Here is a 57671-nt window from a genome sequence, read left to right as displayed (position 1 = left end):
TAGGCACTATTTTAGAAGTGATGAGCGCCGAACAAAATAGCAAGGATGTGGCGCAGGCGCATAAAGAGCGTGAGGATATGGCGGATAAAATCGCTGTTATGAAAACGCAATTAGACGTGATAGAAAGTTTGTTAAAAAATAAGCGCTAACTGTCGAAAAAATTATCAGGTTTAATTTAGCGGCGTAACTACTTTTTTATGCATATGAAAGATAAAATTTGTGATGGCTGTCACAGGAAATAAGTGTGAACATAAATAATAATAACAGCAGTGCTTTATATCACAAAAAGATATTAAATATTGGTGAAAGGGGTTTTATAACTGTCGAGTATCTTTACGCTAATGTAACTCGTTTAATGCTAAGTATTTGTTTTTTATTGTGAATGATTAGAGTGGTCTATTTTTTGCTCTGTTTACACTCCGAGCCAGCAATGAGGGTGTATTGTTCTGGCAAAATAGAGTTTAAAGGAGATCAATAAAATGAAACTTTCTAAGTTGGCTGTGGCGGTATTCGCGTCTACAGCATTACCGGTAATGGCTACAGCTATTACCACAGATATCATCGCTGTCGTTGATGAGTCAGGGTCCATGTCGGGTGAGCATGCCTGGCTAAGCGGCATGATAAGTTCACTAGATACGGCACTGGCGGCAGCTGCGGGCGTCGACCCATTTAGTGCTCAATATGGATTAACAGGTTTTGGTGGTACCTCGGGTAGCGGTGGTGTTCATTATGCTGGCCATGAGCATACAGTCGGTGGTGGTAGCTTGGGGACTGCTGCAGAGTTTGGTACTGCTACGGGCACTTTGGTATTAACCGGCGGTACTGAGGATGGTTACTCGGGTATAGATACTGCACTGGGCTATACCACGCAGGCCAACTCAATTAGAAACCTTATCTTGGTCACCGATGAAGATAGAGACACTGTCGATGGTGGACTATCTTATGCTTCTATAGCTGCCGGCCTTGCTAGTGACAAGGCTTTATTGAATGCGGTGATTAACTCCAGTATTTATTGTGGTGATAATACTACCGCTTTGGGTATGGATAGTACTGGCACCGGCTATAAGGCCGATGGTGCTGGTGGCTTTACAACTTGTGCTAGCGCCTATGGTAGTAATATTGGTAGTAATTTGAGCTGGGATCATTATGGCGCATTAGCTTTGGGCACTGGTGGTGCAGCTTGGGATTTAACTCAATTACGCGCAGGTGGTTTAACCGCTGATTCATTTACGGCGGCCTTCGTCAATATCAAGGTGAAAGAAACTATTACTAGGAATGTGCCTGAGCCCGGTAGTTTAGGTCTATTGAGTTTGGGTTTAGCGAGTTTAGCTTGGAGCCGTAAAAAAGCGAAAGCCTAATATTGACTATTATGAGTAGCGAATCTATCAAACCCGGGCCTAGCTCGGGTTTTTTGTTTTGAACCTAACGAGTAGTAAGCGTTATTATCATCTATAGTGAATAACAACTTACTAGGTGATAACCGTAAATTATGGAAAGCAGTGAAAAATTAGCGTTAATTGCGCAATTCTCCCCCTTTAATCGTTTAGATCATGAGCTGTTTGAGCATGTGGCGATTTATATTGATATAGAAAAAGCGGCCAAGGGCACTGTTTTATTTGATGTTGGTGATATCGATATTGATGAATATTATTTGGTGCAGGGAGAGATAGCCCTAGCGGCAAAAGATGGCCGTGAAAACGTTTTAAAGGCTGGCGAAGGTAGGGCGCAGTTACCCATAGCACGGCTGCGCCCCAGAATGTATAAGGCTATCGCGGCCAGTGATATTTTGTATTTTTCCCTGAGCAAGTCAGTATTAGATGAATTGCAGCGCGGCATGAACAGTGAAACCGGCGGTTTTGTGGTGGGAGATATGAAGTCGCAGGCTGGGGAAGATGGCCGCATCTTATTGCACGAGTTTCAGCAGGAATTGGCCTCGGGGCGTTTTGTGTTGCCCAGCTTGCCAGAGACCGCCTTAAAAATTCGTGAAAAAGCCGATGATAAAGACAGTAACTTGGCCGATATAGCGGCGCTGGTTAATACCGACCCAGCCATTGCTGCCAAACTATTAAAAACAGCTAACAGCCCGCTGTACCGAGGTGTATCCCCCTGCAGTAATACCCAAGCAGCGATATCGCGTTTAGGGATTATTACCACCAAGCAATTGGTAACCAGCTTTGCAGTCTTGTCACTGTTTAAGTCCGACTCCCATGCCGCCATAGAACGCATGGAGCGGTTGTGGCGACAAAGCATAGAGGTCGCGGCATTCAGCTATGTATTGGCTAAGCATTTACCTATTTTTAACGAAGATGAGGCCATGCTGGCCGGTGTATTACATCGCATCGGTGAGCTAGTGATTATCAGCTTTGCGGATAACTTTTATGACTTGAGCACCGATCAGCAGCATTTAGATACGGTGATTATGCTGCTCAGTGGTCATATCGGCGGCATGGTATTAGAGAAGTGGGATTTTGCGCCAGAGCTGGTGGCGGTGGCTAGAGAGTATGGTGATTGGTTGCGCCACAGCGAAGGCGAGGATGATTTGGATTACTGCGGCTTGGTGCAAGTGGCCTCCCTCTACGCTACCCAGAGCGGTGGCAGCATGCCTGCCGCCGATGAAGACTCGTCGATACCGGCGTTTCAGAAAATAGCGCTAAGCCCCGAGCAAACCCATCAAATCTTTCAGGAAGGCGAGGAGCAGCTAGCTGAGATTAGAGCGCTATTAAACGGAGGCTAATGGAATACGAGTTATGTGCTGGTTGCTATGGCCTGCACATAACTCATTAAGCCACTTAAAAGCGCAGCGATAAACAACTTAAGCCGCCATCCACTTTGCGAAACTCTGAGACATCTACCGCCAAGGTTTTATAGCCTTGATCCTCAATCAGCTGTTGGGTTTTGGGGTAGCCCGCAGGCACCAATACCGTATCATTCACCCATACCGAATTAGCCGCATAGCTCTCGCTGGGGTCTACCTCTAGTAAGGTGTATTGTTGAAATTCTGGTTTGGTTAAAAATTCCCCGCAGGCTAACAGATTATTATTTTCCAAATACCCTAAGCCGGTTTTTAAGTGCAACACTTCTGATAGCGTCACCACCGAGCCACTATGGCCGTGCTTTACTAAGTGGGCAATCATTTGCTGCGCGCCTTGCTCGTTAGTTCTGGCTGATAGGCCTATGTAGTAGTGGTTACCCACCATCATAATATCGCCCGCTTCTACTGTGCCCGGTGCCTCTATGGTTTCTATAGCTTGATAAAAACTGGGTATATGCCTAGCCATATCAACCACTTCACCTTGGCGGCTGGCTGCGCCGGGGTTGGTGATAATGGCGCAGTTAGGGGTGCACAGAGCGGCGTCTTCTACAAAGCAGGAGTCGGGGAAGTCATTGTCAGCGGGTAATACCGTTACCGCTAAGCCGCATTGCTCTAGCGCCTCTATATAGCGCTGATGCTGTTGCAGGGCGAGCTGATAATCGGGCTGGCCTAGGCTGGCGGTGCTAATGCCGGCAATTAAATTAGGGCAAGGGGTTCTGACTATGGCGTGACTAAACATATAAAAAATACCTAAAAGCTAAGGGTTAGAAGTTGGGTGAGAAGAAGAGTGAGAAAGAGAGTGTAAGTGTTGCTGAATTTGCCGTATATGCTCTGGCCCCATACGACAGCAGCCGCCTATGATAGCGGCACCACTATGCTGCCAGCTGGCAGCCGCCAGCCCGCACTCCATAGGGGTGGAGGTGCCGTGCCAGCTATTATCACTGGCCTGATAGTGTTCGCCAGAGTTGGGGTAGACCACTATCGCTAGCTGCGAGCCAGTCTGTTCAATAACCTGCTTAATGCAGCTAATCAGTTCATTAATATACAAGGGCGATGTGCAGTTAACCCCTATGGCTCTTACCGTGGGGTGTTGGGCAAATAAGCGCGCGCAGTCTGCTATGGGGCTGCCGTCGTTTAAGTGCTGGCCATCTTTACAGGAGAATGAGATCCAGGCCGGCGTTTGGCATTGTGCTAGCAGCTCATGCAAAACCTTAGCCTCTTGTAAGCTGGGTATGGTCTCGCAGGCTAAAACATCGGCGCCGCTGTGGTCTAACCACTGTAAGCGCTGCTGGTGAAAAGCCACTAAGGCCGCGTCATTAACCCCGTAATCACCGGTATATTCCGAGCCGTCGCCCAGCGGTGCGCCATAAGGCCCAACACTGGCGGCGACTAATAGCGGGTGAGTACTATCGGGGTGTTGAGCGAAATAGGCATCGCGGGCATCAATGGCCAAACGTACTGATGACAGTATTAAATCCTGTGCCTGCTCGGCGTCTAACCCCAGCCCCATAAAACCTTTGAGTGTGGCTTGATAGCTGGCGCTAATGGCGCAGTTGGCGCCGGCTTCATAATAGGCGCGGTGAGCATCAGTAATGGCCTGAGGATGATTGCGTAATAATTCTGCCGACCACAGCGCAGAGTTAAGGTTATAGCCCTGCGCTTCTAGTTCAGTGGCTAAGCCGCCATCCAGAATTATAGGCTGGCCGCTAGTCAGTAATTGATCAAAAGTGGTATCAGGCATGGTCATCACCGCTAGGCTATAGGCGTTAATAATATAGCTCGAAAAAGATAGCCGCCAAGTTTATGCAAGTTTGCTAACGCTGTCCTGATAAAGCTTGTAAAAAAATCGTTACAATTCCCTCGGCGGCAAGGTCGATGATTTTTTATATAGGGTAGCGCTCTAACATGGGCCCTAAGGCTTGCTTGAGTGGTTGCAGATGGGCCTCATAATTGCGCCATTGCTCTAGGCCTTCTTTGAATATGGGCTGTCGCACTTGCTCAGAGCTGGGGGTACGTATGGCTCTATCAGTTTCATAAAAGCGCAGGCATTGTTCTTCGAAAGGCAGTCCGCAATAAGCTAATAAGCGGCGAATTTGTGTTTCAGAATCCGCTACCATATCTTCGTATTGCACACGTAATACCCGGCCGGGTAATACTTTTTCCCAGTGGTCCATCACATTAACGTAGTTGCGATAGTAGTGGCCTAGGTCTTCCAGTTTATACGTGAAGGTTTGGCCCTGAGCAAATAATTGCTTGTAACTGGCAAAGCAGCCGGCCATGGGGTGACGTCGGGCATCAATAATTTTTGCATTGGGTAAAATTAAATGAATTAAACCTATGTGCATAAAATTATTGGGCATTTTGTCGATAAAGTAAAGCGTATCGTTGCGCTGTATTTGGGTGCTTTTTAAATAGCTTTCACCTAAGGCTTTAAACTGCTCGGGTGCTAGCTCCGCCAATACCTCTGGATATAATCCCGCCGGTTTGTTTTTAAGCTTGCCTGCTAGCCTGCGCGCCATTGCAATAATATCGGGCAGCTCAGCGGTGCCTTCTACTTGCGAGTGGCTGGCCAGTATTTGCTCTAGCAAGGTTGAGCCCGCGCGCGGGAGGCCGACAATAAAAATAGGGTCTTTGGCGGAGCAGCCCAGCCCTTTACGCTGTTCAAAAAAGGGCTGCGTGCAGCTGTGAATTTGCCTAACGGCATTGTGCATATTTTTTTCGGGGCTGTAGGGGTGGCCTATGCTGCGTATATTATTGCCGCGTTGGTAAAATTTAAAGGATTCATTAAAGTCTTTTTTATCTTCTAAGGCTTTGCCTAAGGCGAAAGCTAGGTGGCTTTGATCTTCGGCATTACCGCCTTCTTCGGTGACCTGTTCGCGCATAGTTGCTATATCGTCATCGGTAAACCTAAAGGTTTTTAAATTGGCTAGGCTCCAATACACCTCGCCTAGCGCTGGCCTAAGGGTGATGACTTTTCGGTAAGCGGCAACGGCTTCATCCACTCGCCCTAGGGTTTTTAATATATGGCCATAGCTGAGCTGCGCTTTGGCCTGATGGGGGTATTGCTTAAACACCTGCTCGTATATGGGCAGCGCCGCCAAGTGCTCGCCCATGCGCACCAAAATGGTAGCTTTTAATAGTAGGTAGTTGGCGTTGTTAGGTTCTATGGCTAATAAGGTTTCGGCCTCGGTTAAGGCCTGCTCTAACTTTTGGCTGCGCATTAATACCGAGGCGTAGTTTTGTCTGGCTAAATGAAAATCGGGGGCTAACTGCAAGCAGCGCTCTAGTAGTAACTTGGCGTCGTCAAAGCGGTTTAGCCTAGTGCCCAAATCCGCCAGCATACGTATGGCAGATACATCGCCAGGGTCTTTTTTTAACACCTCGCGTATTAGGGTTTCGGCTTTGAATAACTCGCTCTGCAGTAAGTGTTCGGCAGCGGTAATCAACTCAGGGTGTTTTTGGGCGCTGGCGGGCAGGGCGGGTTCGCTCTCGATAAGCTTATCGAGAGTGGGTGCGTCGGTATTATTGGTTGCGGTGCTCATGGTGCTTCCTGTTTTATTATTGTGATGCGCTCAGGCAATTATAAGTATCCCTTACTAAAGGTGGCGGGTGCAAAGTTATCTTTGTGGCGTAGTCTGTTTAGATATTAAGCTGTTTGTTGAGAAATGGGTGGTTAAAAAGTGAACGGAGGTGGGAAGGGGGAGGGGAAAGGGGGGGATGAATAAGCAAGGCGCACTATTTGGGCGCCTTGCTTAGGTGATTGTGGGGGCTTAAAACTCTTGCGAGAATCTAATCCCTATAGTGCGCGGTTGATTGGTTGTAATCAGCGCCTGAGCGCCGCAGGTTGTCGTGGCACATTGTGAATACTTTGATAGCTCAGCTCTTTCATCAAAAGCATTCTTGATGTACAGCTCAACGGCAAAATTTTCATTTTTAATACCCGCTGATAGATCGGTAATGGTATATGAGTCCATAGGGCCCAATATTTCTGATTCTACTTTAAGTAGGTCAGACTCGCGTTCCCCTTCATAAACAACAGCTGCCTGTAAGTGGCTATCGAAACCACCAGCAACAAAGGTATAGCGCGCGGTGAGATTACCTTTAACTTCGGCAGTAATAGGCAGCTGATCACCATCTTCTGCTTGTGGGACTGCGCAGTTCGTTATGGGATTACCTTGGGCGTCAGTAGTGCCGCAGTATACATCAGTCAGCTGTGCGTCATAAAATGCGATGCCAGCTGTTAATGTAAAGTTGTTAGTGGCAGCAAATTCAGCGTCCATTTCTAAGCCGATTATCTCTGCTTGGTTAGCATTTTTTATTTCTGTTAAACCGTTGGCTCCAAGAAAAGAAAACTGAAAGTCATCCCATTCTTCTTTGAATATGGCACCATTAAATTTAAGCCTGCTATCCATCCATGTGGTTTTCCAGCCGAACTCGTAATTGGTAAGAAAGTCGGATACGTATGGAGGCAAGGTTCCTCGTCGGTTGATGCCACCAGGGCGGTAGCCCTCAGAGAAGGTGCCGTATATCATTTTGTCATCGTCGATTTGGTAAGTTAAATTGAATCGTTTGATGTTGTCACTTTCATCGGTTTTTTTATCTAAATTTAAACAAGGCGCACCGCCTACGGATTCATCTGAAAAACATGCCGCCACACCTGTTCGGGAGCTAAAGTTCTCAGCATAGCCAAAGAAGCCACGTAGGCTATTATCAGACTCAAAGAATCGTGCACCAGCAGTGGCGGTTAGCTTATCATTAATGGCATAGCTCACTTCGCCGAATATGGCCTTATCTTTATCGGTACGGCTTTGGCTAGTTAGCCAAATAGTATCTTCCCAGCCAGGTACTTCGTTAATATCTGCAAGGTCATCCACTATATAGCGTTGGGTAATGTCATGTTTTTGCTCTTGCCAAAATAAGCCCACTACATAGCTGAGTTTATCCTCTTGAGGCGACGATAATCGTAGCTCATGGCTTTCTTTTTGATAGCCATCATTGCCTTGAATATATTGGGAGGGGTCTATGTAGTCGCTGGCGTTATCATAAAAGTATACGCCGTAGCCATAGAGTGAGTCATACCAAAAAGCATAATCTTGATAATCTAATTCGCTATCAACTTCTCTATCTAAATATGATCCTGCATAGACTAAATCAAAATTGCCAATGACACCTTCCACCGTTAACGCTGCTTGCGTCCACTCATCCTCTGTAGACTCTTTAGCGCTGTGCGCTATTTTATCAACGCCTATAGTGTCGTCATAGGCAAATGTTCCTTCTGTATCTTGTTTTTGAGTCATCACGGCGGGGGTGACGGTCCAGTTGTCATTTAGGTCAATTTTTAAAGCAAGCCTAGCACCTGTGGTGTCAGCGGTATTGTAGTTGTCCTCAATAGCTGAGCTGTTGTCTATAGCAATTCCTGATGTAGGATAAACACGTGTTGACCTTACGTTATCGATAAAACCTGCATCATGTTTATCCCAGGCAACAATACGCACAGCTGCCTTATCAGAGAGAGGAATGTTAACAAATCCTTCAAGGACATGGCCGGTGTCATCATTGTCGACGCGGTTGCCCTCAATGGCATACCCTGCACTAAATTCAGTGACATCAGGTTTGTTAGTTATGATACGGATAGTGCCTGCTTGCGAGCTGGCACCATATAACGTGCCTTGCGGGCCAGCTAAGGCTTCTACTCTAGCAACATCATAAATATGTATATCTAAGGCGCCTTGTATAGTGGTAATAGGCTGCTCATCTAAATACATACCTACACTGGGTTGGGATCCAGAATGGTTGCCGTCACCACCACTTGCAACGCCGCGCATATAAACTTGGGCAAATCCGGGCGATATGGAAGTGTATGAGACGCTGGGAAGCATTTTGGCGAAGTCATCAAAATCGGTAATGTTTAAACGTTTTAATGTTTCAGTGCCTAATGCATTAATGCTGATAGGAACGTCTTGCAAATTTTGCGATCGTTTCTGCGCGGTTACCATGACTTCTTCTAAGGCCGGTCGTTTGGCCTCATCAATAGCCATTGCTAATGGGCTTAGCGTGAATATTGTCATCGCTAATGGCATGGTTATATATTGCCTTGTCCTTTTGTTATAGGTATTAGTCGTATTTGAAAAGTTCATGTGTGTCCCCTTTGATTATATTTTGTCTGTCGTGATGTTTAACGCCTTATTATTTTTTAATATACATTTTCTTCTATTCAAGCAGTTGTACTTGGTTTGTTAAGTATTAATGATTGTGTTCTTAGGGTTGGTTAGTTAAAGGTTGGGGTTTCTGGATATGTGTCTGCTACATTTCCAAGAGTCTGTTTTAAGTCATCTAGCCAAGGTTCATAATTACGCCATTGGTTTACTCCTTCTTTGTAAATGGGTGATCTAACTTGTTCTGAGCTAGGTGTTCTTACCGGTCTTTCATTTTCAAAAAAACGCAGGCATTGTTCTTCAAATGGTAGCCCGCAATATGCTAATAAACGCCTGATTTCCAGTTCTGTATTTTCCACCATGTTTTCATAAAATACGCGATGAATACGGTCGGGTAATACTTGATCAAAATGAGCCATAAGATTGACGTAGTCTGAATAGTATTGCCCTATATCTTTTAAGTTATAACTAAAGCTTTGGCCGCGGGCAAAATGTTGTTTGTACCCTGAAAAGCAGCAGGACATAGGGTGTCTTCTTGCGTCAATAATTTTGGCATTAGGTAGCATCATATGTATGAGGCCTATATGGGTGAAATTATTAGGCATTTTGTCTATGAAATAGGGCTTGTCACTTTTGCGCTGTATTTTTGTCCGTTCTAAATATTTTTCGCCAAGGTTGTGTAGTTCACTAGCATTAAGTGATAGTAGTGTTTCATGGTAGTTGGATTCAGGCATGGATGAGTTTTTTCTAATCTCTGTTGCAATATTTATAACCTCTGGCAGTTCCATGGTTCCTTCTACCAGAGAGTGAGATGATAAAATCTGCTCTAATAGTGTAGATCCAGCTCTTGGCATGCCTATGATAAAAATAGGATCGTTAGCGGGGAATCCTAGTCCTTTTTTATCTCTAAAAATTTGCTTTGTATAAATATCTTTTGATCTTAGAGTTTTTACTGATGTTGCTTTCCTGTTATGCGCGATACTTTTTTTTCTGATTGAGTTTGCATTGTGGTAATGATCAAACGATTCTTTAAAGTTTTTTGAATCTTCGTAAGCCTTTCCTAGCGCGAACTCAAAATGATAACGGTCGTGGTCGCTGAGATCGACGTTCTCTAAGTGTGCCAGCATGGTGTTGGTCTCATGCTCGGTGAAGCGAAAGGTTTTTAAATTAGCTAGGCTCCAATAAGCTTCGCCATATTTAGGTGTTAGCTCTATGCATTTTTTATACGAGTCTATGCTTTTTTTCTGGTTACCGGCTGCTTTTAGGGCATGGCCGTAGCTATGCCATATCTTTGCTTGTTTAGGGTAATCACTGAGAAGTTTCTCGTAAATTTTTACGGCTTCATCGTAGTCGCCAATGCGACTTAATACTACAGCGCGCAAATTCCTATTGCCCGGGTATAGTTTATCCTCAGCCATTAAGGTATCAAGCTGTTCTATAGATTCATTAAGCTTATTATTTCTATACAGAACTAGTGCGTAGTTCTGTCGTGCGGCGGTAAAACCGGGTGATAACTCTAGGCATCTGAAAAGGAGTTGCTCCGCATCACCTGAGCGACCTACTCTTGACGCGATTTCTGCTAGCATCCTAATTGCCACAACGTCCGTTGGCGATTGTGCCAAATGCTTGCGCAGTAGAGCTTCTGCTTCGGGTATGTGTTGGCCGTATAATGCGGCCGCCGCTTGCATGAGAGCAGGGTTATTAGTCGATGTTTTGACGTGGTTTTTATAGGCTGAATCGGCAGCCTCGGACTCGCCTATAGTATGCAGATGATCACCAAGCATGCGCCACGCTTCAGTATGCTTAGGGTTAAGGGATAGCGTGTGTTTTAGTGCTGCTATTGCGTCTAAGCCAAGACCCGATTCTGCTAGGGATAGGGCGTAGTGGTAGTGAACCTCTGCACTATAGGGCTGAGATTTAGCTAGGCTGGTTAAGATTATATGTGCTTGCTCGTGCTCGCCACATTTACGCAGGCCTATGGCTAAAAGTAATAGCGCGTGCGGGTGGTTTGGGCTTGCTGCAAGTATTTCATTTGCTTGCTCTATGGCTTTTTTGGGAGCTAAGTCCAAGAGTTTTTTGGTATGAGATAAAGCTAAGTCAACAGAGCTAATAGCTTGAGAGCTAGAGTTCATCGGGTCTCCATATTATTTTCATGTATACACAATGGATGATAGACCATTACGGATATAGTTCTAGTTCAATGTTATCGCTGTGTTAAGTGAGGGCTTGTATACAGGGGGAGGCATGGTGTGCTATTTACAATTCCTTACCTGCCATTAACATTTTTTGGCTTGTCTATTTAGCTATAGAGGTTACAGTGCTGCTTCAATCATGTTGTATTTTTATTATCCAGTGGTTTTAGCCTACTTATTTTAAGCTAAGCTTCGATAGGTACTGCTCATGTAATGTTCAGGTACTCCCCGAAGCCAGCCCTGTGATGATCTGTTGATGGAGTTAAAAATGTCTAACCGTTACCGCGATACCGCCCAGTTGATCCAGCAAACTGCGCCCTTGGATTCAATGTATTGTTTATCAACTGAGGCACTAGCTAGGCAGGCTAAGCGTTTTTTAGAGGGCTTCCCCGGTGTCATCGCCTATGCGGTTAAGGCCAATCCTACCCCAGAGCTAGTGAAAGAACTGGCCGCCAATGGCGTGGGTACCTACGATGTAGCCTCTATAGCCGAGATAGCCTTGGTGCGCGGTATTATGCCTGAAGCCAACTTACTGTATGACAACCCCATCAAGGCGCGCTCTGAAATTGAGCTGGCCTATAATGAATACGCTGTACGCAGTTTTTGTTTTGACGACGAGTTAGAGTTTGAAAAGCTGCGCTCAGTGATTGGTGACGATAGCAATGTAGAGCTAACGCTGCGCTTTAAAATCCCAAGCAACAACGCCAAGTACGACTTGAGCGCCAAGTTTGGCGCCGGCGAAGAAGAGGCCATACGCCTGCTACAAAAAGTACAGGCGGCGGGTTATCGCTGCGGCTTAACCTTCCACCCGGGTTCACAGTGTGCCAAGACTGGCTCTTATAGCGACTATATAGTCACTGCAGCGAGTATTGTTAAGCGTTCAGGCGTAGCAATAGAAACTTTAAACGTAGGAGGTGGTTTCCCCAGCCGTTATATCGGTGAGCAGCTGCCTAATTTAGAAGAGTTTTTCGCGACCATAGGGCAGTCCTTTAACGAGCATTTTGATAGCAGCAGCTGCACCTTGGTGTGCGAGCCTGGCCGTGCGCTGGTAGACTCTAGTGTTTCGCTAGTTACCCGCGTTAAGCACAGACGTGCGGATAACACCGTTTTTCTAAACGACGGCATATACGGCGGCTTTATGGAGCAGCTGTTCTCTCCCATTGTTCACCCTGTACGGGTATTTAGAAATGGTGAAGAGCATAGTGGTAGTGAGCAGCCCTTCACGGTTTGGGGCCCTACCTGTGACTCGCTAGATAAGTTTGCTCACCAGCCACTATTGCCCGCTGATGTAGCTGAAGGCGACTGGATAGAGTTTGGCTTAATGGGCGGCTATGGCTCTTCTACGGCTACTGAGTTTAATGGCTTTACCTCTAACCGCTACGTTTATGTAGAGAAGGGCTTCCCCTATAAAGCGGAAACCTTACTATAGGCTTTATTGCTAAGCCTAAAAACCCAGCCCCGTTAGTCGGTGCTGGGTTTTTTTATGCCAGTCACTTTTATATAAAGATGGCCAGCACCGGCTAGCTAATTTATAGTTTCGTTTACTAATAACCCTGTAAACGGAAAAGCTGTGCAAAAAATAACTAAGCTTATCGCCGGCGTATTCTGTTGCGCCATGGTTTTTTCTAGCTCGGCCTATGCTGTTTGGCTAAGCGATAGCCAGGCTATTATGGGCACCAGCGTGACAGTGGAGTTATGGGCTGATGACGAGCCGCAAGGCCAGCGCGCTATGCAGGCGGTGTTTACAGAAATGCGCCGCATAGACAAAGCCATGAACCCTTGGGATGAGCACAGTGAGCTGGCGGCGATTAATCGTCAGGCGGCGATAGCGCCGGTGCTTATTTCCGACGAGTTGGTGCAAATAATTAACAAAGCCTTATTTTATTCTCAGTTGAGTGAGGGCGCTTTTGATATTAGCTTTGCTTCGGTGTCGCGGTTTTATAATTTTCGTGCCGGTAAAAAACCCAGCGAGCAGCAGCGCAAAGCCATGCAGGGGGCCATTAACTACCGCAATATACAGCTAGATGAAAACGCCGAAACCCTTTTTTTTAGCGACAAAAGAATTAGCATAGATTTAGGCGGCATAGCCAAGGGCTATGCGGTAGATCAGGGTATAGCGTTATTGGCCAAACACGGCATAACCTCAGCCATAGTCAGCGCGGGCGGTGATAGTCGTATACTAGGTGATAAACACGGCAAGCCTTGGGTGATGGGCATACGGCATCCGCGAGATAAAAATAAGCATGCCCTGCGTATACCGCTAGCCGATACGGCCATTTCTACGTCGGGGGATTACGAGCGCTTTTTTATGGAGGGTGATGTTAGGCATCACCATATTATTAATCCAAAAACCAGTTACTCGGCACCTGCAGTGCAAAGTGTGAGTGTGTTGGCGAATAAAGCTATTGATAGTGATGCGCTGTCCACCACGGTGTTTGTACTGGGGGTTAGCAAGGGCTTGGCCTTAATTAACCAACTGCCAGGCATAGATGCCATTATTATTGATGGCCAGGGTTTGTTGCATTGCTCCGACGATTTACTGATGTCGCAATAAGCTGTACTGGTTAGTCTCACTAATACCAAATGCTGAAATAAAATTTAATCACATTGGCATCAAAGTTATATAACTCTTCTTCACCTATGGCGGCGCCTTCGTCATCTAGGTTGGTGAAGTTGTTGTAGTTAAAGTCTATGTAGTCCCACTGCAAGCTCACTTTGCTTTTTTCTATATATTTAGTAAAGGTAGGGAAAAAATAACTCACCCCTATGCCTATAGTGTTGTTGTCAAAGTCGCTAAGCTCTTTATCTCTGGCGCGGTAATCTTTCTCGTCCTGTGAGGAAAATAAAAATAAGTCGCCGTAAAAATCGGCCTGAGTTTGCTCATAGGTTCGGTACTTAAGATCAATCACCCAGTGCTCGCCTATAGGATGGGTGTAATTAAGCTGGTAGGTCTTCGCCTCTATGCCCCAGTCGTCAGTGAAATAACGGTACTCCGCTTTAATCGCCGCGCGGTAGGGCAGGTAATAGGCTAGTCGCAGCGAGGCGGCATCACTGGTGCGGGTGCTGGGGTATACCTCTTGCGATAATTGATAGCCTTGGCTGGCATCTAAGGGGTTGGTTAAAAAACGGTAGTTGCGATAGGGGTTGTTTAAAAAACCTTCATCATTAATGTTTTCATAATTAAAACCCATGATGAGGTTTTTAGTGAGTATTTGGCTAAGGCCAAAGCGATAGTTTTGCCTGTCTATGGTTTCTTCAAAGCTATCGTTGCCATTTTGGCCTACGGTGTCATTGCCTCTGGCATAGCCAAAGCTAATGGTGGTTAGGTCGCCAAACATATCTTGGCTAATGCTCAAGTAGCTGCTGTCCGCCTGGTAATCGTTTTCGTCACTGCGGGTAATACCGGCAGATAACAAGCTTTTGTCGGCTAAATACGTGAGACCTACGCTGTACTCAGTGCGCTCTTCGGTGTATTCGCTGGCGCCGCTGGTGGTGACGTCGATAGAGGCGCTGCTGACATTATCCACATAATAATTGGCGTTAATCGATACGGTTTCGGCAAAGTTTTTGCGTACTAAAATAGAGGGGCCGTCTATGGTAACACCGCCGCCATCATAGCTGTGGTATAGCGCGTCGGCGCGCTCCTCTGGTAACACCACCGCATAGCTGGCTTGGCTAATAACGACTGTCGCCAGTAAGGCTAGCTTGAATAGTTTAGTTACAACCACAACCACCTCCGCCACCGCCTTCAGCGCCACGGGCACCCTCCCGGGATTGATAAACATGGTGAGTATAGGCATCCGCCACGGGGTTAGCATCAAAGCTCATAATGGGATCGGCCATATTTTGGCGCTCATAGGGTTTTACCCAGGGCTGGATAGAGCAGCCTGTTATGCCGGCGAGTAACAATAGTAAAAGCAGTTGTTTCATATTATTCGCGTATTAATTGTTTGATTTGTTTTTCGTACATTTTTTCATAGCCTGCTTGATAGGCTAAATGCATAAAACGCATATTGCCGTCGCGGTCTATGATAACGGTGGTGGGCATGGCGCTCACTTCATACAATTTGCTGGCGTTGTTTTCGCTGTCGTAGAGTATGGGGAAGTCGACAGGGTTGGCGGCTAATAATTTATTGGCGGCGCTGTTATCTTCTTCTACATTCACACCCAATACGGTAAAGCCCAAACGCTGGTATTTTTTGTGTAGCTTATCTAGTTCAGGCATTTCTTTGCGGCAGGGGCCGCACCATGAGGCCCAAAAGTTTAATAGCACCACATTGCCTTTTAATTCGTTTAAGCGAATATTGTTGCCCTGGTTACTCTTTAAGGTAAAGTCGGGCGCGGGCTTGTTAAGGCCTTCGGCTAGGCTTAGGCTGCTGAAAAAAACTGCTAGCAGTGGAATCAATAAACGCTTTGTCATGTTAATGCCTCGTATGCGATGGGTGCTTAAATTAACTGCTTAAAAGAAGTAACTCAAACCCATAGATAATTCTATATTGTTGGTGGTTTCTTCGCGGCCAAAGGTTTCGCGGTCAAAAATATGGTCACGCACGTCTATGTGCACCGCTAAATAATCGGTAAGCAATAATTGATAGCCTCCGCCGTAGGTGACGGTAGACCAGTCATCGCCTAAAAACTTCGTGTTACCAGCGCCTAAGGTGAGGTAAAAGTTAGAGTTAAAATTAAATCGGTCACTAAAATGGATGTGGCCTGGCAATATATTAAAGCCTATAGCAATATTGGTTTGGGTGAATTCGCGCTGGTCCTCAACAAATAGCGGCGTGCCGCCGACTAGCTCTTCATAGCTGGTTAAATCACCCTGGGCTTTGCTGTAGCTGGCTTCAAAAAATAAATATTCGGTAACATGCCAAGCAAAGCGATATAACTCTAAATCGGTGGTTTCAAAGTCTTCTATGCTAATCACCCCTGCGTGTACGCTAATAGCGAAGTTTTCGCTGTCTATAGCATCTATACCGATTTCACGTCGGTCTATGTCGGGGATGATAATTTGTTCGTTGTTTTCTTCAGCTAGGGCTGCCGTGGCAAAACCCAAGCTAAGCAACGTTAATAAAATGCGCTTATGCCTAATGTCCATGCTTCTATTTCTTCGTCGTCGTCTCGGTTAGAAATTACCAGATAATTAGTATATTGCAGCCTTAGTAATAGGCGTTGGGCTAAATACATACGTAACCCCGCTGCCGCAAAACTGACATTATCCTTGCGTTTTTTGGTGGCCGCCAAGTTTGACTTGGGCCGTGTCTCATAAAAACCGCCGCCTACTGTTACAAACGGCGAGATACGCCACTGAGGGAAGGGCTGGTGGCTTAACCCTAGAAAAGCGCCAGTACCATTACTGGTGAGGCCAAAGGTTTCCAAATAACTGACTTCCACGGAGAGGTTGTCGGTTAAAAAATAACTGCCGTATACGCTAATGGCATCACTGCCTTCAAAATCACCTACTGCAAAACCTGTTTCCCATGTTCGGTGTTGGCTGCTGGCAAAATCGGGCAGCGATATATCCAAGGGTTGGTTGCGGCTATCTAGGGTGAGGGCTATTGCTGTCGCGTGGGCCCAGCCCTGTATGCCTTTTGCGGTTTCTACTTTGTACCAGTCGGTTTTGCTTTTAATAATGCTAATGGTTTCGCCGCGCTCGGCCACGTAAAAAACCGTGTGACCTTTACCTGGGCCCTGATGGATATTGAGATAAGGCTCGGCTATCTGCGCTTGAAAATAATCGCTATCGGCTAAAGTTTTAACACTAAAGCTCAGTGTTAGTAGCAAAAACAAGAATGTGGTGTAGCTAGTTATTTTTATCACAGCGCTTTTATTGTTGGGTGGTTAGGGCACGATTCTGGGGTCGAAGGGATTGTTATAGTACTGCGCCCCTATGTCCAGCCATTCTGATAGTAACCGCAATTCGGCATTGCTTAATAGCCCTGTGTGGTCATAAGTACCCGAGGTGGGTGTTGATAAGCTGGGGTCTTGGTCTTCGGTACAGTTGGCGGGCAGTGCCGGCTCGGCAATATTGTTGCGGCCACATACGCTGGCATTAAAGCATCCCCAAAAGCGGCTGCTATTGCGGGCACCGGCCGAGGAGAGGTTGCCACCTATGGTGATGTTAACGGTTTGGTTGGCGGTGCCTATAACATTGCCGTCGGCATCTAGCACATCCACTACGCAGGTGCGGGTTCTGTTCACCACATTGCCGCCGGGGCCATCTAGCGCGTTTTTGATATCACCTCTAAGCAACTCATGGTAAGAACGCATATGTTCAGTGGGATTGAGGTCTGAAGGCACGCCGGTTAAATCAAGTTGCCCGGGGGGGATAACACTGCTGGCTTCTTTGTGGCAGCCGGTGCAGGTAACCGTGTCGCTAAGGGCATCGGTACGCTCTCGTTCCCATATCGGTTGGATGTGATCTTCGTAGTTAATCACGATACGGCTGGGTTTATCTTCATCTAGGTTTTTTCGCACCATGGATTTACCGGCGGCGATATTGTCGGTGCCTGCAGGTAGGCTGTCTTCATCGGTCCAGTCGGCGGGGTAGCTGTAATCTATAGACGCTTCGGCGGTGACTAGGGCGGTGTCGCTCCATATGTCGATGTAGTTAGGGTTTAAGGTGAGTTGGCGTGGCGGATTATGCTGTAGGTAGATTTGCGCCATAGTTTGGCCCTCAGCGCTGGCATACAGGCTGGGGGAGGTCACGGGATAGCCTAAGCGCGAACCTAGGTTGCTGGCACCAGAGTTAGAAGAGTCTACTCGCGAGTCAGTGCGGCCGTGGGGCACAGTGCTGCCGGCGTCGTGGCAGCCGCTACAGTGGATGACTTCACCAGGGGCAGCGTAGAGCCAGTAGTTGTGGCGTGAGGAGCTGGTTTTGTGACCGTTCTGGTCGAGAAAATTAAAGGTGAAATTAGTCTGAGCGGGTATAGCCACTGCTACGGAGCCATCGGGCTCTACCGTGGCGTAACCTAAAATTTCACGCATGGGTTGGTTAGTGTTAACCCCAAAGGCGTAATTGGGCGGGTCTAAGATATCCTCATAAGTGTCTTGTATGGGTTTGGTAACGCGCATATAGCGCACGGGCCTGGCTAGAAAGTCGGCGCTGCCGGGGGTGGCGTGCTGGGCTATGCCTGCGGGTGAGATATCTAGCCCGTCTAGGTCGTAGATGCTGTCGATAACCAGTAGCGCCTGGTTATCGGTAGCCAAGTCGCTGTAGACCTCGCCCAACTCGGCGGCAATACCGGGGAATGCGCGCTCAACACCAGCCACGATTTCGGCGATGTAATAGCCTTCTTCCCCTAACACTACCGGTTGTTGAGTATCGCTATTGGGGTTGTATAGCCATACCCCGTATAGCGGTGGCGCCAACACTTCGTCGCTGGCCTCGGGCACTACATTGCAGGGAGTGGCAATGCCGTTAACCATTATGCGGCAGGGGCTCCAGCTAACCAGTAGGCGTTGTTCGTCATCATCCAGTGGGTAAAAGGCAGTGAACTGGCCGCCGCTGGAACGCTGGCTGTCGGTGCGTACGGTTAAGCCGGTCAGTGTGCTCTGGCCTTTGCCTACGCGGCTAAGCTGCGGCCAAACGCCTATGTTGTTGTCGACAAAGTTTTCTTCATCAATAACAACCAGGTTGCCGCCTAACGTGGGGCTGTCAGCGGTTTTGATGATGGCGGCCAAACGGCCATCGGCCAGCTCGCGAGCTTGGGTGTATTCAACTTGAGTGCCGGCGGAGCCGCCGTCACCGCTGTGGTAACCATAGAGTAAAGAGCTATGCCTGCCGCTGGGGTTGACTCTGAATAAGCTAATTTGGTCGTTGCCGGGGGTGCTTATCCATTTGCTATAAACAATCTCGCCGCTGCTGCGTACCACTGGGTCTAGGTCGTGGCTGCGGTTAAAGGAGATCTGAGTAATGGGGTCGGCGAGGTCGTCAGGGTCAAAAATATGCAGCACCGAAGAGGGTTCTTCTTCTCCCGCTATCAGCCCCTGTCTAAAAGTGGAGTAGATTTGGCCGCGGCCTTCATCCAGCTGGTTACTCTGTTCTATATGTTGGCGGGTAGAGCTAAACACGATGCGGTCATCGGTTAAAAAATGAGGAGCCGTATCTTGGGCGCTGCCATACTCCACGCCCTCGTTGCGTAGTAGTGGCGAGGCCATTACATAGCTAACTTGCTGGCTAACAAAGTCGTATTGCCACAGGTTCCACGTAGTAAATTCCAGATTGGTGGCGACGGGGCTGGGTACCACTCTAGCGGCAAATAGCAGGGTTTTACCGTTGTAAGAGGTTTCTAAATCTTTGATATCTAAACGTAAGCTGGCGCTGCTGACGCTCAGCTCGGCGGCCACGATAGCGCGTATTTTGCTATTGAGGTTGATCTCCTCACCGTTAAAGCCCGAAGGGTTGCGCACAATCAGTTCGGCGCCGGGGCTAAAGGCGGTGGGTGCTTTGAAATTGGGCGGGGTGCTGGGCAGCGGGCGCTTAACATAGGCTATGGGCAAAGTAACTGTAACCGGGTCGGCATCGTCGGCCGAAATGGTGTCGCTGCTGTCACCGCCACCGCCGGTACAGGCGTATAACAGAACCAGTGAGCTGAGACAGCTTAGCCGTAAAAAGTTATTCATAATGCCTTGTGTGGCGCTAGCTTATAGCGCCTTGATAAGTGGCGAGTGGCGTCCATGTGATGTAGCGATCCTTTTAATGGTTATCACTTGTTATCAATCAATAGTGCTTATTCTTAGCTTATAGGCGGTATTTTATAGTGCCTAATGGGTTAGGGGTTAATAATTTGTAACAAACTTGCTTAGTTTGTGTTCAAAGTCACGATTATTTCCCTCATACCATTTATTATTGCAGCCATAACGCTATGATACCTGCCTAGGCTGACACCGCATGACGCTGGTGGCGATAGCAACATAAAAGTAACAATAGGTAGCCACTATTAAGTTAGGTCGCCACTATAGTTGCCCGCATTCTTCGGGAGGGAAGATGAAAGCTTGGATACCCCTGTTAATCGTAACCGTATTGCTGCCCAGCTTAAGCATGGCAGGCCCGCGCGAACAGGCCCGCAGAATACACGATAGGCTGACGGGCACGCCCCCCACTGAAAACATGCTGGCGGCGATGGAGGCAGCGATAATTGCTAGCAATGCTGTCGATGCTGCCGAATATGCTATGGATGGTGCGCCCGCGCAGGGAGGTAACCCTGCTGAACCCGCCAATGGCAATTTTTATAATGTGCTGGTAAAAAATTGGGCGACCCCCGCCACCAATCAATCCTTTAATGTTTTTGCGTCGCTGAACGATTATAGCGCTACCGTGATAGGCATGGTGCGCGATAGTGATTCTTCGGTAGATTTTCGTGACTTGCTCGCTGCAGACATTATTTATACCAGCAATGTCAGCGGTTTAGCTCCTTATTCCAATAGTAACAATACCCACTACGAAGATTTAGAGAGCAGCGCCGAGAACATGGGCGATCCCGCGGTGCTGCAACAACAGGTGCAGTCAGCCATTACGGGTATATCTGCTGCCGGTGTTGCCGGCGTGCAAACCACTCGCGCCGCCGCCAGAGCTTTTTTTATTGATGGCACCAATCGCGCGATGTTTAGGTATAACTTAGTTAACCACTTATGTATGGATTTAGAGCAGCTAAAGGATACCTCCCGCCCCTCCGACCGTGTCCGCCAAGATGTTTCTCGCAGCCCCGGACTCGATAGCACGCTGTTTTTAAACCAGTGCGTGGGCTGCCATAGCGGCATGGATCCTATGGCACAAGCCTATGCCTATCATCAATACGAGTATCCTTCTGAAACTGACCCTATACATGGTGCAAAAAGCCAAGAAGAGCGCGAAGAGCTAGGGCAAATGGTTTATACCTCTGGGGCTGTACAGGCCAAATACCACATTAATTCCGGTAATTTCTCGCCAGGTTATGTCACCCCGAACAATCACTGGACTAACTACTGGCGTTTGGGTGATAACAGCGAGCGCATAGGTTGGCTCAACACGGCAGCAGATAACGACGGCGCTAACTTAGCGCTAAACCCGCAGTACTCCGAAGGTGTGGGTGCGAGCTCTTTAGGTGCGGAACTGGCCCACAGCAAAGCCTTTAATAGCTGCCAGGTGAAAAAGACCTATCGCAGTGTTTGTGGCCGTGAGCCAGGCCCCGGCGATACTGCCGACGTCAATAGCATTACCACCAATTTCAGCGTCAGCGGCAATATGAAGCGTGTATTCGCCGAAGTGGCCGTGGCCTGCTCTAACCATCTATAACAGGGAGTAGGTGCATGGATAATAAGATGAATATCAACAAAACCTTCAGCCTTAGCTTGGCGCTCTTAGCCCTTACTGCAATGCTGTCGGCCTGTAGTGGCGGCAGTGGCGGTGGTGGCAGTGATAGAGAAAACGACCTTAGTGGTGACTTAAGCGAGCCCGAGTTTGTTTACTCAGGTCCGTCGCCTTCCAGCAGCAAAATTCAAAATTTCAAAATTAATTTTTACGACAAATTGGTAAAAGATAATCGCTGTGGCTCCTGCCACACCCCTGGCGGCGGCGCGCCCATCCATTTTGTTAATCAAGACGATGTTAACCTAGCTTGGCAGTCTGCTAATACCGTGGTGAATTTGTCTGACCCGGCCAAATCGAAAGTGGTAGAGCGAGTGGCTAACGGCCATAACTGCTGGATACCCGGTGGCGATGCGACCTGTGCCGTTACCATACAGGCTTATATAGAGCGCTGGGCCGCGGGCTTGGCGGAGGGCGTCACCAGCGTCACCCTATTGCCGCGCACCTATTACTCGCCAGCCGCGAGCAAGCGCTTGCCCGTGAGTTATAACGATGCCGAGGCATTACTGCCCTTGAGCGATAGCACTGAATTATTAGGGTTATTGCGCAGCTATTGCTCGGGCTGTCACTCCGATACCAGCGCTCAGGCGCAAACGCCTTTTTTTGCCAGCTCGGATAATGACATCGCCTACGATGCCTTACGTGGCAAAGTGAATTTATTAAGCCCTAGTGAATCGCGTATCGTGGTACGCGTAGCACAGGAGCGTCATAACTGCGGTAGCGACTGTAATACCATAGCCACCGAATTCGAGGACGCAATTACTCGTTTTGCCGATTTAGTACCGCTGGTGGAGCTGGATGTAGTCGCCAATAAAATCAGTTCAGCACAGGGTTTGGTGCGCGATGGCATCGTGGCCAGCACTGGCGGCCGCGTCGAAGGCTCATTGTTAGCTAAGTGGGAATTTAGAGAAGGTGAAGGCATAACTGTAGCCGATACCAGTGGTGTAGATCCCGCTATCGTATTAACCGCTAGTGGCGATCATGAATGGATAAGTGGCTGGGGTATGCGCTTTGACGGTGGCCGTGTGCAAGGCGCGGTAGAAACCAGCACCAAACTCAGTGGCCAGTTATCGCTAACCGGTGAATACAGTATAGAAGCTTGGGTAGTGCCTTTTAACGTTAGCCAAGAAGATGCTTGGGTGGTGGCCTACTCCGGCTCTAACACCAGCCGTAACGTTATGTTGTCGCAATCCCTGTATAACTACAATGTAGCGGTGCGTAGCAGTGTGAGTAGCGGTAACGGTGGCGAGCCTGTGCTATCCACGTTGGATGCTCAAGAGGCTGCACAGTCTGCTCTGCAGCATATAGTTACCACTTACTCACCAATAGACGGCCGCAAAATCTACGTGAATGGTGTGGATATGGGTTTAACCGACCCTGTAGGCGGTGGTTCATTAAACAATTGGAACGCTGGCTTTGCCCTAACTATAGCTAATAGTGTGGGCGGCAACAGACCCTGGCAAGGTGCGGTGCGCATGGTGGCGGTACACGATAGAGAGCTAACACCTGCCCAAATTACCGCCAACTACGCTGTGGGGGTGGGGCAAAAATACTACATGCTGTTTAGTGTCGCCGAGCATATTAACGACCCCGGCAACTGCCATGTGGGGGTAGCTGATGAGCGCATTGATTATTGCTATGTCGTCTTTGAAGTTAGCGAATATGACGATACCAGCTACCTATTCGACAGGCCGGTATTTATTAATTTGAATCCCAGCCCTTCGGCGCTCAGCTTCCCTATAAAGGGATTGCGCTTAGGGATAAATGGCCAGCTGGCCTTAGTTGGCCAAAGCTTTAGCAACCTCAATGTGGTAGTAGATAGCAGCACCTTTAGCGATGTCGGTTTTAGTCAGCCAGCACAAGTGCTGTCCGAGCAGGGCACTATTATTGCCAAAGAGTACGGCCCTAATGGACCTGAGCCCGATGTGTTCTTTTTAGCTTTTGAAGACATCAATGGCAACGCCAGTGTGTTTAATGATGGTTCGGATGATGCCGCCAGCTATGCCTTTACCGCAGTGGGTGATGACAACGTGTCCGATATTATTGTGCGCACCTTCGATCAAATTAACCAAAGCTTTGCCAGCATTACCGGTGTCTCTAGCGCCAGCACTACCGCGAGTGCAGTCACCGGTAAATCTGTGTCAGAAACCTTTGTTGCGCTTAAAGAGCAGCTGCCTTCGGTGGCTAACTTTCAGGCCTATATGTCATCTCATCAAATGGCGATTACTCAGCTAGCCGCCGCGTATTGTGATGCATTGGTGCAAGATGCGGGTTTAAGAACGGCTTTGTTCCCCGGTTTTGATTTTAGTGGCAATGTGTCCACCCATCCGCAAATGAGCGATGAAACTGTGGCAGGTGAAAACTATTGGGGTAGCAACATCGTCGATCCTTTGATCGATAAGAGCATGAATACCGGCCTGTTGAGCCTTGCCGCTAGAACAGGCATATACGATAGAGTGGTGACGCTGATTACCGATATTAACGATAATCACCCCTATGTGTTCGATGGTACGGGCTATATACCTGACCCTGATGCGTCCAGCCACAATAAAAAAGATGGCCTGCGCTATTGTTTGAATAATGCCGCTTGCCCAAATGCTAAAACGGCAGAAGTGGTAAAAGGTGCTTGCACCGCAATACTGGCTAGCGGCGCTTTAACCATACATTAACGAGTAAACATAATGGCTAACAACAAAAAAACTTTTGGCCTAGATGAGGCGTTAAAGCATCCTGACCACAGCCGGCCTAAAACCCGCCGTGAATTCATCTCTCAGGGCTTTAAGGCCGGCGGCGGTATGATGCTGGGCACCTCTATCTTTAGCTTAATGGGCTCGCGTGCCCATGGCATATCCGGTGGTTTACTTGATAAATATTACAACCCCACCAGTTGTGAGCTTTCCAATTTAACGGGTCGTAAAATTCCATTTATCTGCTTTGATTTGGCCGGCGGCGCTAATATTTCTGGCTCTAATGTGTTGGTGGGTGGCCCTGGTGGCCAGTTAGACCCCTTAAGTACTGCGGGTTATCAAAAGCTGGGCTTAACCCCCGATATTACCCCCAACGATGCCGGTGACTTTAGCGATGATTCCTTGGGCTTACTGTTCCATACCGAGAGTGCCATGTTGCGAGGTATACAAGAGCGCGCCTCGGCAGGCGCTCAGGCGGCCACCAATGGTGCGGTAATCCCTTGCCGTTCCGATAACGACACCGGTAACAACCCGCACAATCCCATGTACGGTATTTATCAGGCGGGCCTGCGTGGCCAGTTGTTGCAGTTGGTAGGCTCAGAAAACACCGAGTCGGGGGGCAATTCTATGGCGCCCTCTATGTATATCAACCCCGAAATACGCCCGACCAAAATCGACAGAGCCAGCGATGCCCGCGGTTTGGTAGATGTGGGTGATCTCAACCAGCTATTAGATAATTCAGAAGATGTGGTTGCCGTGATGGAAGCTATGAAGCATATCACCGACTTTAAGCTGGATATGAGCGATACCTTGGTAACCCCCACCGCGCAAGATACTAAATTAAAAGAGCGCATTAGCTGCGAATATCTACGCAGTGCCGATACCTTGGAAAAATACAACGACCCCAATGTGATAGACCCTTCGGTAGACCCGATTATTGTCGACGATGCCACCGGTATTTTTACCACTGCCGAGTTTAATGGCGATAGGGAATTTCAAAAAACCGCCTCGGTTATGAAGTTAGTCATAGACGGTCACGCCGGTGCGGGCACTATAGAAATGGGTGGCTTTGATTATCATACCGGCGATAGGCGCACCGGTGAGGCACGTGACTTACGCGCCGGTCGCTGCATAGGGGCTTGCATAGAATACGCCATGCAAAAAAATACCCCGTTAATGATTTATGTGTTCAGCGATGGCTCAGTGGCCAGTAATGGCATGATAGAAATGGTTAACGGTATAGAGAAGGGCGTGTGGACAGGGGATAACTCCTCTACCGGAGCCTCCTTCTTTTTAGTAATAGACCCCGTAGGCGGCAGACCCGCCCTGTTAGATCAAATGCCCAGCAATCCATTGATGCATCAACAGCTAGGCTGGATGCGCTCTGATGCTTCGGTAGAAACCGGTGCCACGCCGGCAGCAAACAGCGTGAATCTTTTGGTAGAAACCGTCATACTCAACTACATGGCCTTACACGGCGAAGAAACCAGCTTTGCCAATGCCGGTTACTTCCCCAGCCAGAGCTTAGGGGCAACGGTAGATGAGCGTAAGCGCTATACTGCGTTTCAGCCCTTAGCCAGTGTGTCCGGTGGTTATATAACCCCGCCGGTATAACTCGATAATAACAAACAGGGTTTTTATCCTATGTTCAGTTTCTTAGGTAATAAAGTAGCCAGCAAGGCCAGCGTCTGCTGGCTTTTTAGCTTAGTGGCACTTTTAAATAGTGCAGTTTTTGCGCAGTCGCCGCAGGCCTTGGTGGACGATGTGCAAAGCATTAAAGAGCAGGTGCTGGAACTTAATAAAGACCTGTTTATTTTAGAAGAAGAGTTACTGTTCCCCGCTGAAACACAGTTGTCGGTTTATGTGTCGTTAGATGTAGGCGAGTATTTTAAACTAGACGCCGTTAAGCTTATGGTGGATGGCGAAATGGTGTCCTCTTATTTGTATACCGATAAGCAAGTCGATGCTTTGCGCCGCGGTGCCATTCAGCGTTTATATCAAGGCAATGTACGCAGCGGCGAACACGAAGTGGTAGCGGTATTTACCGGCTTTGGCCCTCTGGGTGAAAACTTTCGGCGCGCTACCGACATAACTTTTAACAAAGACAGTGACGCCAAACATCTGGAGCTGAAAATTGTCGATTTAACGGCCTTGCAACAACCGGAATTTGTTGTCAAAGAGTGGTAGTTAAATCGTTGAAAATAATTAAGCTAGTAAAACGTATCACTAAAACGGCTCGCTATTGTGCGGCCGGATTTTTATTGTCTGCCCCCTTTTCCCTGCAAGCCGAAACTGTTAAAGATTTACGCTATGGCGTGGCACTGTATCACTTTTATCAAGAAGATTATTTTAATGCTCTATTAGAATTGATTTCAGCACAGCAGTTGCAAGCCCTGCCTAATCACCAAACCAATGCCGAATTGTTAAAAGGCGGTATTAGTTTATCTTACGGTTTAGATAAGCAAGCCGAAGCTATTTTTAGCCGTTTACTAAGCGCTAAGCCAGCGCACGCTGATACCATAGTGTTGGATGAGCAGCAAAAAAATAAAGCCTGGTTTTATTTGGGAAAATTAGTCTACCAGCAGGGCGATTATCCCCGAGCGATAAAATTGTTGGACTATATTAGCCAGCAAAAAACCAGCGGATTTTTTACTAGAGATCAACCTTCAAGCTTACAAATACAAGCGCAGTATTTACAGGCCACTATGTTGCTGGCGCAAGGTGACGTGGCGCAATCGCGGCAAACTATGCTGGCGGTGCCTGAGCTGTCTATCTATTGGCCTTATTATTATTTTAATTTAGGTTCTGCCTATGCGGCACAGCAGCAATGGTCAAAAGCCAGTGAGGCTTTCGAGCAAGCGCAACGTTTAATGCTAGGGCATGAGGGTGAGCAGGCGCTAAGAGATAAAGCTAACACCGCCGCAGGCTATGCCTATATGGCGCAGCAAAATTACCCAAAGGCGGTTGTCGCCTTTAGGCGTGTGAGTTTAAACAGCTTAGTGGTTGATAAAGCGCTGTTGGGATATGGCTTGGCCGAAAGTGAGCGCGAAAATTATCAACAAGCCTTAGCACCTTGGCAGGCCCTAAGAAAACAGTCACTATTATTGCCCGCCGTACAAGAGGTGATGTTGGCCCTGCCCTATGCCTATGAGCAGCTGGGCGGTTTAACCGAAGCATTACAGGAATATCAACAGGCGGCGCAGTCCTATCAGCAGGAAATTAACAAGCTGAGCGAGGCGATCACTTTATTTTCTGAGCAGCCTTTGGGGCAATTATTTTCCTTAACGGGGTTAAATCAAAGCTGGTTATCCAAACGTGAGCTGCCCCCTATAGATAACAACACGATTTATATTACCCACTTAATTGCTAAACATAGCTTTCAAGCGAAACTGCGCGATTACTATGATTTGACCGTGTTACAAAAAAATGTGCTAGAAATGTCGGCAAGGCATGAGAATTTATTAGCTGTAGATAACGAGCAGCAGCACTACTGGCAGCAACTCACCGAAGGCGGCCAATTAAGAAAATATCAAAACCAGTATCAGCAGTTACTACAGTTGCGTAAAACCTTGGCAGAAAAGTTACAGCAAGCAGAAGCCGCTGATCCGGCGCGTAGCTTAGCGCAAGGTGATGATTTTGAGTTATGGCGAAGAGTTGATCAGGCTTATGGCCGGATAGCACAGCTCAGCCAACAGGGGCAGAATCTGAATACGGAGCAAGCCTTACTTAGTCGTTATGAAGATATTTTGCTGTGGCGCAGTGAAGAGCGCTATGCCGATAACCATTGGCAATTAAACAAGGCTATAGCGGCATTAGATACGCACTTGGCCGTCACTCAAAATACTATCGAGCATTTACAGGCGGCGGTTAATGGTAAATCACAATCCCTTTTTCAATTTAGATTACAGCAACTGCAACAACGTTTAGTGCAGCAGCATGTGCAAATAGATAAGCAGTTAGCCAAAACCAGCGAGACTATTCGAATCTCAGCCATCAATGAGCTGACCCAGCAAAAACAGCAGTTGCAGAAATATTTGGCCAGAGCAACTCTAGCTGTGGCTAGGCTATACGATTTGGGTAGTTATCAGCAGGCTAGTCAGCCCGCGGCACAGCAGTCGGGTGTTGGCGATGAATAGATTATCACTAATAGTGCTTAGCCTCTCGCTGTCTGCATGCTCGATGTTTGGCAGTGACCCTACAGAAAAAACGGCTACCTTGGCGGACTTGCAGCCTGCCTATTTGCCAGTAAAAAATCAGCAGTTGCCCAGCGCTAATCTCAATGAACTACGTGATTTATATGTGGCGGCACTAAAGGCCAGTGACGATCAAGAAGTGAGGCGGCAAGTGAATAGCCGCTTGGCCGGTATAGAAATGTTGCGCAGCGAAGAGCTGCTAGCGGAAAGCACCGGCAGCGAACAAAAATTATTTGCCGCCACTATTGCTGCATATGAGGCTCTATTAGCAGATAACCCTAATGACGCCAATACCGATCAGCACCTCTACCAACTAGCTAGAGCCCATGAGATGAACGGCGAGCAAGACAAGTCGCTGGCTATTTTGACGGGTTTGGTGGGTGAGCACCAAGATTCAGCGCGTTATGTGGAGTCACAGTTTCGCTTAGCGGAAAGTTGTTTTTCAGCAGGTAAATATAAAGAAGCTGCACAGAGTTACAAGCATGTTATCGCCAGAGGCGAGGGCCTGTATTACCAAAACTCGCACTATATGTTGGCCTGGTCATATTTTAAAGCGGCTCATTACGACTATGCCATAGAAAATTTTATGCTAACGCTGGACTTGATGTTGCTGCACTCTGATGAGGCTGTTGCCCGTGAACGTGGCGACCAAGAAATAGTTAACGATAGCCTGCGCATGCTTAGCGTCAGCTTTTCTACTTTAGAAGGTGTAGAAAGTTTAAACCAAACCTTAGATAGCATGGGTGAGCGACGCTATGCCGCGCAGCTATACCAAAGCTTAGCGAGTTATTATTTAAACCTACAGCGCTATAAAGACAGTGCCGACAGCTACCAAGCTTTTGTTGAACGCTACCCGCAGGCAGATCAACGCTATCGCTATCAAATAGCGCAAATAGAGGTGTACCAGCAGGGTGGTTTTAAACAAGAAGTATTACAAAGCAAAATTAATTTTGTGGCAGATAACCAACACGACAAGTCCTATTGGCAAACTCGCAGTGCGGATATTAAAACGGCTATAGATGATAGCCTGCAAAATTATATTACTGAGTTAGCGTCTTACTATCACACTCTGGCGCAGCAGGCCGATAAAAAACAAATCGCCCAGCAACGGCAGCACTATCAACAAGCGGCATATTACTACGCGTTGTTTGTAGCGAGCTTTCCGCGCCATGAGCTGGCGGCCGATATGTTATTTTTATTGGCTGAAACCCAATATGAGTCGGGCAGCTACCAGGCGGCTATAGCAAGCTACGAGCGTGTGGCTTATCACTATAGCCACAGCGCAAAAGCTGCAGAGGCCGGCTATGCCGCCATACTCAGCTACGATCATTTACCGCTGCCTGCGCAGGACGACCCCAGCTATAAAATTACCCAAGATAATATCAGCCTAGCTAAAATAGATAGCAGTTTACGTTTTACTCAAGCCTTCCCCGGCGATAGCCGCAGCCCGGCCATACAAATAAATAGCGCGCAGGCGCAATTAGGATTAGGGCTTTATGAGAAAGCTATCATCAGCGCCAGTGCCTTAACGCCGGGTAATGCTTTATACCGAGCAACGGCTGATAACAGTATTACAATGTCGGCCTGGTTAGTAATCGCACAAAGCGCCTTTGATACCCAAGATTATTTTTATGCCGAAACCAGTTATAGCGAAGTGTTAGCACTGTTGCCGCCCAAAGATAAACGCTTACAGGCGCTGAACGAGCGCTATGCCGCCAGCATCTATAAGCAAGGTGAGCTGGCACTAGCCAGCAATCAGCACTTATTGGCGGCACAGCACTTCACCCGAGTGATGAATAAAGTACCTGCTAGCAGCATACGGGTTAATGCCCAATTTGATGCCGCCAGTAGTTATTATGCGATTAAAGCTTGGGATAAGGCAGCAGACTTATTATTGGATTTTCGTCAGCGCTATCCACAGCACACCTTAACTGCTGGTATGGGTGCGACACTGGCGGTGATTTATCAAGAGACGGAGCAGTGGGGCTTGGCGGCCGATGAGCTGGCAGGGGTTTACCGAAATGAACAAGATCCCGTAAAAAAAGCGCAGCTACTTTACTTAACGGCAGAGCTTTATGAAAAAGCAGCTAACAGCAGCCAGGCTATTAGCTATTACCGCAACTACGCCCATAACTATAAACAGCCTTTTGATATTAATTTAGAGGCCATGAATAAACTCAATGAGCTTTATTTATCCGCAGCTGAAGATGAAAAACGACGCTTTTGGCTAAAACGATTGATGCAAGCAGATGAGCAGCAGCGCAGCGAGCGTTCGCGTTATTTGGCGGCCATGGCCTCTAGTGTCTTTGCCGATGACGCCTATCAGTCCTTTAAAGAGATTAAGCTTACGCTGCCTATTAAAAAGTCACTGCAAAAAAAGAAGCAAGCCTTAAACCTAGCTTTGCAACGCTACCAACAAACAGCGCAATACGGTGTGGCAGATTTTGCTACTTTGTCGTTATATCGTTTAGCCGCGGTTTACGGACAGCTTAGCCGCGACTTAATAAACTCAGAGCGGCCGGATAGCTTAGATGAACTAGCATTAGAACAATATGAGATTTTATTAGAGGAACAGGCCTATCCCTTTGAAGAAAAGGCCATAGCCATACATGAGCAAAACATACAAAATAGTTGGAACAATATTTACGACGACTGGGTAAAAGAGAGCTTTACCGCCTTAAGGAAGTTACTACCCGCCCGTTACAACAAGGAAGAAAGTGTTAAAAATTCAATGGAGGATATTTACTAATGACTATATTACGTAATGTTAGCGCCCTGTTGTTGGCCTTATTGATAACAGCCTGTAGCACGTCCGTAGAAAAGCCTGGGGCAGAGTCCGAGCCAACAGCACCCGTGTTAATCAGCCCCTATCAGCAAAATGCCAAGCCGGTGGCCAGCGAAGCGAAGCGTTATTTTGCCGATGCCCGTGAGGCCATGCAAGCGCAGCAGTGGCAACAGGCTGAGCAGCACCTAAGCTGGATTATGCAGCACTACCCACAATACTCAGGCCCCGTTGTTAATAGGGCGGTAGTGGCTGAGCAGCTAAGCCAGCTAGAGCTGGCCGAGCAGTATTACCGCAAGGCCTTACAGGTCAATGCCTATAATTTAACCGCCTATAACCGTTACGCAATTTTTCTAAGGCAGCAGGGCCGTTTTAACGAGGCCGAAAAGGCTTATCAAAAAGCCCTAGCGGTTTGGCAACACGATGCTGATAGCCATCGTAACCTAGGTATTCTGTATGAATTATATATGGGGCGCTTGGCCGATGCCCAACAGCACTACCAACAGTACTTACAGTTGCGCGAACAAACGCCGCAGCCTTTTGTTGCGGATAAAGCCTATAAGCAAGTGCAGGGTTGGGTGATTGATATAGAGCGGCGTTTACAAAAACAGGAGCAGGCGGGATGAAATATTACACGCTAATCAGTTTGCTTTTGCTGTTACCTTTTAAGCTACAGGCCCAGCAGCCGATGGTGACCTTGCAAAGCACGGTAAAGGGTAACCAAGAGCAACCGAAAGTGTTATATATTATGCCTTGGCAAAAAGCCGATAGGGTGCAGCTTAATTACCAGCCTATGCAAGGTATAACCACCGAGGTGTTTAGTAATATTGATAGGGAAGAGTTTTTACGGGAGATGCGTTTTCGTCAGCAATTGGCCGACAAAGCGGCGGCCAAAAGCCCATAAAATACTATGGAGTTGGCAGTTTTAACAAATAGCGGTGGTGTTTTAGCGGCTCTTTTTTAATAATTTAAACCATATAATCAAAAAAAGCCTAGCGAGTGTCACAAGTCGCTTGTTGGGCGATAGCGATAGTCACAATAGGATTGATCATGGATATATTAGAGACAATGTTACGTTTTTTCCAAACTGGCGGGGCATTTATGTACCCTATAGCGGTGGTGTTAGTGATAGGGCTGGTCATAACGCTAGAGCGTTGGCTGGTACTCACCGCGGCTAAGTCTGCCAATAAAAAAGCCTTTGGGCAATTGTTGCCGGCGCTAAATAAAGGCGAGTATGGCAAAATTGTTGAGGTCTCTAAGAAGTCTAGTGTGCCTATGTATAGAATTGTGGGCGCGGGCTTGGCGCGCTTTAGCACCAGCAACCGTCGCGATGATGTGGAATACGCTATGGAAGAGGGCATTATGGAGGCGCTACCTCGCTTAGAAAAGCGTACGCCTTATTTGGCTACCCTCGCTAATATATCAACCTTGCTGGGCCTGTTAGGTACTATCATCGGTCTAATTGCAGCCTTTAGCGCGGTGGCCAATGCCGACCCAGCTGAAAAAGCTACCTTGCTATCCAATAGTATTTCGGTGGCTATGAATACCACGGCCTTCGGTTTGATTTCGGCTATCCCCTTATTGTTATTCCATAGCCTGCTGCAAACTAAAACGTCAGAGATAGTCGATAGCTTAGAAATGGCTGGGGTGAAAGTGTTAAATGCTCTAGGCAATAAGCAAGTGGTACGCACCCGCCAAGTTGATAATAAATAAGCCTGACAATAAGAGTTTTTCATGATGAGAAAATTCAGGCGTAAAAAAATCGAGGATGCCGAACTCGATATCACAGCCTTTATGAACCTAATGATAGTACTGGTGCCAGTGCTATTACTGGGTATGGTGTTTTCACAAATTACGGTGGTGGATGTTAAATTGCCGGAGTCTGCTTTAAATGAAGCGGCGAATAATGAAAAAAACCACCAAGTAGAGCTGCTGATAAGACAGGACTATTTACTGATTAATTACCCGCAAGGTGTACCCGTTAAAAAAATTAGTAAAGGTGAAGGCGGTGAGCACGACTTTGCTTTATTAAGCCTCACCCTGCAGGAAGTTAAACGTCAGTTGCGAGAAAAGGGTATAGACAGAAAAAATATCACCATACTGTCAGAGCCCGATACCCATTACCAAACCATTATCAGTACTATGGACACCGTGCGCTCCTATCAAGCGGTGGTGGCAGCATCGGTAGTTGATGCGGCCTTGTTTCCTGATATTTCCTTTGGCGATGCGCCCGTTAGCGCAACAGAAGCTGCAGCTGCGGGAGGTGACTCGTGAAAAGTTCCCTACGCGCTAAGCGCATGGCTAGAAACCACAAGCGTCACAGCGGCCAGCCCAAGTTAAACCTAGTATCGCTAATGGATATTTTTACCATTTTGGTATTTTTCTTAATGGTGAACAGTGGTGATGTGGAGGTGTTATCCAGCGATAAAAATATCAGCCTACCCGAATCTACCGCCGAGAAAAAACCAGAACTTAGCCTCACCATAAAAATCACCGATAAAGATATTATTATGCAGGGCCAGCGCTTGGGGGCGGCGTTTAATGCTGATGACAGTATCAATGAAGCGACTATAGACGCTTTAGCAAAAGAGCTGCAATACCAAGCGCAGCGTCGTGCAACTATCAGCGAGCGAGAGAAAAAACTAGGCCGTGCGGTAATTATTATGGGCGATGAAGAGATGCCCTACACTTTGCTGAAAAAAATAATGACTACCTGCTCAGCACAGGATTATCGCGATATTAATCTAGCCGTTAGCCATATTGCGCCTACCGCGTCGGCTGCCGAAGGCAGTGAGGTGGAGGGTTAATGAGCGCAATGATGATGACAGGCCCAGAGCTGCAATTACCCTGGTCGGCCACCGAGGCAGATGATGCCCGTTTTATACGCTTTGTGCGCAACGGTCTTATTGCCCTGTGTATTGTGGCCGTGATAGTGCCCTTTATGCCGGTGCCAGAAATTAGCCGCGAGAAAAAAGAAGCGCTGCCGCCGCAATTGGCGCAAGTGATTATGGAGCAAAAGGAGCTGCCACCGCCGCCGCCTCCTGTAGTTAAGCCCAAGCCGAAAAAGCCTGAGCCTAAAAAAGAGCAGCCTAAACCTAAAGAAGTCGCGAAAGAAAAGCCGCAACTCAAAACCAAAGTGGTAGACGAGGTTAAACAAGCGCGTGATCAAGCGCAGGTGTCAGGCTTGCTAGCTTTTCAAGATGATTTAATGGATATGCGCGACAGCTTGGACGTGCAAAACCTTAACAATGCTCCGGTTAGCAGCGGCGAACAAAGTGCTGCCAAAGTGGAGCGCTCAGTAATTACCGGCAAGGCCGCCCAGGGCAGTGGTGGCATAGCCACCGCTAAACTCAGCCGCAACACCGGCGGTGCCTCCTTATCGGGGCGGGCAACCACCAAAGTCGATAATGCCGATGCCGTGGCAGTGAGTGAGCAAGCCAAGGCGGGAGCGGTACAGGCTTCGGGCCGCAGTGACGAATCTATACGTCGGGTCATGGATAAAAACAAAAGCCGTTTGTTCTCTATTTATAATCGCGCATTGCGTTCAGACCCCAGCCTACAGGGTCGTTTTGTCTTTGAAATGGTCATAGCCCCCAGCGGCCAAATTACCGGCCTGAAGCTGGTCTCCAGTGAGTTAGGGGATGATGCCCTCAATAAAAAAATCCTGTCTAGGCTTAGGCTAATCAACTTTGGGGCCGAGCAAGTGTTGGCGACTACGGTTAATTACTCCGTGGACTTTGTGCCTTATTAAGTACGGCCTATAAGGCGGCTCCTTTCTAACGATAAAAACCCATAGCAAAATGAATAATTTACTATGGGTTTTCTTTTTTATTTCCTTTTCTTATATCAGCATTGTACTTCCTCACAGGCTTTCACCCCCTATTGGTTTTTGTTAGTCATTTTTTAAAATAACCTTGCGGTGTTTTCACCCCGGCTCGTCAAGTAGCTAAGGAGCCTCTATCTCGCTCAGCCCGCGTGGCTGTTTATCTATGGAGTGGATACGGGTTAGGGGCTCCAACACATAACTCTATAAAAATAGTGTCAAGGGGACTGTATGAAGACAACAACCATAAGCGCAGCGGTGCGAGCTGTTATTGCAACCAGCCTAGTGGCAGCCGGCGGGGCCAGCTTGCCTAGCTTTGCCGAAGATAAAAAGATGCAGTTGGAAGAGGTGATGGTGTCGGCCAGGAAGCGGGACGAGACCCTAATTGAAGTGCCTATGAATATTAGTACGATTGGGCAGGTAGATATTCAAAAGCGTAACCTCATCAAGAAAGAAGATTTTTTCCGTACAGTTGCAGGTGGTGCGACTACAGGCTCACAGCTTATTTTAAGGGGGCTGAGTGGCGGTAATGATAGTTCTCCTGGCACCACGACAACTTTTTATGATGGCGTGCCGTTTAATTTTAGCGATCTGTACGACACTGAGCGCGTTGAGGTATTGCGTGGCCCGCAAGGTACCTTGTGGGGGTCAAATGCTATAGGTGGCACAGTACAGGTTATTACTAATAAGCCCTCTACCGAGGAGTTTGAAATATTTGGTTCTATACAGGTTAGCAAAGAGAAAAATGTAGAAGGCACCGGCAATCGTGCATATCTAGGTGTCAACGTGCCTATCACTGATAATGTTGCTATGCGCCTAGTTGCAAATGCTAGCTATGAGCCGGGTAAAATTGAAAATGCTGCGACGGGTAATACTGGCTACGATGAAGATAGTTGGCTGCGGGCGCAAATGTTGTGGAACATCAATGAAGATGCGCAATTAATTGTAGGCTATACCCATTCTGAAGAGTACGCAGAAGGTTTTAAATATAGCGATGCCTCGGCTCCTGCTAACTATTATACCGCTGAGTTAACGCCTAACCCTGCTGCAATGAGCGGTTACGACGTGGTTATAGATTATTACGGTGGCAGTTGTGATGCCGGGCAATCACGCCCTGATTGTCGTCAGCCATCACCTTTGGGCCGAGGTCAGCCAGATAAATTCACTATTTGGGAAAGAGTGGATGAGTGGCAAGAAGATGAAGTTGATATGATAAATATTAACTTCACCCACGATAACGTTGCCGGTATAGGCGCTTTGACTTATGTAGGCTCGTGGCGTGATAAAAAAGACCAAGGTTTGGATAACTGGAGTCGCAGCGATACCGGTGACTTAGTGAAGACTTGGATTATCAACCACGATTTTGATTCTGATACCGACGCGGATATGCCTGCCGGTAAGCGAATCACTCATGAATTGCGCTTCCAGTCTATTGATGAAGACAGCCCTTTCGATTGGACCGTGGGTTTTTACTATGACGAAAGTAAGCTAGGTCGCACCCCTGATCAGCAGTTTCAATACCACGAGGGTACGCCAGAGGCACTAGCTATAGCTTCGGAATTATGGGGCAGTAATTACTGGGGCTATATCTGGGATGACAGTGATGGTAATCCGCAAACGATTGATCAATTGGGACAGTCTTTATACGGTGACCCGACTAAAAACTACAACATTAACACCGTTAAAGATGAGCTAACGGAAACCGCTTTTTTTGGTGAGTTAAGCTATACGCTTAATACCTCAGTGGGTGAGCTTGAGTTTACAGGTGGTGTTCGTTTCTTTGATTTTGAGTGGGAAGAAAAGTCAATTGAATCCGGCATCTGGGTGGGTGAAGGCGGCGCAGTAACTGAAAATAAAGATAGTGCTGATGGCAATAGGCAGAAGTACAGTGTGTCGTATCGCCCTGAAGAAGATATATCGGTGTATTACTTATATTCCGAAGGTTATAGACCAGGTGGCAGCAGTCTGTCCAATGTGCCGCAAAGCTGTAGAAATGATCCTGTCGCACAATACTTCAAACCGGTCTATGGCAGTGACACTATAGAAAACCAAGAGATTGGTCTTAAAGGTCTGTTTTTAGATAAGCGGCTAAGTGTGAGTGCGGCAATCTATAAAATTGATTGGGATGATGTGCAGACAGATGTTTACATGGCTACCTGTGGTTTCTCTTACTACGGTAATGCCGCCCAAGCGCAGTCTGAAGGTTTCGAAATTGAAACAACGTGGATGATATCCGAGCAGTTAACCGGTACCTTTAATTATTCAAAAACCAATTCAGAGCTCTCGGCTGATGCCCCTTGGTTGGCAGCTGAAAAAGGTGATGATATGACCATGGTGCCTGATTACAACTGGTATGCGGCGCTAGATTATGAGTTTTCGGTATTTGAGAAAGACTCTAGTTTGCGCTTGTCTGCAACGGGCTACGGTGAATATAAGTCGCACTTTAGAGCGTTGGATCAAGATGTATCAAATTCCTACACTACTTGGGATCTTTCCGGGTCGGTAAGCGCTAACGAAAATGCTACGGTAAGTCTTCACGTGAGCAACCTGTTCAATGAAGAGTTTACCGAGTATAAGCGTTCTCGCTTGGACGGCCCAGATGACGGATTAGAGCAGTACGTTTATTATGGCCCAGAGCGTACCGTGACAGTGCGATTGGATTTTAGTTATTAATTAACTCTAGGGTTTTACTTTAAAAAAACGGCGAGCTATGCTCGCCGTTTTTCGTTGTGCGCTAACTATAGGATTAAAATCTAGCTAAAGTTTTTTCACCTAAGCTGTCAATAAGAGGTGTCAACCACGGTTCAAAATTCTGCCAATGGCCTAGTCCACTTTTATATATAGGCTGCCTAACCTGCTCACTACTGGCGGTATGCACGGCGCGTTTATTGTTGTGAAAATCCAAACACTGTTGTTCAAAAGCTACCCCGCAATGCGCGAGTAGCTGCCTGACGCTTTGCTCGGTATTGTTAACCATCTCGCTATAGTGCTGGCAGTAGACTTTGCCGGGTAATACGGCATCCCAGTGATCCATCATATTAAGGTATTCATTGTAGTAGCAGCCTATGTTTTGCAAGTTATAACTAAACTCGTGGCCGGCGGCAAAGTGTTGTTTAAAGGCACTCAGCCCTGTATCCAAAGGATGGCGTCTAGCATCAATAATAATCGCCTCAGGCAAGATGAGGTGAATAAAGCCCACTAAGCGAAAGTTAGGGGGTAGCTTGTCTATAAAATAGGGTGCGCCCTTTCTAAAAATGGCGGTGTCGTCTAAATATTTTTTGCCATAGGCTGCTCGGTGTTCGGCTGGCATGGCTTTAATAAAGTTTTCTATGCTTAGGCCGCTAGGCAAGCTTTCTTGATACAGTGTTTCCATAACCCGTGGTAAGTTGGGTAATTCCATAGTGCCTTCTATGGCGGAGTGGCTAGCTAAAATTTGCTCGATTAATGTAGAGCCTGAACGCGGCAACCCTACGATAAAAATAGGGCGTGGGCCGTCATGGCTGAAACCTGAGGGTGGCTGTAATAACTCATGGTTAAATAACTTGCGCCCTTCTTGGGAATGTTTTTGAAACTGCTCAGCATCAAAGTAGGCGTCGGGGCGTAAGTGGTTGGCTTGCAGGTAATACTCAAAGGCAGCATGGTATTCACCTTGCCGCTCTAAGGCATTGGCTAGGGCAAAGCCTGCCTGCGAACGGTGTTCGGCGGGCGCGCTTTCATCGCTGGCAATGGCTTGCATGGCGGTTATGTCAGCAGCGCTAAAATCAAAGTTTTTAAAGTCGGCCAGTGCCCAGTAGGCCACGCCATTTTGTGTGCGTAGTTGAATACTGTGCCTAAAGGCGGCAATAGCCGCATCGCGCCGGCCTAAGGTTTTTAATATATGGCCGCGCTGTACTTGTATATTGGCATCGGCCGGGTCTAATTGCGCGGCGCTATCATAAGCCGCCAGTGCTTGTTGATATTGCCCGGCGTGGGCCAAGCTGCTGCCTAGAATAGATTCTAAATGGGCCTTGCCTGGAGAAATGTTGACACATTGCTGGGCGGCATACACGCGCTGCTCGTGCTTGCCGGCATGCGATGACACATCGGCTAGCTTGTGCCATAGGCCTAAGTTATAGGGTGAGTAGTCTAAGGCTTGCTGTAGCATTTGCTCGGCCGCCAGCCATTGTTTTTGCTGCGTGGCCAGCTGCGCCAAAATGCTTATGGCGCCGGGGTGGTGGCCGTGGCGTTGTAATATCTCACGGCAGCCGCGCTCGGCTAGGGGGTAGTCCTTGGCGCTCATAGCTTGGCCAATCTTGGCTATTTGTGGGGCAAAGGGGTCGCATTGCTCGGCGCGTATGAGGGCGGCGGAGCCTGCTTGTTGCTGGCCCTGGTGCATCAGAATATTACCCAAGGTATTCCACGCTTCGTGGTAATTGTCATCCAGAGCCACCGCTTTTTTTAGCGCGGTTATGGCCTCGTCAAAATGTTGCAGCTGTTGCAGGGCTAAGCCCAAATTACCGTGGGCATCGGCCAGCTGGGGCTTGAGTTCGCACACCTGCTTAAACACGGCAATTGCACCCTCTATGCGCTGCTGCCTAATTAGGCTGTGGCCCAGAAGAGTGAGGGCTATGTGGTCGTCGCGGTTGAGCTGTAGGTGCTTACGCAATAGCTGTTCGGCCTCGGCATATTGCTGATTGCCTAGTAGTTGTAAGGCGTTTTCATGGTGGCTAGCGGGCATTTTGGCCTCTTTTATGACGTTATTATTGTTATTTGCACGGCCAATAATGACATGCCGGCGTAGGGGAATAAAGGCTAATAATTAGACGAAATTTCGTTATGGCAGAGCTTTATCAAGATCTTATCAAATTGCTAATTAGCTAAACAATTTGCTAGGTACTCACTTTAAAATCTAACAGATTGTGCATTCATACTGGCAAGAGGTAGTCGTAGAATTTGCTGTGTATGTAAGCCCTAACTAAAAAAACAATAATAGGTCTATCCATGGCAGTAGCGAATCAGAAGCAGTGCATGCCGCAGGAAGCGAATCCCACCCCAAGTAATAACGACCAACCCGCCATCGCCCTAGCGGTGGTTTATCAGCTTAATTCAGCCCATAGGCGTATAGATTTTTGTGATTTATACCGTGCGCAGCGCGATAAGCTTATAGGCTTTTTAATGGCTAAAGGTCAAAACAGAGAAGATGCTGAAGATATCAGCCAGGCAGCGTTTATGCGGGTTAAGCCGCTATTAGACAGGGGTGAGCTTAATACCCCCAGCGCTTATTTGTATCAAACGGCAAGCAATTTGTTGGTAGATCAGCTTAGAAAGAAAAGGCTACACCGCAATTTTATTAATGGTGAATACGATAAGCTGGCGGCCGTTGATAGCTCGGAACTTACTGACTATTGCGCACCAGAGCGCATACTAGCAGCAGAAAAGCAGCTGCAAGCGTTGCAGCAGGCATTGAGTAGCTTACCCATTAATTGCAGTCAAGCGTTGTTGTGGCAGCGTATTAAAGGCTATAGCTACAGTGAAATTGCTGAGGCTAAAAAGGTATCGGTATCCAGTATTGAAAAATACATTGTACAGGCCCTAAAGCACTGTCGTATGGCGGTAGAGTAAAACTCAGCTAAACTGGCGGCTTGGCAGTCGTAATCGATAGATACTTTGCTATTCCAGACTTTACTTCATTGCCTCGGCTGTGTAGCGTTTGCCTAGAGCTGCGTGACATGGCTAACAATAATAACAACGACACGATTGGAATCCGTATGCAAGACTTTGTTGATGGGCTGAATGCCGTTATCTGGAGCCCCGCACTGATTTATCTCTGCCTGGGTGCAGGTTTATTTTTCTCGATTACGACACGCTTTGTGCAGGTCAGGCAGCTTGCCGAAATGGCGCGCTTATTGGTTACCGGCCATAGCTCCGCCAAGGGTATCTCGTCTTTTCAGGCTCTAACGGTTTCCTTATCAGGGCGAGTAGGCACAGGCAATATCGCTGGCGTGGCCGCCGCCATAGGCTTTGGTGGCCCCGGTGCTGTATTTTGGATGTGGATGGTAGCCTTCTTAGGAGCGGCCACCTCTTATATAGAATGCACCCTAGGGCAAATTTACAAGGAAGAGTTTGAAGGCCAGTACCGAGGCGGCCCCGCTTACTATATAGAAAAGGCCACGGGCCAAACTTGGTATGCTTGGTTGTTTGCCATAGTGACTATTATTGCCTGCGGTATTTTAATGCCCGGCGTGCAATCCAATAGCATAGGCAATGCCGTGGATATAGCCTTTGGTGCCGGACAAACCTTTAATAGCGTGCTGGGCGAGTTGAGTGTGGCGAAAAGCTTAACCGGTGTGTTAATCGTATTTATGCTGGGTTTTATTATTTTTGGTGGCGTTAAGCGTATCGCCCACTTCACCCAGTTTGTGGTGCCCTTTATGGCGCTCAGTTACATCATATTAGCCTGCACGATTATTGCCTTAAATATTGAGCAGCTACCTGCTATTTTCAGCATGATAATGAGCGATGCCTTTACCCCTATGGCGGGTGTAGGTGCGGCTATAGGCTGGGGGGTTAAACGTGGCGTGTATTCTAACGAAGCCGGACAAGGTATGGGGCCACATGCTGGGGCTGCCGCCGAAGTGCGGCACCCGGCACAGCAGGGCTTGGTGCAGGCCTTTGCTGTGTATATAGATACCTTGTTTGTTTGCTCGGCCACCGCTTTTATGATTTTAATTACCGGCGCCTACAATGTGCACGGCCCGGGTGACACTTTCCTAGTCAGCAATATAGCCGCCGACATCGCGGCAAATAGCCCAGCCTACACTCAGGCTGCAGTAGAGAGTGTGCTCCCTGGGGTAGGTAATCCCTTTGTTGCCATGGCTTTGTTTTTCTTCTCCTTCACCACGATTTTGGCTTATTACTATATAGCCGAAACCAATGTCAGCTATTTACAGCGTCACGTAAAACTCAAGGGTTTAAAGCTGTTGCTAAAACTGGTGGTGATAGCCTCGACTCTTTACGGAACGGTCAAAACTGCTAATCTGGCTTGGGCTTTAGGTGATGTGGGTGTGGGCTTAATGGCTTGGTTGAATATAACGGGGATTATAATTATTTTCTTTATCGCCAAACCTGCCATGAAAGCTTTAAAAGATTACGAGTGCCAGCAAAAAGCAAAAGTCAAAAAATACAGCTTTAATCCTAAAGCCCTAGGCATAAAAAACGCCGATTTTTGGCAGCAGCGTTTTAATAAAGAATCGGCAGAAAAATAAGCTGCCGCGAGCTTAGCTTGGTTTTAAAATTTGTAATAAATTTTGTGTGTGTTCGCAGGCAGTAAGCCCTAGGCTGGTTAAATAACCGCCATCGTCTTGGGTGATTAAGCCTTTAGTAAATAGTCGCTGGGTAGCGGCTATAGCGTCAGGCCCTGCTGATGAATGCACTTTAATACCCTCTTGATTAGAGTGCAGATTAAACTGGGCTAAAATATTAAGCTCGGCAATAATCTCTGGTGAATAAAGCATGGCTATTCCTTAGGGTTATATTTTTTATTGTGTGCATATTGCTACAGCATAGCAGTTTGTGAATGTTTAACCATAAAATTGCGTAGGCTGTTATTAGCGCATACAGCAAGTTTAGGTCATAAGGCTAGGGAATGACATACAGTAAAACTAAAACCAGTTTTTATCGCCGTTTGTATATCGCGCATCTTATAGAAAGTGGTGTTGCCACTATACCTGCCATTACCGCCCACAGCGGTATGCCTAGGCGCACGGCACAAGATACTGTGGCGGCTTTGGCCGAGATAGACATACATTGTGAATTTGTTGGTGCTAATAAAAGTGGCCATTACCAGATTACTGACTGGGGGCCGATTAACCAACGCTGGCTACGCAACCACCTAGAAATGATTAAAGCGGCTTTAGGGTACTAAGGGCAAGTAGCCTTAAGCTGCACCCTTGTTCTCGCCAGGGCCTCTGATTTTTTGAGCTGCCACGAACAGCGTGACGGTTATTGCGCCCACCACCAGGCCTACTAATAAGTTTACCAAAGCTGTGGCCAGTACTGGCCATAAAAAATCACTTAGCCCGCTGTTAATAGCCTGTAGGCCATGCTCTAGCGCCGGTAGGCCGTGCATAATAATACTGCCACCCACTAAAAACATAGCGGCAGTACCGACTATGGTTAAGATGCGCATTAATAGCGGCGATAACTTAACTAAAAAATGCCCTAAGTATTTCAAGCGTGGTTGCTGCTGTAGTAAATAAAAGCCGGCATCATCTAATTTGACGATTATCGCAACTAAGCCGTATACGCCTAGGGTTATGGCTATGGCTACGGTACTAATAATCACAGCTTGCATCGCTAAACCGGCATCTTGTACTGTGCCTAAGGCAATCACAATTATTTCGGCAGAGAGTACGAGGTCGGTGCGTATCGCCCCTTTTATTTTATCTTGTTCATAATTGAGCATTTCTGCTTTATTCAGGCGTGCGTTCGCTGCCTGTGCTTGTGCGAGCTTATGCTTTTTACGCTGTAGGCCGTGGCAAATTTTCTCAAAGCCTTCGTAGCATAGATAAGCGCCGCCCAACATTAATATGGGGGTAATCAACCAAGCGGCCACGGCACTAACCAATAGGGCGGCAGGCACTAGTATGCATTTGTTTTTTAAGGAGCCTTTCGCTACCGCCCACACCACAGGCAGTTCACGGCTGGCACGCATACCGCTAAGCTGCTCGGCATTTACTGCTAGGTCATCCCCTAATACCCCCGCCGTTTTTTGGGTAGCCACTTTTGTCATTAAGGCGATATCGTCTAACAGTGTGGCTATGTCGTCTAATAGGGTGAGTAGGCTGGCAGCTGCCATGATGTATCCTGAGGGTTATTAAATGTTTATAGGGCTTGTTATTTTGCTTGAGTGAACTCTTGAATGGTACTTAATAGTAACTCTTCATCTACAGGTTTATGTTGAACGGCTGAAAATCCGCATTGGTTAATTTCATCGAGTTCATTTTGCAAGGTATGAGCGGTGATGGCAATTACCGGTATGGCGTTATACGCAGGTGTTTTGCGAATTATTTTTACCGCGTCTTTACCGTTCATGCCTGGTAAAGAAATATCCATTAATACCAGATCATAATGTTTGTTCGCCATATAGGCTAAACCTGTTTCGGCGTCATCGGCTATATCCAGCGAGTAGCCGGCATCTTCAATTATCCATGAGATGAGTAGTTGGTTTTCCTTATTATCCTCTACCAACAATATGTTTAACATGCTTGCTCCGTGCTGTTGGTTATTACGGGTAAATAGATGCTAAAGCAGCTGCCTTTATTGACTGTGCTGGTTATTTCTATATGGCCGTCATGTAGCTGAACTAATTCATTGGCAATACTTAGCCCTAGGCCAGAGCCGTCAATGCTGCTGCCAGCATGTTTTTTTAAGCGCACAAAACGGCTAAATAAATCATCAATTTCATCAGCCTCTATGCCCACCCCTGTGTCGGCTATAGCTATAGCAACATAATCATTATCACCTAGGCTGTAAAGACTAAGGGTGATATCTATGCCTCCTTGCTGGGTGTATTTAATGGCGTTAGCAAGTATGTTATTGAAGGCTTGTTTTATTTTCATGGCATCGGCATTGACCCATGTGTCAGATTGTAAGTGGTTACCTATGCTAATAGATAGCTGCTTGTTTTCCGCGAGTATATTAATGTCGGTAATAGCATTATTGACGAGTTTGGCGATATTCTGTGATGACTTGATGCAGCTTAAATTACCAGATTCTATTTGTGCCATGTCCAGGGTGTTATTAACCATGTTAAGCAAGTTTTTACCGCCTCGGTGTATGGCCTTCAGTGCTTCTATTTCTCGGTCATTGGTTTGGTCTTTTTTTATTTTTAGTAACTGCTTAGAAAATCCTAAAATAGCAGTGAGGGGTGTTCTAAATTCATGCGACATATGTGAAATAAAGTGCGATTTGTATTCGTCTTTTTTGATAAGTTCGCTATTTTTGTTTGCTATAGATTGAATAAACTGCTGGTAAGTATTTTGATATAACCAGCCTATCCAGCTGATTAAAAACACCAGAAAAGATATAGAAAATGCTCTGGCTACATGGAGGGCGTTCCCCTGTATTTTGGGGTCAGGCAAGGGGTAGCCTGTAAAGTTTAAATAAGCAAAAAAAGCAAAACAGCTTATCGTTAGGCCGCAAAATAACCAGCCTGTTTTTTTGTCAATTAACAAAAAAGCCATTAAGGGCAGTATGCTCATTAAATAAATAACGGGGCCTTTAAATCCGCCAGAGTGGTAAGAAAATATCAGTAGCGGTATGGAAATATTGATTAGCAGTAGCGTGGCTGCCCATTTTTCAGACAGCCCATTTTTAAGTGCATAGCATAGCAGTAGGCATACCAAAACAGTAATAGGGCTAATGGTGAAAATCTGAGTAGTGCCTATTTTTAAAGAGCGAACAATCATTGTGATTATATGTATGCCCGCCCATCCTAGGGCGGTGCCTATAATGATGTTGCTTTTATTAAGCGTGGTGATGGTGTGGTCTTCTGTCATAAAAAGCTGCTAATTAATGTTGGTAGTTAATACTTAGCCCAACTAGGCGCTGCCCTAAGCTGGGGCCGCAAGTAAGTGTAGAGCTTAAGTCGGTGGCAGATGTTGTCAGCGGGTTGTCTAGGCTACTTTTTTGTAGGCAGGTTTTTTCTTCGGTTAGGTTGTCGGCCCATAGTGTCAAGGTTAATCCGGTGTGGTGGGGGCTAAAGCTGGTGGCGGCATTAACATACCATTGCCGCTCTCTTTTTGAAAAAGCATCGTCGCTAAACCGTAGGCTATCTATTTGGCTACTGACATAGCGGGCGTCGGCTTTGAAAAACCATATGCCTTGTTGGCTGTTTAGGCTTTTACTAACGGCACCGCTAAAGCTGAATTCAGGGGTGTTTTGTAATTCATGACCTTCATCTATATTACTTAAGTCGCCGCTGTCTTTTATTTCGCTGTGTAGCCAGCCTACCGAGCCTTGTAGTAACCACTGCGCCGGTGCTTGCCAGGTGGTTTCTAGCTCTAAGCCGTAGATGTCGCTTTGCGGTATGTTGACAAAACCGGGTGCGCCATTGACTACATCAAAGGTTTGTAGGTCTTGCCATTGGTAATAAAATAGGGCGCCATTAATGCTTAGTTGCCTATCATTGGAGCGAGTTTTAAAACCCAATTCAAGTGCGTCTAAATACTCGGGCTCTACGGGCTTATCCGCGGTACCGGCGAAAGCCGCCAGCGCACGGGTGTCAAAGCCCCCTGATTTATAACCACGGCCATAGCTGCTATAGAGCAGTACCTGATCATTGCATTGGTGATCTATGCTGATATTTCCCCCCACTTCTTCCAGCCGTTGGCTGAGCTGGTCTAGGTTAAATGCGCAGGGTACTTGGCCGGGTTGGCAGGCGGCAGGGTTATTGCCGCTAAGTTGCTGCACTAGTGCTTGGTTAATAAATGTATCAGCGGGGTATAGTGCTTCGGGGGTTAGTACTAAACCAAAGTGTGAGTCGGCGGTTTTTTCATCATGGCTATAACGCAAACCTCCGTGCCAAGTGGTTTGGCTGTTGATGGCATAATCGAGCTGTGTAAACACCGTGTATTCTTCATTTTCTTGATCGAGAATATTATAGGCGGTGATCGGTGCGTTGTTGGCAATAATCACCCGGCGCACGTTGGTGGCTTGCAGCATATCCTCTTTAAAATAATTAAGCCCGGCCATCCACTGCAAGGCCTGCTCGTGGCTGGTGGCTAGGCGCAGCTCTTGGCTGATTTGCTCAAACTCGGAATCTTGAAAGGCCACCATGCGCAGGCTGATGTCGCCGGCTAGGTCTTCAGAAAAACTGACGTCGGTATTATCGAAGGCGCTGATGCTGGTGAGTTCTAGCTCTGGCCAGCTGTGCACCAATTTGATAAAACCGCCCTGTATGGCAATGTCTTGCTCGGCGGGTGAGACGTCGTAGAGTGTATGCCAGTCGTCGGTGGAGGGGTTACTGCCACTGGCGGTCACGCAATTAGCGCTATCTTCAAAGTCGTGTTGTGCGGCGTCGGCGCAGGGGCTGCTGGGGTCATTAGGGTCGCGCAAGCCTATGGCTTTATTGCCCATGCCTAGGCCTTGCAGTCGACTACCATGCCAATTCAATAAAATACTGGTGGCTGGGCTGAGCTCATGTAGCCACTGTGCGCGCCAGGCATGTTTATCGCTGCCGCCCAATTCCTCGCCTTCTCGGCCGGCTGCCTGGTTACGAAACAGGCCATCGCGCTGCGAGCTAAAAAAAGCCAGCCGCGCGGCGTTGTTGTCGTTAATAGCAAACCCCAGCGCACCTTGGCTGGAAAATAAGCCGTATTCCCCCACCGTGGCGTTGAGATAACCCGTGCTTGCGGCTCCATTGGTAGTGGGTTTGGCGCTAATATAGTTGACGACACCGCCTATGGCGTTGCGGCCAAACACGGTGTTTTGTGGCCCCCGCAAGACTTCGACTCTGGCCATGTCAAACAAACTAATCACACCGGTATAGGGGTTGGCGGCAATAATGTCATCTTGATAAATAGCTACCGCGCGGTTGACGTTGCCGTGAAAGTTATTAGTGCCCACGCCGCGCAAGGTAAAGCCGGAATTGACTGGGTTCACCTCGTTGAGGCTAACATTGCTTAGCTGCTTGAAGACATCGCTGGCGTTGCTAATACGCTGCTCTACCAGCTGGTCGCCGGTAATGGCCTGCATGCTTACACCTAGTTTATGCATGGCGATGGGGCGCTTTTGGGCGGTGACAATTATCTCCTCCAGCGGCGCGGCATAAGCTATTTGACTCAGAATCAGCGGGGCAAGCAGGTACGATTTTTGTAGTAGCATAGTATGGACCGTACACTGTGTGAATATGGCTGTGAGTCAAGTTTTAGCAATGCTCTTAAGCATAGCGTATTATTTTTTATGGGCGGTAAAATTATACCGTTTTAAACGCTAATTTAATGTTACCGTACAGCAGGCTGTTATATAGCTTGAACATAATACTATTTATAGTGAGAAGGATTGATGAACAAATTAACGCGCTTTCAAGTAATAAAACGCAGTATTATAACGCTATTAATGCTAGTGGCACTGAGTGGCTGTGGTATTAATAATATCCCCACCTATGATGAGCAGGTTAAAGCCACCTGGGCGCAGGTAGAAAACCAGTACCAGCGTCGCGCCGATTTAGTGCCCAATCTAGTGGCTACGGTTAAAGGCTATGCCTCCCACGAAAAGGAAACCTTGCAAGCTGTAGTCGAGGCGCGGGCAAAAGTGGGCAGCATGCAGGTGAATGCTGATGTGCTTAATAACCCGCAAGCGCTGCAGCAGTTTGAAAAAGCCCAGGGTCAATTAAGTAGTGCTTTAAGTCGTTTAATGGTGGTAGTAGAGCGCTACCCCGATTTAAAGGCCAATCAAAACTTTTTGGCTTTACAGTCGCAGTTGGAAGGCACTGAAAACCGTATCAGTGTAGCGCGTCGCGATTACATCGCGTCAGTCGGCCAGTACAACACCGAAATACGCACCTTCCCCGGCAAAATCTGGCATAGCTTCTTATACAGCGAAATGCCTATAAGAGACACTTACCAAGCAACCACTGAAAAAGCTGAACAAGCCCCTGAGGTTAAGTTTTGATGCGGGCCTGGACTACGTTAAGCACCTTCTTTATTGCCTGTATATTTAGCTCGCTTAGTTATGGGGACATTAACTTTCCCGAGTTAACGGGTCAGGTAGTGGATAAGGCCGGCTTATTAAACCCTGCTGACGAGCAAAATTTAACGGCACTGTTGGCCGGCCACGCCAAAGCCAGCAGCAATCAGGTGGTGGTAGTAACCGTGCCTGACTTGCAAGGCAATGATATAGAAAGCTTTGGCCACCAGTTAGGTCGCCATTGGGGCATAGGTCAAAAGGGTAAAGACAACGGCGTGTTGCTGATAGTGGCTAAGCAAGAGCGCAAAATTCGCATAGAGGTAGGTTACGGCTTAGAAGGCCAGCTTACCGACGCCATCAGCTCCAATATTATTTACACGGTGATTAGGCCTGCCTTTAAAACCGGTGATTTTTCTGGCGGCATACAGGCTGGCGCTAAGGCTATTATTGAAGCCTTGGGTGGCAAGTATGTAATGACTAAAAAAGCATCCAGTGGTAAAAAAACTGATAAGTTTTGGATGATAATCTTTTTACTCATTATCGGTTGGCCCATGTTAGGCATGATTCTGCCCAGCAGTGTTACCAACAGCCGTTACGGTAGCCGTTATGGCGCTGGCGGTTTTGGTGGCGGCGGTGGTTTTGGCGGCGGAGGTTTCTCTGGTGGCGGTGGTGGTTTTGGTGGCGGCGGCGCTTCGGGAGGTTGGTAATGAAAACATTAAATGAACAGCAGTTAGCGCAAATTAGCGATGCCATAAATCAGGTAGAGCAGCAAACCGACGCCGAGTTAGTGACGGTGTTGGCCAAGCAGGCGGATAATTATTATTACATCCCTACGTTGTGGGCGGCAATATTGGCGTTGTTGGTGCCGGTATTGTTGCGTTTTACGCCGCTGTGGTTAGACGGGCTGGATTTACTTAAGGCGCAATGGATAAGTTTTGCTTGCGCCGCTATAGTTTTTCGCATACCCGCTATAAAAATGCTATTAGTGCCGAAAGCAGTAAAACAGTGGCGCGCTTCCAGTTTGGCGCGGCGTCAGTTTTTAGAAAACAACCTACACCATACTAAGGGTGAAACTGGTGTGTTGGTGTTTGTTTCTCAGGCCGAGCACTATGTGGAAATTATTGCCGATAGAGGTATTTCCCTGCAGGTGGATAACAGCCAGTGGCAAAGTATTATTGATGGCTTTACCGAACAGGTAAAAGCCGGTAATACCCAGCAAGGGTTTATCAGCTGTATAGAGCAGTGTGGCGAGCTACTTAAGCAACACGCACCCGCCAGCGGCGAAAAAAATGAACTGCCTAATCATTTGGTGTTGTTGTAAGTAGCTGTAAGCAGCTGCGATAAATTATGGCACTAGGCTAAACGCAAAAAAGGCTCTTATTAGAGCCTTTTTTATGCGCGGTGATTACTCTTCTTTGCTTGGGTAGAGCAATTGGTTTTGATACGCATAGGCAACATTAAAGGCTGGTTGCTGAAACTTTTTTAAACCTAGGCCGTTAAAGTCTATGGCGATTCGGTTGAGCTTTAATTGCTCTTTGATAGTGCTGTAGTTCAGCAGTGTTACCGGCATATCGATTAGCTGTATGGCAGTCTCAAATTTAAAGCTAATGGCGCTGCCAGCCAGCTTGCCTTTGGGGGCGCGCTCGATGATGGCGATCTCATCTACTTTGTAATCTTCCATCAGCTTTTTAAAGCTAAATTGAAAGTCGCGTATGGCTTCGGTGCTGTCGGATTTAGCTAGGGTAAAAATCCGCTGGCGGCACTCGGCAACTTCAAAGACACCTTTATTCTGGCCTAATAGGCAAATAATCGCCTCACTAGAGGTTAGTTCTACGCCGCAAACTCGCATAATGTACTCGCTGTCTTTTGTTGGGTTATATAGTCAGGTGGCTGATAAAAAGGGCTATTGTAGCGGCAAATCGTCGTTAAGGGGCAGGTTTTAGTAATTGTTTAACGCGCTTTTTTAGTTGTGGTAACACCTGGCCCTCAAACCAAGGGTTGCGCCGCAGCCAGAGGTTATTGCGCGGGCTGGGATGGGGCAGGGGCAGTTGCTGCGGCCAATGCTGCCGCCAGCCCTGTACCGTCTCGGTTAGCGTGGTGGCGGGCTGGGGATGAACTAGGTGATAGGCCAGCGCATAGCGCCCCAGCACTAATGTCAGCTCTATATTAGGCAGTTGCGCTAATAAGTCTGCTCGCCATGTAGCCGCGCACTCTGGCCGTGGCGCTAAATCGCCCGACTTACCCGTGCCGGGGTAGCAAAAGCCCATAGGTAAGATGGCAAACAGCTTGGGGTTATAAAACTGCTCGTTGCTTACCCCTAGCCACTCCCGTAAGCGTTTACCGCTGGCGTCGTCAAAAGGTATACCCGAGGCATGCACCTTGCGGCTAGGCGCCTGCCCTGCAATTAATATTTTGGCGTTGCGGTGTGCTTGTAATATTGGCCTAGCACCGCAGGGTAAATGCGGTTCGCATAGGGTGCAGGCGCGTATGTCTTTAAGTAATGAGGCTAGCGTTGCCATTGTTGATAAATGTTTAGTGTCATTGGCTGCGTGGAGATACAAGCTCTTTTCATGTGAGGATAATAGATCTATTTGGCCACTTTGTTGTATTTTAAGCAACATAAGTTGGTCGCCCCCCCCAAGTTTATATTTATACATTAAATTTCACGTTGGCCTACTGTTTCAATCATATGAAAATAGCTATTACAGTTAGGGCGAATTGGCGAGCACTTGGCAATGAGATCTCTCGCGATCAGGCATCACACAGTTGTAGTGTTTTCCATCAGAATAAAAGGTCAGCCTTAGCTTTTCACTTTAACGAAGGGAGGGGGTGCTAATGTAATGAAAGTTTATGAGTAGGTTGGTATAAATATAGTCTGGCTGCAGGAGAAATCCTATAATAATTTGGCGTGAACTAGGAAATAATTTTTTGTTGACGATTATAAAGTGGCTCTAGAGCGCGTCTATATTCCGTTTAATTTCAGTGCTTGTTTCTAAGGATTAATAACGGCGTTCAACTTACTTTCATTTTTGCACGGTACTTGCTTGGTGGTATTCCTGTCCATTTTTTGAAGGCTCGATTGAGTGTTGATGGTTCTGAAAAGCCAATTGTATGAGATATTTTGGATATTGGAATGTTTGTTTCTTTTAGCTGTTTAAAGATATATTTCTTAATTATTTTATTCTTTATTTTTTGATAATTTATGTTTTCGTAGGATAGTTTTCTGCTTAGGGTTGATGGGCTTATATGTAATATCTCAGCAGTTTGTTTAAGTGTTGGGACGTGGTTTTTGTAGTCTATGTGAGTTGAAATAAGTTTTTCCACTTGACGTCTCGTACATTTGTCTTTTGTGGGGGCGGTTAGGAGTTCGTCTGGAAGGTTTTCTAGTAGTTTTAATAGGTCATTTTTTTTCTTTATAATAGGTAAGTTTTTTATATTTTTCCTGAATATTAGTGCGTTTTGTTTTCTGTTAAAAAATATCTTGCAATTGAATAGTGACTTATAAATATATGAATGGGGTGGCTCTGGGTAATTAAATTCGACATAGGATGGCCTTATTTTATCGTTGGTGATCCAGCAGGAGAGTCTATGCCAGTTGTGAAGTATGTGCTCGGTTAAAAAGTTATCAATGTCATAATCTTGATATTTGTTTTCTAAAACTAGTGCTTGGTAATTGTTTTGTTGTTGTAATGAAACATTAATGTCGCTGTTTACAAGATTATAAAAGTCGTACATTTCTTTAAAAAATTGACCTACATCGTCTGAGTTGATTGCAATTTTGCAGGCGGTTGAGAATGTGTATATTTTGCAGGAATTATTGGACAGCCCTAAAAATTCATCATTTAAAGTGTTGCATATATGTTTGCAAAGGGAGGAGTATTGCTTTTGAGTGTAGGATGGTTTGGTCGATTGAGTCCCATGTTGATCTATATAAATGTTTTTTAAAATAGCATCGGTTGATAAACCTTTTCTCTTGGCACTTGATAGCAGGGTGTTGAATTGGTGTTGGTAAAGATCTTTCATATTTCATTTACTATAAGATTATAGTCTGGTTGTGTGCAAGCTTGTATATGTTGTTGAAAGTATTTTTCATAGTTGATGTTTTATGATTTTTTGGGTTTTAATTTTAGCTCTTTGTCGTATTTCATTTGGGGGAAAATATTGTTTGATAAGATCCATGAACTAAAAGTTATATTGCTTGTAAAGTCATTGCCTAGCTGTTGTCGATAGCGAACGCTAGCCCTAGATGGATTAGGTCGTGGGTGATGCGTTTACTAAGATCTACAGTGTTAAGTCTGTTTGATCGGGCGCTAAAATTGTTGCTCCTTGGGTAGGTGAACAACTAGACCTGACAATGAGTCGTTCATGCTTATCTGGCAGCCAAGTCGGCTGTTTGGCTTTGTGTCAGTGATCATATTTAATAAGGATTGTTCAATAGCATCCGGTTCAGGTAATTCAGCAATTCGTCCTTCTTCAATAAAGCAGTGGCATGTTCCACAGCTACAACCACCTCCGCATTCACCGAGTATACTGGGTATCATATTATCCACTGCAGCTTGCATTAAAGTGGTACCTTCTGGCACATCCACTTCTATGGTGTTTCCGTCAGCGTCAATATATTTGATTATGGGCATGGTGTTACCTCATTAATTTAAATGTTGGTTGGATTGTTATTATTTAATGGCGTATCAAAGGCGCTGTGTATTGCGTCTGAACGTTGTTGAAAAAGTGGCGCCCATTCAGGGTGCGTAGGTATATATAAAAGATTGTTGGCAACTGCTGTTAAGACCATGCTGGCAACTTGGTCGGGCGTTAATATTCTGCTGTAAGCTTGGTCAAAATCAGTATGCATGGGGTCCGTGTCATCTGCCAATTGCGAGATCGATTTGTCGCTGCGATTACGTTCACTTTCAAATATTCGGGTACTGACTATGCCAGGGCAAAGAATGGAAACGCCAATATTATCTGCAGCCAATTCTTGGGCCAGTACTTCAGATAAGCCGACCACGGCATATTTGCTGGCGACATAAACACCGAAGTTAGATAAAGGAATAAGACCTGCCATTGAGGCAGTGTTGACGATATGGCCAGAGCCATGCTCTTTCATACGCGGCAGAAAAGCATTTAAGGCGTAGCCTATTGCCATGGTGTTGACCGATAATACCCAGTGCCAATCACTACTTGTGCACTCTGCCAGTGGTTTGTTAATAGAGACTCCTGCGTTATTACAGAGTAGGTCACAGGCACCGAAGTGTTGCCAGCATTGCTCAGCCATTGCATTTACTTGTTTAGCGTCACTCACATCTACACACATAGCAAGCGCATTGCCCCCTAGTGCTTGTATTTCTTCGGCGGTAGTGGTTGCCGCAGCTTGCTCAATATCTGCGACTAATACCTGTAAGCCGCGGCGAGCACAGGCAATCGCTAAAGCCTTGCCTATGCCACTGCCAGCTCCGGTAATCACTGCAACTTGACCGGGTTTTATCTCCATGAATTTCTCCGTTTAGCTTAACGATGTTTAAAAACCGGCTTCTCCCGGTTTTTAAAGGATTCTACGGCGATGCGGTGATCTTCAGTCATCATGGTGATGTTTTCGAAGGCGGCAGCGCGATCAATAATGGTGTTAGCAATTTGTTTTAAGCCTGCATTGATAGAACTTTTGGTCCATTTGATGGCGAGCTGCGCACCACCGGCCAGCCTTTCAGCCATCGCCTGAACGGTTTCATCAAGATCTTCATCGTTGACCGCTTCGGTAATTAGGCCGTATTGTTCAGCTGTTTTGCCGTCGATAAAATCGCCGGTTAATAGGTAGCGTTTAGCGCGTACGTAGCCAATTAGCTGTGGCCAGATCACCGCACCACCGTCACCGGCGACTAGGCCAACAGAGACATGAGGGTCGGCAAATTTAGCGTCTGGTGTGGCATAAATAAAGTCGCAAAATAGCGCAATACTGCAACCGACACCGATTGCTGGTCCACGTACTTTGGCGATGATCGGTTTTTCTAGATCTAATAAAGAGTTTTGTATTTTCCTATCATTGGCAATGGCCTCGGAAGTTGCTACTGGGTCGCCATGTATTTCTAGCAACCATTCAATATCGCCGCCGGCACTGAACGCATTATTGGCCCCGGTGATTACCACTACATCGGTTTCAGAGTCGCGGTCTATGTCATAGAAAATTTGCGCGAATTCGTCATGAATTTGCGGGTTTACCGCATTTTTTGCTTCTGGCCTATCTAAGGTGATCGTAAGAATTCTATTTTCTCTAGTAATTTTTAAGCCTTGGTAATGATCGTAATTCATGATGTTCTCCAGTTTTTATAAGAGCTAATTCCCTATTTATTTGGGCGACTGAGCAGGTAAATTAAAGTGTTTAATCATGGTCTCCCTGAGAAGAAATTTTTGTACCTTGCCGGAAGCGGTTTTTGGCAGGCTTTTATGAAACACTATGTAGCGCGGTACTTTCCAGCGTGATAAGTTTTCTAAACACCACTGGCGAATATTGTCCTCACTGATATGGTCGTCGCTGATGGGTAATAATACGGCGCAAGCCTCTTCACCGTATTTTTGATCGGGCAGGCCAATCACCGCGGCTTCCGCAATGTCCGGGTGTTGGCAGAAATAGCTTTCTATTTCGGAGGGTGACAGGTTTTCACCGCCGCGAATAATCATTTCTTTGGCACGGCCAACGATTTGGATATCACCGTTTTCGTTAATCGTGGCCAGGTCGCCGCTGTATAGCCAACCTTCGCTATCGAAAATACTGGCCGGGTCTGGATGGTTGCGATAGCCCAGCATCTTGCCCGGGCCTTGATAGCAAAGTTCGCCAACCGTATTACAGGGCAGGATGTCACCGTTTTTGGCTATGACTTTTAAACTGACACCGGGCAAGGGTTTGCCGCTGGTAGTGGATTTAATATCGGAACTGTCGCTGGCAACCGTGCTGGTCATAACGCCGCTGGTTTCGGTTTGGCCATAGCCATTGATAATCTCAACGCCAAAGGCTTGTTCACATTGATGAATTAAACTACTGGGCACACAGGCGCCGCCGATAACAATATACTTCAGTGCAGAAAAATCCCGTTGCTTAAAGTTTTCATGCTCCATCATGGCGGTAAGCATATAGGGCACGCCGATAAACCCCGTACATTGTTCCTGTTCGAGAATGTCGAGACAGCGCCCTGCCTTGAAAATATATAGAGGCAGTGTTGTCGCCCCAACCAGTGCAGCTCCTGGCGTAGAATTACCCGAGCCGCCAACATGAAATAAGGGGAAACCATGGCAGATTCGATCACCTGCGCCAAAGCCCCAGGTTAAATAAGAATTGCGTGCAGTAGTCGCTACCCCTCGATGCGATAACTGGGCGGCCTTGGGTTGTCCGGTTGTGCCAGAGGTGTACTGAATCATTAAACAGCTGTCGGGATCGACAACGGGAAGTACATCGGTGCTGACATTCTTAGCTATCAGCTTTTCAATGCCCTGATGTAGTGAATATATGCCTTGTAGCGAAGGAACTTTGTGCTTTACTTCATCAACTATGGGGCGCAGAGGATTACCGCTGATAGTTTCGGCATGAAAAATCCCTTTCACCGCAGACGCTTGCAGCGTGTATTCCAGCTCGGCTTTTTTATAGAGTGGGTTTAGCGCCACAATCACTAAGCCGGCTTTGGCAAGGGCATACTCCAGTAAAATCCATTCCGGGCTGTTTGGCGCCCAGATCGCGATTTTGTCACCGGCTTTGTAACCTTCAACGAGTAGTGCACAGGCTAGTTGCGTACTCATTTGATCAAGCTGTTGATATGTCCAACGTACGTTTTCAACTTCTTTATGGCAAGCGTATACCACGGCCTCTCGGTCAGGGTGCAGCGTAGCGGCTTGATGAAACAAGTCGCCTAGTGCGAGCTGCACTGGGTTGGCATCACTGGGGTCGGCGATCAAAAGTGATCGTGTACAGGTTTTTTCCATAGTACGTTCAGTATCTCGCTAACTTAAATATGAATAGCCAGCACCCTGCGCTGTGAAACGCTGGGTACGCTAAGAATGTAACGGATACTAAAATGAGTAAGCGCTCATATTGAACTCGCTTTGACCTGCGGTTTTATTCTTGTTTTTGACTTGTTGCGAATTAAAAAGCGAGTAAAAACTGATAGCGGAGTCGCTTATCTTAGGAGCTCGTTAGCATACGCCGCAGGTATCAGCAGGGGAGTTTTATTGTCGTGAGTTCAGCACAGCAACCGCAATTGCCGGAGCCAGTTAATAGCTGGTTAGGTAAGGCCGTGGTCAGTATTGGCCCATTCATGACTGTCGAACAGGGGCTGTGGCTAAATTACTGTGTCGCCGTAGAAGATGCACACCCGCTTTACTGGCAAGGGATGAAGGGTGTTAGTGAGCAGCCACTTGCCCCGCCAGCATTCTTGCCTTCATGGGTAGTTGATCATGACTGGCGGCCCAACCCCGATGAAAAACCTATGCGCACCTTGGAATTGCACTTCATGCTTAAGGACGCCTTGGGTTTGCCCTTTGGTGTGGTCACTGAAGTGGAGTTGGAATTTCATAGGCCGGTAGTTGCCGGTGATCGTTTGCGAGCTGAGCAAGTACTGGTAGCGGTGGGTGAGGAATATCAGACGCGAATGGGGCCGGGCCGCCGTTGGACCATAGCAGTTAACTACTATCATCAGGATGAGGCTTTAGCGGGGGTGCAAACCCTGCGCTTTGTCAGTTATCGCAAGGAGGCTGAGTTGTGAGTTTGATTGAAGATGCGGCACTTACACAGGCGAGTGTAGAAACTGACATCTTGCCCAAGATGACGGTTTTACTCAGCAAAAAAATGATCATCATGGGGGCGGTTAGCTCCCGTGACTGGCAACCGATACATCACGATAGTGAATACGCCCGTAACAACGCCAGTTTGCCCGACATCATCATGAATAATTACACCCAGGCAGGGTGGCTGAGCCGCTATGTTACCGATTGGGCTGGGCCGCAGGCCAGGCCGGCGCGCTTGAAGTTTTCCA

50 protein-coding genes (2 of these 50 only partly in view) are annotated in these 57671 nt (G+C 47.2%); 26 read left to right on the top strand and 24 right to left on the bottom strand.

The genetic code is table 11. The features are described from left to right. From B067_RS0101790 to B067_RS0101780, 3 genes are all read left to right on the top strand, one after another. Positions 1–149, top strand: partial view of an ion transporter gene (locus B067_RS0101790; protein WP_019528334.1) — the end only. It extends 685 nt beyond the left edge of the window; 149 of the gene's 834 nt are visible here — the last part of the coding sequence; the start codon falls outside the window, past its left edge; the stop codon is at positions 147–149. Positions 150–479: 330 nt separating this feature from the next. Beyond that, positions 480–1358 (top strand): PEP-CTERM sorting domain-containing protein, encoded by an 879-nt coding sequence (locus B067_RS0101785; RefSeq protein WP_026244342.1) that lies wholly within the window; start codon positions 480–482, stop codon positions 1356–1358. A gap of 131 nt (positions 1359–1489) precedes the next feature. Then, positions 1490–2734: an HDOD domain-containing protein gene (locus tag B067_RS0101780; protein ID WP_019528332.1), complete on the top strand. Its 1245-nt coding sequence runs from the start codon at positions 1490–1492 to the stop codon at positions 2732–2734. Between the two features lie 55 nt (positions 2735–2789). On the opposite strand, the gene B067_RS0101775 is transcribed toward B067_RS0101780, so the two are convergent. From B067_RS0101775 to B067_RS0101755, 5 genes are all read right to left on the bottom strand, one after another. Beyond that, complete coding sequence (locus tag B067_RS0101775) at positions 2790–3551, bottom strand: dimethylarginine dimethylaminohydrolase family protein (RefSeq protein ID WP_019528331.1); 762 nt, start codon at positions 3549–3551, stop codon at positions 2790–2792. Between the two features lie 18 nt (positions 3552–3569). Next, complete coding sequence (gene mmuM / locus B067_RS0101770; RefSeq protein WP_156820723.1) at positions 3570–4553, bottom strand: homocysteine S-methyltransferase; 984 nt, start codon at positions 4551–4553, stop codon at positions 3570–3572. A gap of 142 nt (positions 4554–4695) precedes the next feature. Next, positions 4696–6354 carry a tetratricopeptide repeat-containing sulfotransferase family protein gene (locus B067_RS0101765; protein ID WP_019528329.1) on the bottom strand — a complete coding sequence of 553 codons (1659 nt, stop codon included), beginning with the start codon at positions 6352–6354 and terminating at the stop codon, positions 4696–4698. A gap of 228 nt (positions 6355–6582) precedes the next feature. Further along, on the bottom strand, positions 6583–8949 hold the full coding sequence (locus B067_RS0101760) for a TonB-dependent receptor (protein ID WP_205619931.1): 2367 nt from the start codon (positions 8947–8949) through the stop codon (positions 6583–6585). Between the two features lie 131 nt (positions 8950–9080). Further along, positions 9081–11099, bottom strand: a complete 2019-nt coding sequence (locus B067_RS0101755) for a tetratricopeptide repeat-containing sulfotransferase family protein (protein ID WP_019528327.1) — start codon at positions 11097–11099, stop codon at positions 9081–9083. 328 nt (positions 11100–11427) lie between these two features. Here B067_RS0101755 and B067_RS19405 point away from each other — a divergent pair, with 328 nt between their 5' ends. Continuing rightward, a complete protein-coding gene (locus B067_RS19405; RefSeq protein WP_169335533.1) occupies positions 11428–12588 on the top strand; it encodes a type III PLP-dependent enzyme in 1161 nt (386 codons plus the stop codon). 141 nt (positions 12589–12729) lie between these two features. Then, positions 12730–13713 (top strand): FAD:protein FMN transferase, encoded by a 984-nt coding sequence (locus B067_RS0101745; RefSeq protein WP_019528325.1) that lies wholly within the window; start codon positions 12730–12732, stop codon positions 13711–13713. Positions 13714–13732: 19 nt separating this feature from the next. Here the strand turns inward: B067_RS0101745 and B067_RS0101740 are convergent, their stop codons facing one another. From B067_RS0101740 to B067_RS0101715, 6 genes are read right to left on the bottom strand one after another with little or no spacing between them, the layout of a single operon-like run. Beyond that, positions 13733–14887, bottom strand: coding sequence for a DUF3570 domain-containing protein (locus B067_RS0101740; RefSeq protein ID WP_240472819.1), 1155 nt, complete (start codon positions 14885–14887; stop codon positions 13733–13735). Further along, positions 14874–15089, bottom strand: a complete 216-nt coding sequence (locus B067_RS0101735; RefSeq protein WP_019528323.1) for a DUF4266 domain-containing protein — start codon at positions 15087–15089, stop codon at positions 14874–14876. Before B067_RS0101735 ends, B067_RS0101740 begins: the two co-directional genes overlap by 14 nt. 1 nt (position 15090) lies before the next feature. Further along, positions 15091–15579: a TlpA disulfide reductase family protein gene (locus B067_RS0101730; protein WP_019528322.1), complete on the bottom strand. Its 489-nt coding sequence runs from the start codon at positions 15577–15579 to the stop codon at positions 15091–15093. 39 nt (positions 15580–15618) lie between these two features. Then, positions 15619–16254 (bottom strand): outer membrane beta-barrel domain-containing protein, encoded by a 636-nt coding sequence (locus tag B067_RS0101725; RefSeq protein ID WP_019528321.1) that lies wholly within the window; start codon positions 16252–16254, stop codon positions 15619–15621. Then, positions 16224–16976: an SH3 domain-containing protein gene (locus B067_RS19400; RefSeq protein ID WP_019528320.1), complete on the bottom strand. Its 753-nt coding sequence runs from the start codon at positions 16974–16976 to the stop codon at positions 16224–16226. Before B067_RS19400 ends, B067_RS0101725 begins: the two co-directional genes overlap by 31 nt. A 21-nt stretch (positions 16977–16997) precedes the next feature. Beyond that, the gene (locus B067_RS0101715; protein WP_019528319.1) at positions 16998–19781 is read right to left on the bottom strand and encodes an HzsA-related protein; all 2784 of its coding nucleotides are present in this window, start codon (positions 19779–19781) and stop codon (positions 16998–17000) included. 364 nt (positions 19782–20145) lie between these two features. On the opposite strand from B067_RS0101715, the gene B067_RS0101710 reads away from it, so the two are divergent. From B067_RS0101710 to B067_RS0101650, 13 genes are all read left to right on the top strand, one after another. Next, positions 20146–21432: a hypothetical protein gene (locus B067_RS0101710; protein WP_019528318.1), complete on the top strand. Its 1287-nt coding sequence runs from the start codon at positions 20146–20148 to the stop codon at positions 21430–21432. A 14-nt stretch (positions 21433–21446) separates the two neighbouring features. Continuing rightward, positions 21447–24173: a LamG domain-containing protein gene (locus B067_RS19395; protein WP_019528317.1), complete on the top strand. Its 2727-nt coding sequence runs from the start codon at positions 21447–21449 to the stop codon at positions 24171–24173. A gap of 12 nt (positions 24174–24185) precedes the next feature. Next, positions 24186–25805, top strand: coding sequence for a hypothetical protein (locus B067_RS0101700; RefSeq protein ID WP_019528316.1), 1620 nt, complete (start codon positions 24186–24188; stop codon positions 25803–25805). 30 nt (positions 25806–25835) lie between these two features. Beyond that, positions 25836–26378, top strand: coding sequence for a hypothetical protein (locus B067_RS0101695; RefSeq protein ID WP_019528315.1), 543 nt, complete (start codon positions 25836–25838; stop codon positions 26376–26378). Positions 26379–26452: 74 nt separating this feature from the next. Further along, positions 26453–28327 carry a tetratricopeptide repeat protein gene (locus B067_RS0101690; RefSeq protein ID WP_156820722.1) on the top strand — a complete coding sequence of 625 codons (1875 nt, stop codon included), beginning with the start codon at positions 26453–26455 and terminating at the stop codon, positions 28325–28327. Next, positions 28320–31133 carry a tetratricopeptide repeat protein gene (locus B067_RS0101685; protein WP_083921337.1) on the top strand — a complete coding sequence of 938 codons (2814 nt, stop codon included), beginning with the start codon at positions 28320–28322 and terminating at the stop codon, positions 31131–31133. The genes B067_RS0101690 and B067_RS0101685 overlap by 8 nt, the downstream gene beginning before the upstream one ends. Then, the gene (locus B067_RS0101680) at positions 31133–31792 is read left to right on the top strand and encodes a tetratricopeptide repeat protein (RefSeq protein ID WP_019528312.1); all 660 of its coding nucleotides are present in this window, start codon (positions 31133–31135) and stop codon (positions 31790–31792) included. The genes B067_RS0101685 and B067_RS0101680 overlap by 1 nt, the downstream gene beginning before the upstream one ends. Further along, positions 31789–32070, top strand: coding sequence for a hypothetical protein (locus tag B067_RS0101675; RefSeq protein ID WP_019528311.1), 282 nt, complete (start codon positions 31789–31791; stop codon positions 32068–32070). Before B067_RS0101680 ends, B067_RS0101675 begins: the two co-directional genes overlap by 4 nt. 146 nt (positions 32071–32216) lie before the next feature. Then, entirely contained in the window at positions 32217–32879 is a 663-nt protein-coding gene (locus B067_RS0101670) for a MotA/TolQ/ExbB proton channel family protein (RefSeq protein WP_019528310.1), read from the top strand. Between the two features lie 24 nt (positions 32880–32903). Further along, complete coding sequence (locus B067_RS0101665) at positions 32904–33440, top strand: ExbD/TolR family protein (protein ID WP_019528309.1); 537 nt, start codon at positions 32904–32906, stop codon at positions 33438–33440. Further along, the gene (locus B067_RS0101660; RefSeq protein WP_019528308.1) at positions 33437–33973 is read left to right on the top strand and encodes an ExbD/TolR family protein; all 537 of its coding nucleotides are present in this window, start codon (positions 33437–33439) and stop codon (positions 33971–33973) included. The genes B067_RS0101665 and B067_RS0101660 overlap by 4 nt, the downstream gene beginning before the upstream one ends. After that, complete coding sequence (locus tag B067_RS0101655; RefSeq protein WP_019528307.1) at positions 33973–34917, top strand: AgmX/PglI C-terminal domain-containing protein; 945 nt, start codon at positions 33973–33975, stop codon at positions 34915–34917. Before B067_RS0101660 ends, B067_RS0101655 begins: the two co-directional genes overlap by 1 nt. A gap of 303 nt (positions 34918–35220) precedes the next feature. After that, positions 35221–37662 carry a TonB-dependent receptor gene (locus tag B067_RS0101650; protein ID WP_026244339.1) on the top strand — a complete coding sequence of 814 codons (2442 nt, stop codon included), beginning with the start codon at positions 35221–35223 and terminating at the stop codon, positions 37660–37662. Between the two features lie 73 nt (positions 37663–37735). Here the strand turns inward: B067_RS0101650 and B067_RS19390 are convergent, their stop codons facing one another. Beyond that, complete coding sequence (locus tag B067_RS19390) at positions 37736–39706, bottom strand: tetratricopeptide repeat-containing sulfotransferase family protein (protein ID WP_019528305.1); 1971 nt, start codon at positions 39704–39706, stop codon at positions 37736–37738. A 263-nt stretch (positions 39707–39969) separates the two neighbouring features. Here B067_RS19390 and B067_RS19385 point away from each other — a divergent pair, with 263 nt between their 5' ends. After that, positions 39970–40590 (top strand): RNA polymerase sigma factor, encoded by a 621-nt coding sequence (locus tag B067_RS19385; protein WP_019528304.1) that lies wholly within the window; start codon positions 39970–39972, stop codon positions 40588–40590. A 107-nt stretch (positions 40591–40697) separates the two neighbouring features. Continuing rightward, positions 40698–42233, top strand: a complete 1536-nt coding sequence (locus B067_RS19380) for an alanine/glycine:cation symporter family protein (RefSeq protein WP_240472818.1) — start codon at positions 40698–40700, stop codon at positions 42231–42233. A 12-nt stretch (positions 42234–42245) separates the two neighbouring features. On the opposite strand, the gene B067_RS0101630 is transcribed toward B067_RS19380, so the two are convergent. Beyond that, entirely contained in the window at positions 42246–42482 is a 237-nt protein-coding gene (locus B067_RS0101630) for a TIGR02647 family protein (protein ID WP_019528302.1), read from the bottom strand. Between the two features lie 131 nt (positions 42483–42613). Between B067_RS0101630 and B067_RS0101625 the strand changes: the two genes are divergently transcribed. Further along, complete coding sequence (locus tag B067_RS0101625; protein ID WP_019528301.1) at positions 42614–42892, top strand: winged helix-turn-helix domain-containing protein; 279 nt, start codon at positions 42614–42616, stop codon at positions 42890–42892. A 12-nt stretch (positions 42893–42904) separates the two neighbouring features. On the opposite strand, the gene B067_RS0101620 is transcribed toward B067_RS0101625, so the two are convergent. From B067_RS0101620 to B067_RS0101605, 4 genes are read right to left on the bottom strand one after another with little or no spacing between them, the layout of a single operon-like run. Then, complete coding sequence (locus B067_RS0101620; RefSeq protein WP_019528300.1) at positions 42905–43825, bottom strand: DUF808 domain-containing protein; 921 nt, start codon at positions 43823–43825, stop codon at positions 42905–42907. Positions 43826–43863: 38 nt separating this feature from the next. Beyond that, positions 43864–44232 (bottom strand): response regulator, encoded by a 369-nt coding sequence (locus B067_RS0101615; RefSeq protein ID WP_019528299.1) that lies wholly within the window; start codon positions 44230–44232, stop codon positions 43864–43866. Next, positions 44226–45527, bottom strand: coding sequence for a sensor histidine kinase (locus B067_RS0101610; RefSeq protein WP_019528298.1), 1302 nt, complete (start codon positions 45525–45527; stop codon positions 44226–44228). The genes B067_RS0101615 and B067_RS0101610 overlap by 7 nt, the downstream gene beginning before the upstream one ends. A gap of 13 nt (positions 45528–45540) precedes the next feature. Beyond that, positions 45541–47853, bottom strand: coding sequence for a TonB-dependent receptor (locus tag B067_RS0101605; protein WP_019528297.1), 2313 nt, complete (start codon positions 47851–47853; stop codon positions 45541–45543). Positions 47854–48033: 180 nt separating this feature from the next. On the opposite strand from B067_RS0101605, the gene B067_RS0101600 reads away from it, so the two are divergent. Genes B067_RS0101600 through B067_RS0101590 form a run of 3 tightly spaced genes read left to right on the top strand, consistent with a single transcriptional unit; the run spans position 48034 to position 49978 of the window. After that, positions 48034–48642, top strand: a complete 609-nt coding sequence (locus B067_RS0101600) for a LemA family protein (protein WP_019528296.1) — start codon at positions 48034–48036, stop codon at positions 48640–48642. Further along, positions 48642–49364, top strand: coding sequence for a TPM domain-containing protein (locus tag B067_RS0101595; RefSeq protein WP_019528295.1), 723 nt, complete (start codon positions 48642–48644; stop codon positions 49362–49364). The genes B067_RS0101600 and B067_RS0101595 overlap by 1 nt, the downstream gene beginning before the upstream one ends. Continuing rightward, the gene (locus B067_RS0101590; RefSeq protein ID WP_019528294.1) at positions 49364–49978 is read left to right on the top strand and encodes a TPM domain-containing protein; all 615 of its coding nucleotides are present in this window, start codon (positions 49364–49366) and stop codon (positions 49976–49978) included. The genes B067_RS0101595 and B067_RS0101590 overlap by 1 nt, the downstream gene beginning before the upstream one ends. 84 nt (positions 49979–50062) lie before the next feature. On the opposite strand, the gene B067_RS0101585 is transcribed toward B067_RS0101590, so the two are convergent. The 7 genes from B067_RS0101585 to B067_RS19375 form a co-directional block, all read right to left on the bottom strand. After that, entirely contained in the window at positions 50063–50506 is a 444-nt protein-coding gene (locus B067_RS0101585; protein ID WP_019528293.1) for a DUF3010 family protein, read from the bottom strand. 76 nt (positions 50507–50582) lie between these two features. Next, positions 50583–51278, bottom strand: a complete 696-nt coding sequence (locus B067_RS0101580; protein ID WP_338031257.1) for a uracil-DNA glycosylase family protein — start codon at positions 51276–51278, stop codon at positions 50583–50585. A 391-nt stretch (positions 51279–51669) separates the two neighbouring features. Next, positions 51670–52680 (bottom strand): AraC family transcriptional regulator, encoded by a 1011-nt coding sequence (locus tag B067_RS0101575; protein ID WP_019528291.1) that lies wholly within the window; start codon positions 52678–52680, stop codon positions 51670–51672. Positions 52681–52967: 287 nt separating this feature from the next. Then, positions 52968–53291: a 2Fe-2S iron-sulfur cluster-binding protein gene (locus tag B067_RS0101570; protein ID WP_019528290.1), complete on the bottom strand. Its 324-nt coding sequence runs from the start codon at positions 53289–53291 to the stop codon at positions 52968–52970. Positions 53292–53308: 17 nt separating this feature from the next. Then, complete coding sequence (locus tag B067_RS0101565; RefSeq protein ID WP_019528289.1) at positions 53309–54148, bottom strand: SDR family NAD(P)-dependent oxidoreductase; 840 nt, start codon at positions 54146–54148, stop codon at positions 53309–53311. A 17-nt stretch (positions 54149–54165) separates the two neighbouring features. Further along, positions 54166–54960 (bottom strand): enoyl-CoA hydratase/isomerase family protein, encoded by a 795-nt coding sequence (locus tag B067_RS0101560; RefSeq protein WP_019528288.1) that lies wholly within the window; start codon positions 54958–54960, stop codon positions 54166–54168. Between the two features lie 36 nt (positions 54961–54996). Further along, positions 54997–56622 carry a class I adenylate-forming enzyme family protein gene (locus B067_RS19375; RefSeq protein ID WP_019528287.1) on the bottom strand — a complete coding sequence of 542 codons (1626 nt, stop codon included), beginning with the start codon at positions 56620–56622 and terminating at the stop codon, positions 54997–54999. A 251-nt stretch (positions 56623–56873) separates the two neighbouring features. On the opposite strand from B067_RS19375, the gene B067_RS21125 reads away from it, so the two are divergent. Both B067_RS21125 and B067_RS19365 read left to right on the top strand, forming a co-directional pair. Then, entirely contained in the window at positions 56874–57401 is a 528-nt protein-coding gene (locus B067_RS21125; protein ID WP_019528286.1) for a hotdog fold domain-containing protein, read from the top strand. Further along, positions 57398–57671: the 5' portion of a MaoC/PaaZ C-terminal domain-containing protein gene (locus B067_RS19365; RefSeq protein WP_156820721.1), read on the top strand. The gene runs 212 nt beyond the window's last position; 274 of the gene's 486 nt are visible here — the first part of the coding sequence; the start codon lies at positions 57398–57400; the stop codon falls past the right edge of the window. The genes B067_RS21125 and B067_RS19365 overlap by 4 nt, the downstream gene beginning before the upstream one ends.

The sequence above is a fragment of the Dasania marina DSM 21967 genome (assembly GCF_000373485.1).
Lineage (GTDB): Bacteria > Pseudomonadota > Gammaproteobacteria > Pseudomonadales > Dasaniaceae > Dasania > Dasania marina.
Note: the sequence above shows the minus strand (reverse complement) of the source record. Positions and strands in the feature narration are given on the sequence as shown.

What these genes read in the sequence shown, in the direction of transcription:
- B067_RS0101625 (WP_019528301.1), top strand. Translation starts at nt 42,614, where the DNA reads ATGACATACAGTAAAACTAAAACCAGTTTTTATCGCCGTTTGTATATC.
- B067_RS0101590 (WP_019528294.1), top strand. Translation starts at nt 49,364, where the DNA reads ATGAAAACATTAAATGAACAGCAGTTAGCGCAAATTAGCGATGCCATA.
- B067_RS0101685 (WP_083921337.1), top strand. Translation starts at nt 28,320, where the DNA reads ATGAATAGATTATCACTAATAGTGCTTAGCCTCTCGCTGTCTGCATGC.
- mmuM (WP_156820723.1), bottom strand. Translation starts at nt 4,553, where the DNA reads ATGCCTGATACCACTTTTGATCAATTACTGACTAGCGGCCAGCCTATA.
- B067_RS0101585 (WP_019528293.1), bottom strand. Translation starts at nt 50,506, where the DNA reads ATGCGAGTTTGCGGCGTAGAACTAACCTCTAGTGAGGCGATTATTTGC.
- B067_RS0101665 (WP_019528309.1), top strand. Translation starts at nt 32,904, where the DNA reads ATGAGAAAATTCAGGCGTAAAAAAATCGAGGATGCCGAACTCGATATC.
- B067_RS0101605 (WP_019528297.1), bottom strand. Translation starts at nt 47,853, where the DNA reads ATGCTACTACAAAAATCGTACCTGCTTGCCCCGCTGATTCTGAGTCAA.
- B067_RS0101630 (WP_019528302.1), bottom strand. Translation starts at nt 42,482, where the DNA reads ATGCTTTATTCACCAGAGATTATTGCCGAGCTTAATATTTTAGCCCAG.
- B067_RS0101760 (WP_205619931.1), bottom strand. Translation starts at nt 8,949, where the DNA reads ATGAACTTTTCAAATACGACTAATACCTATAACAAAAGGACAAGGCAA.
- B067_RS19395 (WP_019528317.1), top strand. Translation starts at nt 21,447, where the DNA reads ATGGATAATAAGATGAATATCAACAAAACCTTCAGCCTTAGCTTGGCG.
- B067_RS0101730 (WP_019528322.1), bottom strand. Translation starts at nt 15,579, where the DNA reads ATGACAAAGCGTTTATTGATTCCACTGCTAGCAGTTTTTTTCAGCAGC.
- B067_RS19390 (WP_019528305.1), bottom strand. Translation starts at nt 39,706, where the DNA reads ATGCCCGCTAGCCACCATGAAAACGCCTTACAACTACTAGGCAATCAG.
- B067_RS0101565 (WP_019528289.1), bottom strand. Translation starts at nt 54,148, where the DNA reads ATGGAGATAAAACCCGGTCAAGTTGCAGTGATTACCGGAGCTGGCAGT.
- B067_RS0101610 (WP_019528298.1), bottom strand. Translation starts at nt 45,527, where the DNA reads ATGACAGAAGACCACACCATCACCACGCTTAATAAAAGCAACATCATT.
- B067_RS0101580 (WP_338031257.1), bottom strand. Translation starts at nt 51,278, where the DNA reads ATGTTGCTTAAAATACAACAAAGTGGCCAAATAGATCTATTATCCTCA.
- B067_RS0101695 (WP_019528315.1), top strand. Translation starts at nt 25,836, where the DNA reads ATGTTCAGTTTCTTAGGTAATAAAGTAGCCAGCAAGGCCAGCGTCTGC.
- B067_RS0101735 (WP_019528323.1), bottom strand. Translation starts at nt 15,089, where the DNA reads ATGAAACAACTGCTTTTACTATTGTTACTCGCCGGCATAACAGGCTGC.
- B067_RS0101620 (WP_019528300.1), bottom strand. Translation starts at nt 43,825, where the DNA reads ATGGCAGCTGCCAGCCTACTCACCCTATTAGACGACATAGCCACACTG.
- B067_RS0101615 (WP_019528299.1), bottom strand. Translation starts at nt 44,232, where the DNA reads ATGTTAAACATATTGTTGGTAGAGGATAATAAGGAAAACCAACTACTC.
- B067_RS0101755 (WP_019528327.1), bottom strand. Translation starts at nt 11,099, where the DNA reads ATGAACTCTAGCTCTCAAGCTATTAGCTCTGTTGACTTAGCTTTATCT.
- B067_RS0101725 (WP_019528321.1), bottom strand. Translation starts at nt 16,254, where the DNA reads ATGGACATTAGGCATAAGCGCATTTTATTAACGTTGCTTAGCTTGGGT.
- B067_RS0101595 (WP_019528295.1), top strand. Translation starts at nt 48,642, where the DNA reads ATGCGGGCCTGGACTACGTTAAGCACCTTCTTTATTGCCTGTATATTT.
- B067_RS0101650 (WP_026244339.1), top strand. Translation starts at nt 35,221, where the DNA reads ATGAAGACAACAACCATAAGCGCAGCGGTGCGAGCTGTTATTGCAACC.
- B067_RS0101560 (WP_019528288.1), bottom strand. Translation starts at nt 54,960, where the DNA reads ATGAATTACGATCATTACCAAGGCTTAAAAATTACTAGAGAAAATAGA.
- B067_RS0101765 (WP_019528329.1), bottom strand. Translation starts at nt 6,354, where the DNA reads ATGAGCACCGCAACCAATAATACCGACGCACCCACTCTCGATAAGCTT.
- B067_RS19405 (WP_169335533.1), top strand. Translation starts at nt 11,428, where the DNA reads ATGTCTAACCGTTACCGCGATACCGCCCAGTTGATCCAGCAAACTGCG.
- B067_RS0101780 (WP_019528332.1), top strand. Translation starts at nt 1,490, where the DNA reads ATGGAAAGCAGTGAAAAATTAGCGTTAATTGCGCAATTCTCCCCCTTT.
- B067_RS19385 (WP_019528304.1), top strand. Translation starts at nt 39,970, where the DNA reads ATGGCAGTAGCGAATCAGAAGCAGTGCATGCCGCAGGAAGCGAATCCC.
- B067_RS0101775 (WP_019528331.1), bottom strand. Translation starts at nt 3,551, where the DNA reads ATGTTTAGTCACGCCATAGTCAGAACCCCTTGCCCTAATTTAATTGCC.
- B067_RS19375 (WP_019528287.1), bottom strand. Translation starts at nt 56,622, where the DNA reads ATGGAAAAAACCTGTACACGATCACTTTTGATCGCCGACCCCAGTGAT.
- B067_RS0101700 (WP_019528316.1), top strand. Translation starts at nt 24,186, where the DNA reads ATGGCTAACAACAAAAAAACTTTTGGCCTAGATGAGGCGTTAAAGCAT.
- B067_RS0101785 (WP_026244342.1), top strand. Translation starts at nt 480, where the DNA reads ATGAAACTTTCTAAGTTGGCTGTGGCGGTATTCGCGTCTACAGCATTA.
- B067_RS0101655 (WP_019528307.1), top strand. Translation starts at nt 33,973, where the DNA reads ATGAGCGCAATGATGATGACAGGCCCAGAGCTGCAATTACCCTGGTCG.
- B067_RS0101670 (WP_019528310.1), top strand. Translation starts at nt 32,217, where the DNA reads ATGGATATATTAGAGACAATGTTACGTTTTTTCCAAACTGGCGGGGCA.
- B067_RS0101575 (WP_019528291.1), bottom strand. Translation starts at nt 52,680, where the DNA reads ATGAAAGATCTTTACCAACACCAATTCAACACCCTGCTATCAAGTGCC.
- B067_RS0101600 (WP_019528296.1), top strand. Translation starts at nt 48,034, where the DNA reads ATGAACAAATTAACGCGCTTTCAAGTAATAAAACGCAGTATTATAACG.
- B067_RS0101715 (WP_019528319.1), bottom strand. Translation starts at nt 19,781, where the DNA reads ATGAATAACTTTTTACGGCTAAGCTGTCTCAGCTCACTGGTTCTGTTA.
- B067_RS0101680 (WP_019528312.1), top strand. Translation starts at nt 31,133, where the DNA reads ATGACTATATTACGTAATGTTAGCGCCCTGTTGTTGGCCTTATTGATA.
- B067_RS19380 (WP_240472818.1), top strand. Translation starts at nt 40,698, where the DNA reads ATGGCTAACAATAATAACAACGACACGATTGGAATCCGTATGCAAGAC.
- B067_RS0101570 (WP_019528290.1), bottom strand. Translation starts at nt 53,291, where the DNA reads ATGCCCATAATCAAATATATTGACGCTGACGGAAACACCATAGAAGTG.
- B067_RS0101710 (WP_019528318.1), top strand. Translation starts at nt 20,146, where the DNA reads ATGAAAGCTTGGATACCCCTGTTAATCGTAACCGTATTGCTGCCCAGC.
- B067_RS0101675 (WP_019528311.1), top strand. Translation starts at nt 31,789, where the DNA reads ATGAAATATTACACGCTAATCAGTTTGCTTTTGCTGTTACCTTTTAAG.